Here is a 57,671-nt window from a genome sequence, read left to right as displayed (position 1 = left end):
CCCCAAACAGCCATATCATCCATGGACACAACAAGATTACCTCGTAACCCCTCTTCTATTTCTTGGGCTAGGGTTGAGGACAACTTCGTACCATCTGCGTTAAAAAATTTAATTCCGTTATCTTCTGGAGGGTTATGACTAGCAGAAATCATGATCCCTGCCATTGCTTCGCTGTGACGGGTTAAATAAGCAACACAGGGAGTAGGACATAATCCTAACTGCCAGACTTCCAAGCCGACTGAAGTTAGTCCTGCGGCCATAGCCATAGCTAACATATCGCTGGAGTTACGAGAGTCTTGACCGATGATAATGGGACCGGGTGTGGCTGTTTTTGATTTTAAAACTTGTCCGGCATAAAATGCTAATTGTAGGGCAAACGGAGCCGTTAATAACTCTCCTGCCTTACCTCTGATGCCATCAGTCCCAAACAAAGCACTATTGGGTAGATGGGGGAGTGGATTCAAAAAGCGATGATTGAAGTTCCTGGTCTGATTATTTGAACGACCGCTGCCATTAGGATATAGGGAGATAACCATTGATTCACTGCCTCACAACTTACTCACCTTTACAGGATATACTCTTTAGTTCGATCTGAGTAAAATTTTGGACTACAAGAATTCTAAACGTTAAAACCTTACCTAATGTTCCAGAGATTGTCTTTCTTAACTAAGTTCCCTTGTTCTTGCCTGGCAATAGGGCAAGTATGCTAATGACGAGTAAACCTAATATAGAACTAGGTTCGGGGACATTTTCTGGGTCTCCTGTTGGATCTACCACAGGAGGTTTAGGAGGTTCAGGAGGCCGAGGAGGTGGTGGTGTGCCAATGGTTTCTAAGCCCAATTTCAAACGAAATGCGTCTTCTAGGGTTTTTTCTCCTGTTGCGTAATCATACAAAACAAACCCATCGTTACCAGCTAAATTCAACGGAGGGAATCCATCACCAAAAGGATCGACGATATTTTGCAAGTTAGAGCTATGGTAAAGGTCCCCAGAGGGATTTGCTTCTCCCCCCCCCTGTGCATCAAGTGTTGTAGGGATGGCTAGGGCGTTAAATGTAACACCACTGTCGAATAATAAGAATGCCATGTCCAGACTGTTCACAGACGATGATGATTCTGTTTCAAATCCATCGCTCGATAAATTAACAGTCTGATGTCCATCATAGGAATTATTCGAGCATAGGAATTATTCGAGAACTCTTTGATCATCAAGTCCAGAACATCACCAATGGGAGTGAAACCACCCACTTTATTAATGGTCATCGAATCCAATTGTCCCATACCTGATTGATGTTGTCAGTTAAATACAGTCCAATCAGCAATTTGCTCCAAAACAGGGTAAACTAATTGGCGGTTATCGGGGTCAATTCCAGAGCCAAACTGATAAATACTAACCGCTACACTTGGATCATTGATTACTACTGTTTGACCATAATTTTTGTGGTCGGCTACTTGTTTACCTTTTAATGGCAAAACAAAGTCATTATAAAAGTTAGGATCATTGAAGATGTTACCTAAAGCATCAATTTGATCATAAAAATGTTCATCTGAAATACTATCAGAGCCATCAATTAAAAGTGCTAGTTCTAGGGAAACTTGTGTCAATCCTGCGGCATTGACCGTTAGCCCATAGCCTAAGATTGATGCAGCAAAAGTGGTTCCCAGTAAACCCTTAGAAATTAAAGTTGATTTTTTCATAATAAATAAGTATTTCCGCCCAAAATTTCTGAATCTCTTAAAACAGAGCCAATAGATAATTTAAAGATTATTTACTTTCATTATTACATTTATATCTTTCAATTGTTAACCCTAAAAACACTGGTATTTGACACAAAAAAATATGAAATAATATGTAGAAAATAAAGTTAATGTAAAGTTTGAATTGTTATTTTAAAGAATCAATTAAGTTTCAGATAAAACCCATAAAAACAGCGATCAAAATAATACCTGAATATCCAGGGAAATAACTAATGTTGATATGGGAAATCATTAGTCTATGTCTTCACAAGCACCCATACTGACCCAAGTGCCAGAACCATCAGCCCACAATTCTTTTTTCCAGATGGGAGCATTATGTTTTAACGTGTCAATACCATAACGACAAGCAGCAAACGCTTCACCCCGATGAGGACAGCCTACAGCGATTAAGACACTAATTTCCCCAATCTTTAGCTTACCAATGCGATGATGGATGACGACTCGGTTGGTTTGCGGCCATTTTTGACGAATATGAGCGGCAATTTCCTGGAAAATGAGCAGAGCCATCCGTTCATAACCCTGATATTCTAGATAACGAACGGCTTTGCCCTCGGTTTCTTGTCGAACTGTCCCACTCATCAAAGCGATCGCCCCGTTACTAGGGTCATCAGCTAAGCCATAAACCTCTTCCAAGGATAGAGGAGCAAAGCTAATTCTAAAACTATCGTGGGGATGGTCTGAATTTGTGGCAGGAAAAGGATTAAGAGAAGATTTCATATAAACTATTTTATGTTATTCTAGTAAAGTTGTTAAAATCTCGCACATTCAGGACTTCGGGTGTTTCTTCGCAAGAAATACACCTGAATGGAGGATTAACCCGAAACAGGAGAAAATTTAATTATGCCAGTCGTATCCCTCGAAGACTTGCTCAATGCAGGGGTTCATTTTGGGCATCAAACCCGCCGTTGGAACCCCAAAATGTCCCAATATATTTATACAGCCCGTAATGGGGTTCATATCATCGATTTGGTGCAAACAGCCCAATTGATGGAGGATGCTTATCAATACGTTCGCAATAACTCTGATAAAGGTAAACGATTCTTATTTGTCGGAACCAAGCGTCAAGCAGCCGGCATCATTGCTCAAGAAGCATCTCGTTGCGGAGCTAACTACGTTAACCAACGTTGGTTAGGAGGAATGCTCACCAACTGGGAAACCATCAAAACCAGGGTTGAAAGACTTAAAGAATTAGAAGCAATGGAAGACAGTGGACAAATCGCTCGTCGTCCTAAAAAAGAAGCCTCTGTATTGCGTCGGGAATTAGGCAAACTACAAAAATATCTCGGTGGCATTAAAACCATGCGTCGTCCCCCCGATGTAGTGGTGATTGTGGATCAACGTCGGGAATATAATGCTATCCAAGAATGTCAAAAATTAGGCATTCCCATGATTTCCCTGTTAGATACCAATTGTGACCCCGACTACGCTGATATTCCCATTCCAGCCAATGATGATGCTATTCGTTCTATCAAATTAATTTTAGGTAGATTGGCAGATGCCATTTATGAAGGCCGTCATGGTCAGTTAGACTCTGATGATGATTATGAAGAGTTTGAGGAAAGCCTCGCAGAAGGGGACTACGATGACTACGATGAGGAAGAAGAAGAGGGGGTTGAAGCCGTCGCTTCTGGAGAAGGAGAAGAGGAGTAAATGTGAAGTACCCCAACTAATTGCAAGCAATATAGTTGGGGCTTTGGTGATTCATTGGGATGCGCTTTTTATCCCGAAAGATAAGGAATCTTACCTTCCCTCCACTGCCATCCGCCCTTCCAAGGCAGATTACTGTTGATGCTAAAATGATAGACGAGTCCAGTGAAACTATGAACCTGAGTTCCATATAAGGTTTAACCCTTTGAGTAAGTCTACAGGTTAATTTAAGGGATGTAGGTGTCTGTTGAAGGGCATTAAGTTAGATGAAAATCTAATAAGTTAATAAGCAAAGATATGGAACCGTCTTGTCTTTGTTCACTAACTAGAATCCATGTTTTTCAGAGCATGGAGACTTCAAATAGTTGTTAGCGTACACACTAAAATCAAAATGGCCGAAATCTCAGCAAAACTGGTTAAACAACTCCGTGAAAAAACTGGCGCGGGGATGATGGATTGTAAAAAAGCCCTCAAAGAAAATGAGGGGGATATGGAAAAGTCCATGGAATGGTTACGGCAAAAAGGTATCACCTCCGCCGAGAAAAAATCAGGCCGACAAACCGCAGAAGGATTGGTTCATAGTTATATTCATACTGGTGGCCGCATTGGGGTACTGGTAGAAGTGAACTGTGAAACCGACTTTGTGGCCCGTCGAGATGAATTTAAAGACCTGGTCCAAAACGTTGCTATGCAAATCGCAGCTTGTCCCAATGTAGAGTATGTGACCACAGGAGATATTCCTGAAGCAATGATCGCTAAGGAAAAAGAAATTGAAATGGGACGAGATGATTTAGGCAATAAGCCTGATAACATTAAGGAAAAGATTGTTCAAGGGCGTATTGATAAGCGAAAAAAAGAACTTAGTTTGCTCGATCAACCCTATGTTAAAGACCAGAATATGACGGTTGAAGAGTTACTTAAACAAACCATCGCCCAACTTGGGGAAAACATTCAAGTTCGTCGTTTCACTCGCTTTGTGTTAGGAGAGGGGATCGAAAAGCAAGAAGTTAGTTTTGCTGATGAAGTCGCTGCCCAAACAGGACAAAAAGCATAAACCTTGGACTTGTTTTCATGGCTGAATCTGATCAGTAAAAAAAAGTAAATTCTCTCAAGAATGGTTATTAATAGTAAGGCAAAAGTAAGGAAAATAGCTCCAACTCTTGCCTTATTTCGGTATTTTTGATTAATATATTGGGTTATTAAAAGTTGACTTATGGCAAAATCTCTGCAAAAAATTAGGCAAGAAATAGAACAGTTAGAACAACAATCAAAGGATTTTTTTACAGGATTGAACGAACTTTATAAACGATATTTAGAATTATTAAGTTTGTCTTTAAAAAAACAATTAATTTTAGCGGTTTATGAAATTTGTACCAAGATTTATCCTGAAGAATTTTTACGTTTATCCTATAGTAAAAGAGAAAAATTGCAAGGACAAATTAGAGAATTGTGTCAACCGATTGAATCTAAGTTTTTAGCCTATATTACCTTCCCACAACCAGCCCCAACAGCTACTTTAACCGAACAAATCTTAACCCAATTATCTCTGATGAAAAATCAGGAATTTCAAGTAGAACATGAGGATGATGATGGAGAGAATGACGATTCAATTTCTCAAATTGACAATCCTGAAGACCTTGTTTTGTGGTGCAAAAGGGTGGAACAAGGGATCAGAGTGATTATCCATAATTTAGCTCAAGATGTTAATAGAGAGTTACAAAAAAATAAAATTATTGCTAGTCAGTTTCCTCCTCAACTTTTGGAAATGGCCTTACAAGCAGAAGAAGGAGCCTCGTCTTCAGGAAATCCTCCTAATATTTTAAATTTACTGATAGAAACGAATCGAAAAGATAAGCAAGAAGAAGGGGAAAATAGTGATAATGAAGATAATAGAGAATCCCAAATAACCAAAATTTCTGTTATTCATTTACGATTATCTGATATCGAGTTTGCTGATCCTCAATTAAGTATTCAACGTCAACAAATTCGCCAAAAACTAGATATTGTCAAAAAAATTCGCAAAGCTTATCAAAAAATTCAACGGGAAAATGCTCAGGCACAGGCAGAAGCAGCATGGCGTTCTAGTTGGCACGATTGAATGAAGTCAAGAGTCAGAAGTATAATTTATAGTTATTGTTCCACAAAATACTCACTAAAATCTTTGTTAAATTAAGCAAACTTCAAAGCAAAAATTGGATTCTTCTGCTAAATTTTAAAGTGATTGTAGAAGTATTAGTCCCATGAAACCCCTAAAATCCTCTCAAAAATGGCTAGGAACTGTTTTAATGGTTTCTCTGTTAACCACAGGTTGCGCCTCCGATGAAACCACTGCCACTGCTCCTCAAGCTGTCGAGGTGGAACTGAAAACCCTTAAACCCGCTACTCTAGTTGACAGTAGCACTTATGTAGGAACCCTCGAAGCCAGACAAAGGGTACAATTAGCCCCCAGTCGTACCAATGGGAGAATTAAGCAAATTTTAGTCAGAGAAGGTGATCTGGTGCGTCAAGGGCAAAGATTAATCGAAATTGAACCCCAGCAACAACAACAAGAATTAGTAGCCGCTACGGGGAACTTGAAAGTGGCTATGGCGGATCTCAAAGTCGCAGAGGCAGAATATCGTCAACGACAGGCCGAAAGAGATACTGCTAAGGCTGATGTGGAAACTGCTAAGGCCAATTTAGCCAAATCTGAAGCGGATGTACAAGAGATAGAAGCTAACTTGGTTTTAGCAAAAAAAGAATACGAACGGGCAAAGTTTCTTGAATCAGAGGGGGTAGTTCCTACGCAAAACCTGGATGAAGCCACTCAAAATCTGGATAATACCCAAGCTCAGTTAGAATCAAGAATTAAAACCCGTGACGCTTCTCAAGAAGCCCTCAACGCAAGCCAAAACCAGTTACAAGCAGCCGAAAGACAGATTGAGCAAGCACTAGCCAATATAGATAGTCGTCAATCTGCTATTGTTCAAGCCGAAGGACAACAAGGTTCTACCGCAGCTACCCTAGATTACAATTTCCTATTGTCTCCAATTACCGGAGTTATTGGGGAATTCAATGAGAAAAAAATTGGGGATAGTGTCAGCGTCGGTGAGGGAATCACTACGATCACCGATAATCAAGTCTTTTATCTCAATGTCAATATTCCCACTGAAAACCGCAACCGTCTCCGTAAGGGACTTCCCGTCGAACTGATTAACCCCGATGGCAGTCCCGGGGTTCGAGGACAAATCACTTATATTGCCCCTCTAGTTGACCAAAATGCTCAGTCTATCCTCGTTAAAATGGAGTTTCGTAATAATGGTACTCTACGGGATAGACAGTATGTAGAAGCAAGAGTTGTCTGGGAGACTCAACCAGGAGTCTTGGTTCCCACTACCGCCGTTACCAGTTTAGGTGGACAAAAATTCGTCTTCTTAGCTCAACCAGGAGATCAGCAAAATTTAGTGGCCAAACAGATCCCAGTTAAGGTAGGACCTATTCAAGGTCAAGCTTATCAGGTAATTTCTGGGGTTAAACCAGGCGATCGCATTGCTGTCAGTCGCATTCTTGACTTAAAAGATGGTCGTGCCCTCAAAGAACAAGAACTCTCCGCAACTACTCAGTAACTTGTCGTATTTTCTAAATCAAGGATAAGAAAAGAATTAGTGGGAGATGTTCCTCCCCACTAATATTTTTACTGAAAAAATGAAATTAACGGGGAACAATATAAATACAGAGAATGTCCATCTCAGAAAAGGCTATATTTTTTTAATAAATACTATTATTTATTAGGGAATATTGGGAACAAAGTAATGTCTAATACTTCACTAGAAGAAATAATTTCAAAAAATAATCTAATCAGAGATGAACTTAGTTCACTGATCACGGATGAAACAACAAATACCCCGAAAAGAGATTCATCTCTACCCAAAATTTCCTTAAAAAATCCTGATGTTATTCTAACTCCTAACGAGGTTAACCTGCGCCATGGAACAGGTGTAATTATTAGAAATATTTTTTCTGATAGTGAGAATATTCTTTCGATTCGTTTTCATGATTACTACGACGGACACCAAGATTTTGGTGATATTAACTTCTGTTTTTGTATAGATGAATTATCTCGTTCAGAAACCTTTACTAGACTCAGCGAACTGTTCCAAGGTATCCAGCCTAGACGAATTTTATGTGTTGTTTTTTCTCCACAAGAAGCCCTAGCAGCAATCGCCTTAAAAGAGATATTTAACGTTCCTTTGTGTTAGCGATTATCCTATTCCTGTTATTGTCACAGAATTTTGGGATAAAAATCATGTTTTCGCTAACTTTGATGCTTTTAACAGTCTTAAAGTATTAGTGCAAGAAATGCGTGTTAGAAAGTATTATTGGTATATTGTTGTTGCTCGCAGAGAAAATCAGCATTCCTCAGATTTTGTTTATGAAGTTTTTTATTATTGTAATTTTCCACAAACTTTGAATAATTCTTGGGGTAATGTATTTTTCTTTAACGAATATCAAGTGTTTAAGAAAGCCTTAGATTGGTGTGCCACTATGCTTCCAATGGCCTATTTTAAATAGAAAACCTAGAACTTATTTAATCAATATATCAAATTTAATATGAGCATTTCTTCACAAACTATACACCATGATATTTTGCGTTCTCTACACTTTTTACATATACCCAAAACAGCAGGAACTAGCATAAGAACTTGGTTGATGGATTTGTATTCTGAAAAAGACTGGCTACCCTGTCATTTCCTCGAAGAACTTGAAACATTTACCTCTGAAGAAATAAAAAAGTATCATTTTTTTAGCGGTCATTTGGGTATAAATTGGTACGATAAATTACCAAAACCTCCTCACACTTTTACTTGGTTTCGTCAGCCTTTAGCTAGAGAAATCTCCCAATATTATTATATCAAAAATACCATAGATTTTCTATTGAGTTTATCTCATAGTCCTTTAAAAGCAGATTATCTTAATGCAGTTCACCATTTATCCATGAGCGAACTTTATAAATCATCTGCTTATTTAGGTTTTTATGATAATTTACAGGTAAGATTCTTAGCCGGAATTTTTCCCCAAAAACAACAAGAACCTATCTATTGTGATGACAATATTTTGAATATAGCTAAAGAAAATTTACTGAACTTATTTTTCTGGGGTATTTGTGAGTTGATGGAGGATTCTGTGGCTTTATTTAACTATTCATTAGGGATTCCTCCTAGACCTTTAAACCGCTCTTTAAATAAGAGAGAAAAAGCAAATATTGACTATAAACCATCAGAAGAAGAGTGTAATATAATTCAAAATGTCAATCACTATGATCAAAAACTTTACTCTTTTGCTAAGTCCATTTTTTAAGAAAAAATTAGAAACTTTACTGAAGATATAAACTTATATTTTGCCCCTTATCCTCAAAAGCATAAAGATTATCATCAAAAAAAAGTCGATTATCTGAGGATTAATTTTCAACAAAAGCACCAATCAGTGTCAAGATTTACCAAAATAAATTTTAATTTTTCTGAAGCTGTTTTTTTAGAGAATTGGTATCCTAGATTTTACTATAACCCTATAAATAAATGGTTAAGATGGGCAGGGCCAGAAAATAAGTCATATATATATATACCCCTTGCAGAAAACAATAATTATCAAATTAGTTTTACAATATTTTATATCATGTCTCCAGAGATTTTAGACTCATTATCTTTGTGGGTAGGAGACACAAAGATTGAATTAGATATCCAGAAAAATTACCACAATGAACAATTAGTCACTTATCAGCTTAAGGGAATAATTGGAGAACATTTAATTAGTTCAAGTAATCCTTATACCCCATTGAAGTTTGTTTTTTCTCAAACAATACCCATGGAAATTTCTAATCATGATGGAGAGGTTGTAGAAATACAGTACGTCAGCTTTGCAACAGATGGATTAAGCATTAAACCTTTTAACACTCAAACAACTATTGCAGCTTGGCGAAAGTAATCCACCAGATTTTTACAGAAACTTTCGTGACTAGCCACGACAATGTGTTTCAATGAAACTAACGGAAGAATCTCGAAGTTGATGTCCATGATAAAAGCATTGCCAATTAACCTCTCCAACCTACAGAAAACAGTACTCCAACAAATAGTGAGAGGGACAACAAACCCCTATCGCCTTGTTAGACGAGCCAAGCTAATCTTAGCCGCAGCATCAGGAGAGAGCAATAGTTCGATTAGTCGAAGATTAGAATTAGACCGAGTACAAGTGCGTCAGTGGCGATCGCGATGGTTTGAGGAGAGAGAAAAACTGAGTGCCGCCGAAGAACAACAGGTAACGGAGAAAGCATTAATGGTCTTGATCAAAGGAATTTTAAGCGATCGCCCAAGACCTGGAACAACAAAATCCTTTACGGTCGAACAAGTAGTCCAGATTGTAGCGATCGCTTGTGAAGAATGTGAAAAATCAGACAGACCAGTGAGCCATTGGACACCTTCAGAGTTGGCGGATGAAGCCATAAAAAGAGGAATTGTCGAAAAGATTTCCCCCCGTAGTGTGGGGCGTTTTTTAAAAAGAAGCGACATTACAACCACATCTCGTTCGTTACTGGTTAAATGCCAAAATTGATGATCCCTTAAAATTTAAAAAGCAAGTCAAATATATCTGTGAACTTCATCAAGAAGCTAAAACTTTGTTAGAACAAGGAATTCATTTAATTAGTACAGATGAAATGACAGGGATTCAAGCTCTTGAGAGATTATTTCCGAACAAAAGAATCAAGCCTAAACAAGTAGAAAAAATCGAATTTGAATATGAAAGACACGGAACTTTAAGCTTGATTGCGAACTGGGATGTGGCAAGAGGAAAAGTTGTTAGTCCCTCTATTGGACCGACAAGAACAGAACAAGATTTTTCTGAACATATCCAGAGAACGATTAAGATTGATGAAAAAGCAGAATGGATTTTTATTGTAGATCAACTCAACACTCATAAATCGGAAAGCTTAGTCAAATTAGTAGCAGAAAGCTGTGGAATTACTATTGATTTGGGAAGAAAAGGAAAGGAGGGGATTTTGCAATCTATGGACAGCAGAGCAGATTTTTTATCAGATGAATCTCATCGAATTAGCTTTGTTTATATTCCCCAAAATACATCGTGGCTTAATCAAATTGAGTGTTGGTTTTCGATCTTAGTCAGGCGTTTACTCAAAAGAATTACTGTCCGTTCAACTGAAGAACTATCCCAAAAAATTCTCAATTTTATTGATTACTTTAATCAACATTTTGCTAAGCCGTTCGTTTGGAAATTTAAGGGCTTTAAAGATCATAAGTGACTGGTGGATTGTTTTTGCTAAGCTGCACTAGGGGGTTAATTTAAAGCGTTGTAATAGTACACTACTTCGAGAACTTTTGGGTACATTAGTATTAGTTATTAACAATATTGACTAATATCTTCTCCCCATTCTTCAGCGAGATAACAAAGGGCGCGGAAGCGTAAGGCCATTAAATCATCGTATAAGGGGTTAAGTTTACACAGAGGGGGGATACTGAGTAATATATGACCGAAAAACTCAATTTTCCTTTCAAAAGGACATTGAGCAGGAATAAGACGGCAAAGACGATGGGCAAAGGTGCGATCGCTAATTTCTTGATGCTCTAGGCGATATCTTAAAATTTGTAATATTTTTGCTCCTGGAGCTTTTAACCATTTAGAAGGAGAATTAGACTCAGAAGAACCATAGCCTAAAACAAAATTTCTGACGGTATAATATGTTACATTCATGATAGAATTCCTTATTACATTAATAAGGGAACAGTTTTGATAAGAGAATGGGATTTGTCAAAAATGAAACAATGTTTTTAAGGTTTTCCTTAAATAACGCTAGTAACATCATAGACAAAAACTTGTCCTAATGGCTAATCTTTTTTGATTGATTTTTTTCTATCTCAATCACAATTGTGATTGAAAACTAATAATAGTTACTAGCTTGATTAACCCAACATTGTTATCATAACCAACCTGACAAGGGGTTATTTGGAAAAAAAGTTGAAGAATAATCCCAACCCCTTGCTTGTATTGTTCCCATTCTCAAAACTGAAACTATCAAAAATATTAAGGAATATTAACCTTTATTCATCTGAGTCTTTAGCGGAGGAACGACGGCGACGGCGACGAACAACTCGTTTGAGATCATCTTCACCAGAAGATTCAGTGGTGTCAGTATCCGCGACATTTTCATCATTATTGTTTGTTTCCATAGCCTCTTCTACTGTAAGAGATTCTGTGGGGCTGTTATTTTTCGTATTTGTTAAATCAATCATCATTTGCTTTTGGCTAGGGGTTGCTGTCTCTGTTTGTTTGCTCTTTTGAGGAGTTTTTTCAACTTTTTTTCTTTCAAACCCCTCTGGTGATTTTACAGAAACCAAAACAGATTTAGGATCTTTAAATTCTTGGTCAACACGAACTAAGGGAGAAATTCCCATCAGGGCGTAAACATTTTGTTCTGTAGGGGTCATTTCCACAGAAACCCGTTCTACGGGAGCATCTTCACGGCGCAAATGTCGAGGGACTCTTTCTCTGCGATTTTCATTACTAGATTCTTTGTTCTCTTCAGTCTCTTTTACTGCCACATTAGTAACTGGTTTACTGGGGACGGGAGTTTCTTCTTTTTCTTTGTTGACCAAATTAGGAGCTTGTGTCGGGGGACGACGACGACGACGACGGTTAGTGGCGTTATTATTCTGCTCTTGATAACTGGGATGATGTAACAATTCTAGTTGATCTGGGTTATCGCTATCCTCATCTTCTAGGAGAGAGTCCCAAGCACTATCATTGGCTTCTGAAGGTTTTTCAACTGGTTTCGCGTTGGGTGCTGGTATAGGAAGGGGAAGGGGGTTATTAGAAACAGATTCGAGAGCGACTAATTTCGATTCTCCGGGAAGATGGGCTAAATGCCCTAAACCACCGCACTGGGGACAGGGTTGCCCAAACAACTCATAAATGTTTTTACCCTGGCGTTTACGGGTTAATTCTACTAATCCCAGTTCTGAGAGTTGAGCGATTTGGGGTCTAGCTTTATCGACTTTTAGGGCTTTGTTGAAATGTTCCAGTAATTTAAGTTGATCTCTTCGGGAGTCCATATCGATGAAATCCACAATAATCACCCCTCCAATGTTTCTTAGTCTTAACTGACGAGCGATTTCTGTGGCGGCTTCGCTATTGGTCCAGAGGACGGTTTCCCGTGAGGTAGCTGAACGGGTAAAGGACCCAGAGTTAACGTCGATGACGGTTAAAGCTTCCGTGGGTTCGATGATGATATAGCCCCCAGAAGGTAGATCCACTCTAGGTTTTAGGGCTTCTCTGACCGCAGCATTGACCCGGAAATAGTCTAAGACGGACATGGACTCCTGATGGTGGTCGATTAATACTCCTTCGGGGGGTCTACCTCCACTCCAGTTCATCAAATGCTGTTTGACTCGTTTGACACTGTTGGGGTTATCCACCACAATACGGTTGACATCCGCGCTGTACATATCCCGTAAAACCTTTTGAATAAAATCATCGTCACGGTTCAACAGGGAAGGAGCGCGGGTTGAGGTGGCTTGAACTTGGATCGACTCCCATTGTTTCTGTAAAGATTCTAAGTCCTCCATAATCGCTTCTTCGGCTTTGCCTTCGGCTTCGGTACGGACTAATAAGCCCATACCAGCAGGTTTAATGAGGATAGCCAAAGCCCTTAAGCGACTTCGTTCGTCATCGTTGCGCATACGTCTAGAAAGGTTCACCCCTTTACCGTGGGGCATTAGTACGATATAACGTCCAGGAAGGCTAATATTACCAGTTAATCTCGGCCCTTTGTTACCAGTTGGTTCTTTCATTACCTGAACCAGCACTTTTTGTTGGGGCGTTAAAAGTTCGGTAATGGCACCAGCACTCCTTTTGAGACGCAACGGACCTAAATCTGTGACATGGATAAAGCCGTTTCTTTCGGCATCTCCAATATTAACAAAGGCTGCATCAATACCGGGGATGACGTTTTCTACCACCCCTAAGAATATGTCGCTAACTTGTTGGTTTCCGGTGGCAACTACTAATTCTTGTATTTGATCTTCCCAAAAGACGGCAGCTATGTGGTGTTGTTCTGCGATAATGATTTGTTTTGGCATTCAATTCCCTCAAACGTTTGTAAGAGACGATGGCAGGTTATAATTCCTGAATTCTTGGCTTAAATTGCTTGAAAAACTGTTTAGGATTAAACATTTTGACAGATCAAGTCAAGCGAAAACAGTGGTGAACTCGACTCATTTTTATCCTTAACCTAATGTCAGTGGGCTAATGGTACTGACTTATCCCATTAGGGGACGTTCCTTGGTGCTTTTGGGTGTCTCTACCCGTTTAACAACAGGATGGTTTATTCAACATTTTGGAAAATCCTTAAGAATAAACTTGCGCTTCGTTGACATTATATATTGATACGCTGTCTAGGTGGATAGTTATGAGTTGGTAACTCTGATAAAGACGTTAGTGTTTTATCGGCGTTTTTGATTAGAATAGTCAACCCTAGTGGATTAACCTTTAAGGGTTGCGCTTTGCAAGTGTCCCCCTAACAACTAGGGAAGCATAGTTGCCTTGGCATTTCAGGCCGTTGGCACAACTGTCTATTATTTTAACCCGAATATAACCTAAACGCTAGACCTTTGACAAAAGTAAGTAATATCACTGAGAAAGTTTCATTTGTCAATTTGCTTTTTTTGTGGTACACGAATAAACACTGGCACTGGCACAATTTTGGTTGCAACTATCTTTTTATTACTTTATGACGTTTTTTCATCGTTTCAATTCTATTATGTAATAATACTTATTGACAACTACTGTCAGTGACTGCTAATTTGGTAAGCATTATGTAGTTTTATGAACTTTTATTAAGGGGTGCAGGATGCTTAGGTTCAGATTGAGCGAACTCAAACAGAGATATGCTTTAGGAGAAAGACACTTTTCTGATATTGACCTTAGTGGTTTAGATTTGAGTGGGCTAAATCTGGAAGATGTTAATTTTTTAGGGGTTAATTTACAGGGGGCAAATTTACAAGGAACTCATCTACAAAGGGCTAATCTAAAGGATGTTAACCTTGCTGATTCTAATCTCTATCGTGCTAAGCTTAATGATACTAATTTAAGGAAGTCTAACTTAGAAGAGGCAATTTGTCACTATGCTTTTATAGACAATACTGATCTTGATTATGCCTGTTTAAAAAGAACTGATTTTAGTGAAGCTTATTTACGGAATGTTTCCGTTAAAGGCACTCAAATCAATAAGACTGATTTCACAGATAGCACCCTAATCGATGTTAATTTAAGTCAGGCTCATGTTATAGAAATATACTATAGCAGTAATTGCTCACCGCAATAAAAAATCTGTCTTGACAACATAAAGGTAAAATCGGGGATTTTTATGTATAGTGGGGGTTATGACCACAAATGCTACCATTGATTCAAAGCTAGTTAGAGCTATCGCCGATGAACAGTTGGCGAACAATGTCTTCATGATTGAGTAGCTAGTCAAGGCACAACAACAGTTATCTCTTCAACAAAGACTGATTGACCAGCAACAACAACAAATCTCTACACAACAGCAAGAAATTGAAAAATTGAAAGAAGAGAGAGATAAGCTAAAAAACCGTAACTCAAAAAACAGTTCAGTCCCCCCATCATCAGACCCACTAAAAAAGCCTTCTGACAAAAAGAAACGCAAAAAAGGATTTAAACGCGGACCAAAATATGACCACCCAGGGAAGACCCGTAATGGTTTTGGTCAGCCCGATAAGATAGTCCCTTTAGAACTAGAAAACTGTCCTGTTTGTGGGGGTTCAGTGGAACGAGATGAAGTAGTTCCCGAAAAAGTCCAGCAAGTGGCTGAAGTAGTAGACCAACCCATAGAAATCAGGGAATATCGTCGCGGATTCTATAAATGTCCTAGTTGTGGATGGTCAGATTACAGTCCTGTTCCATTGGGAGTTAAAGAAGGATTCCGTTATGGGGCGCGATTAAGTAGCATCCTGGGCTGGCTTGGCTATGGGGGTAATCTTACATGGCGTAAACAGGAACATTTTATAGAGTATGTCTTTGGCATTCCCATTTCTCAAGGGAGCCTTGCCAAAATGCACAAATGGTTTCAAGAAAGTTTAGAACCCTTGACCCAACAGTGGTTAAAGTACATCCAGCAGCCAGGAATCCGATGTGTTGACGAAACCAGTTATTGCATCGATGGCATCAAGTATTGGGTTTGGGTAGCCACATCAAATGAGGTCTGTGTGTTGATGTTGGCTCCCACTAGAAGCTCCGCAGAAGTCGAGAAATTGTTAGGAGCAGATTTTAAGGGCATCCTCACCAGTGACTGCTATAGTGCCTACTTTAGACAAAGTGCGATGGCCAAACAGAAATGTCTGGCACATTTAGAACGAGAGTTAGAGTCCCTTAAAACCAGTCGTTTTCAAGCGAATCGAGAATTTGTTGCCGATGTACAGCAAGTTTTAGCAACCGCCCGTATCCATTATCGTCATTATCATGCTCGAAATTTAACCCTTGAAGACTTAGGCTCCAAAAGAACAGAAGTCGAGAACTCACTGCAAAAGATTTTTAAAGCAACTCCCAAAAAAGGATGGCCTTATGATGCACAAAGATTGATTAACCGTCTCAAACGTCATTGGGAAGAGTGGTTCACCTTTCTAACTTATCCTGAAGTCAAACCAGATAATAATGATGCTGAGAGAGCTTTACGTCCCATTGTCATTCACCGCAAAGTAAGTGGGGGAGCAAGAAGCGACTGGGGTGCAGAGTTAGTCACCCAAATGTTCAGTTTTTTAGAGACCATGAGATTACAGGGGCAAAATGCCATTGTCCAATTATGCGAATTATTGTCATTAGCTGGTCGGAGTCCCCCAGGATTAGAGATGTAAAAGGCTCCGGAGCCGATGGGGGATAGATTTTTCTTGATCCCCCTATCTCTCTGCACAAAAATACACAGGGTTAGCGGATAATCTCCGCTAACAAAAAACTATCTTACTATTCTTTTTTTTTCTCATATTGTTGTTTTTATTTGAGGTTTTAAAAAGACTTGATTCGGGGAATGTTAGTCATTAAAATAGCCGTAATAAATTAGCTTAAATTTTACGCTAAATCACAGGGCTTATATTTTTGTTGACTCAACTGATGTTGTTTGTAGTGCTTTTCAATAAGACTTTTTTGTTGCGGTGAGCAGTTACTTTCAAAGAACTATTTCATACCAACCTTGGGAAACTCAAAAAACTTGTCGTATCTTTAGTTGTGGAAGGCTAAATCCCTGTAAAGGACACGCTGATTTAATCGAAGCGATCGCTATGGTAAATCAAGAAGGTATAGATATTGAGCTAAAAATTGCAGGAGAAGATGAACAAGGGGGTGAAGGATATCATAAACAACTGGATAAATTAGTTCAAGAATTAAATTTAGAAAAGTCTGTTCATCTTCTGGGTGCTGTTTCTGAAGAAAAGGTTCGTCAGTATTTAGAGGAAGCTCATATTTTTGCTTTAGCCAGTTGGAAAGAGCCATTAGGGGTTGCTATTATGGAGGCAATGATGATGGAAGTTCCAATTATAGTGACAGGAGAAGGAGGAGTAAAAGAACTGGTTGATCATGAAGTTAATGGTTTATTAGTGTCTCCTAAATCGCCAAAAGTGTTAGCAGAAGCTATTAAAAAATTATTAAACAATCCTCAATTGAGTTGTGCTTTGTCTAAAGCCAGTCGAGAACGGGTTATTAAGGATTTTAGTAGCGAAAAAAGTGCTAAAATTATTACGGAATTTTTAAGTAAAAATTAGCTAATACAAATAACTTGGATTATCTTATGAATACCAAAAAAAAGAAAGCCCTACTAATAATAGAGCAATGTAACCCTGACTGGTCATCAGTCCCATTAGAAGGTTACAATTATTACAATGGAATTAGTCAATTGTGTAATGTTACATTAGTAACCCATATCAGAAACAAAGAAGCCTTACAGAAACGCCCAGAGCATCAAGACATAATTTATATTGAAGAAAGTCAATTCAGCAAAGTTTATCACAAAATAATAGCTACTTTAACATCGATTGGACGTAAAAATTGGCCACTATACATTGCATTAAGTTACCCTATTTATGAAGAATTTAATAGACAAGTTTACCAGCAATTCAAGGATAAAGTTATAGGAAAAGAATATGATGTCGTTCACATGATTACACCCATGATGCCACGATATCCATCAAAAATGGTTAAAGTTTGTCAAGATACTCCCTTTATATTGGGGCCAGTCAATGGAGGAGTGCCTTTCCCCCCTGGGTTTCAAAAAGTTGCTAGACAAGAATTCGCTTATTTTAACTTTTTACGAGCAGTCGGACGAAACTTAATTCCAGGATATGTAGAAACTTATAAGACAGCTAATAAAATATTAGCAGGTTCAACCTATACTTTAAATCTTATTCAAGATTTATTCAAGATACCAGAAGAACGTCTACAGCTTTTTTATGAAAACGGGATATCTAAAAGCTTTTTCCAAGAAAAAACAATTAATCAAAATAATTCTGTAACTAATTTGCTTTTTGTTGGCCGTTTAGTACCATATAAGGGTGCTGATATGGTTATTGATGCCGTCAGTAATTTATCAGATGATATTAAAAATAAGATTAAATTTACAATTGTAGGAGACGGCTCAGAAAAGGTTAATTTAGAGAGTCAAGTCGAAAATTTAGGCTTAGAAAAGATTGTTTCTTTTACAGGTTGGATCAAACAAAGCGAAACTGTCAATTATTATAAGGAAGCTGACATTTTTTGTTTTCCTTCTATTCGAGAGTTTGGAGGAGCCGTGGTTTTGGAGGCGATGGCTTGTGGTTTACCTTGTATCGTGGCTAATAATGGGGGTATTGGAGAGTATGTAACGCCAGAAACAGGTTTTAGTATTGAACCTAAATCCAGGGAATACTTAGTAGAGACATTGACTGAAAAAATCACAACCTTGATAGAAAATAAAGCATTACTAGAGGAAATGTCAGCTAAATGCTATGAAAGAGTTCAAGAGTTTGAGTGGAATATAAAAGCTAAGAAAATAGTTGACATTTATGAGCAATCAATTATGTAAAAATAGCTAACAATGATCTGCATAGTGATTAGTCGGGAAAAATCAATCAGATTATTCTCCGTATTGCGATCCACCACAGAACTAATCACTACGCACATGACAAGTTAAGGGACTATCAGTGATATCTTTGTAAAAAATCGTTACAATAAAAACAATAAGTTATAAAGAAATATTACAGAAATGATTAATGCTGACCTCCAACAGATATCCTTGCAACTGGAAAGCGAAAACTCTCGCGATCGCCTCTTAGCTTTGGCCTCTTTACGGGAAGTCTCAGCAGAAGAAGCTGTCCCTTTAATCAAAAAAGTCTTAGACGATGAAATCTTACAAGTGCGATCTATGGCGGTTTTTGCTCTGGGGGTTAAACAAACCGACGAATGTTATCCTATTTTAGTTAAACTGTTGGAGAGTGACCCAGACTATGGCATTCGGGCTGATGCAGCCGGTGCTTTAGGGTATCTCGAAGATCCTCGGGCCTACGAACCCTTATCTAGAGCATTCTACGAAGACACGCAATGGTTAGTCCGTTTTAGTGCTGCTGTTTCCTTGGGTAACTTAGGGGACATTCGCGCCAAAAACCTCTTGTTACAAGCTTTAGACAGCAAAGAAACCGTGATGCACCAAGCGGCGATCGCAGCTATAGGAGAGATCAAGGCCGTTGATGCTATTGACGATATCTTACGGTTTGCCAACTCAGAAGACTGGTTAGTGCGTCAACGTCTAGCACAAGCTCTAGGTAACTTTAACACAGAAAAGAGTATTGCTGCGCTTAAGTTTTTAGGCAAAGATTCTCAACCCCAAGTCAGAGAAGCAGCGTTATTCTCCCTCAACCTCCTGCAAACTAATAGTTAAGAAGTAAGGCATCTCTCATGATACACTTAGGGTTATGGGATAGCTGAAATTTCACCCATCACCCTATTTTAAGCAGAGAATTAAACAGTAGTCATGGACATACAAACCTTTTTAGAATTATGTATTGGTCAATGGTTTTCTCAGCAAAGTAGCTATCAGTTTGATACTGAAAAAGCAGAAAGTCAGAAATCAGAATTAACAGTAGAATGGTTAGAGGCTAATCATTCTACTGTTGTCTCTCTTTGTCAACAATATCATCTCGATCCTAGTCAGGCCATTGGCGGTAAAAAAATTAGCTGGAATAGTTCCAGTGACTATGGAGAAAAAAAGCAAACAGGAAATGCAACAATAATTTTAATTCCTGATAGTAATAAACCAAAAGTAGGTAAAATAATCCAAACTTTTCAGTCTCAACCTCCATCCCCAGGAAGCTATTTGTTAGCAGAAGACGAGGCATTAAATTTAACCCTTGAGGTTGGTGATTTTTTAATGGAAGAAAGGATCTGGTTTGCTAGTGAGAACTTACGATTGCGTACCAGTTTAATCAAGGGAAATAATGGTTACAGTCGCACTGCTTTTTACTCAGAAATTCGTCGACTACCCCCACAACAAGCAGCTTAAGTTGTTTATGTTAGAAACTAATGGTATTGAATTCTGAGTTTCTAACTGATAATAAAATAAAATAAAAACCACCACAAAACTATAGTATTCTAATCTAAAGTAGCTAAAAACAATCGAGGGAAAGTATGCGTATTTTAATCATGGGGGGAACCCGTTTTATCGGGGTTTATCTCACCAAAGAATTAGTCAAAAAAGGCCACGAAGTAGTATTATTCAACCGAGGAAATAAACCAGCACCCATTGAAGGGATAAAACAAATTCACGGTGATCGCAAAGATGCTACCCAGTTAAAAGAGAAGTTAGCATCTGAAAGTTTTGAGGCAATTTTTGATAATAATGGTCGAGAATTAAGCGATACTCAACCCCTAATAGAAATCTTTAAAGATCAACTTAAACATTTTGTCTATGTTAGTTCGGCCGGGGTTTATTTAAAGTCAGGGCAAATGCCTCATATAGAAGGGGATGAAGTTGATCCCAATAGTCGTCACAAAGGTAAATTTGCCACAGAAAGCTACTTAGAAAAATCCGGTATTCCCTGGACTTCTATTCGTCCCAGCTATATCTATGGTCCACAAAACTATAACGATTTAGAAGCTTGGTTTTTTGATCGAATTGTCAGAAATAGACCCATTCCTATTCCTAGTAATGGTTTACATATTACCCAGTTTGGTCATATTCAAGACTTAGTTACAGCTATGGCTGCTGTATTAGGAAATGAACAAGCGATCGGACAAATTTATAACATTTCAGGGGAGCGTTATGTTACCTTTGACGGGTTAGCTAAAGCTTGCGCGGTGGCTGCTGGTAAATCTGCTGATGATCTTAATATTATTCACTATGATCCTAAACAATTCGACTTTGGGAAAAAGAAAGCCTTTCCTTTAAGAATACAGCACTTTTTCGCTGATATTCATAAAGCATTACAGGAATTAAATTGGCAACCTAAATATGATTTAATTAGTGGGTTAAAAGATTCCTTTGAAAACGATTATTTAGCTTCTAAACGAGATCAAGCTGAGATTGATTTTAGTTTAGACGAACAAATTTTATCAGCGTCTTAATAGTAGGGTGGGCATTGCCCACCTTACAGTTTAGAATTAATATAGAAGAATAAAATTTATGGAGACTAAAAGTATGATTCCTGCCAATTATAGACGATTTTTGTTATTATTAACCCTAATAGCTACCTTATTTTTCGGTAATCCCATATTGCCTGTGATGGCAGTAGATTATAATCGAGCTAACTTAGTAGGAGTGGATTTTTCGGGTCAAGATTTGCGTAAAGAAGCTTTGTTTGACCATGCTAACCTACGAGATAGTAATTTTAGTAATGCTAATGTGCAAGGGGTTCGATTTTTTAGTGCTAACTTAGACTCAGCAAATTTTGAGGGAGCGGATCTTCGGTATGCAGATTTAGAAGTTGCTCGTTTAACCAAAGTTAACTTTACTAATGCAATTTTAGAAGGAGCATTTGCCACCAATATTTTAGTACAAGGGGCCATTATTGATGGGGCAGATTTTACCGATGTATTGTTAGATCCTAAAACAGAAAAATATCTATGTACCATCGCCACAGGAACAAATCCTATTACAGGAAGAAATACTAAAGACACTTTATACTGTCCTTAGATGCTAGGGTGGGTTATATGGGGATAATTTAGATTATACTGTTAAGGTCTAAAAATTCTTTGTAACCCACCATTATATAAATTTTTCCTGCTTTTGACTAACCTTAAATTTATTTTTATTAACTGCATCAAACATAGAGTTAACAACAGAAACAACACAAGGTACTGCAACTGAGTTTCCTACTAATTTTCTAGCTGCTGAATAAGAACCAATTAATTGAAAATAATCAGGAAAACCTTGTAAGCGGAGCATTTCTCTTTCTGTTAAACGACGTTTACCATTGACTAAAAGATAATTGTAAGAAGCTCCTGCTCTCATGGCACAAGAATAAGGATAAGCACTAATATGCCCTCCTTTATTTTCATGCCAAATTGTAATTTCATGCTGAGTATTTTTCTTATATTTAGCTAACCTTTTTTTTGTATGTGTTCAGAAGCATAGTAAAATTCTGAGACAGATTTTTCTATTATTTCTGATAATGGTTTCCTAGATATATTCGGCTTTTTAAAAGTAAAATTAAGGGGGTCTCGCAAGCCAATAATAAAAATTCTTTCTCGTTTTTGAGGTAAGCCAAAATCTAAAGCATTTAAGACTTTATACTCTGTATAATAACCCAAATCAGATAAAATTTCTAAGATAGTGTTTAAGGTTTTTCCCTTATTATGTCCTACTAATTGTTTAACATTTTCTAATATAAAAGCATAGGGCTTATGATAGTCAAGAACTCTAGCAATATCAAAAAATAAAGTCCCTCTTGTATCTTCAAAACCCTGAAGCTTACCACAAATACTAAAAGTTTGACAAGGAAAACCTGCTAATAAAAGATTATGATTAGGAATTAACTCTACAGGAATTTGTGTTATATCTCCTTGGGGTTTATCCTTAAAATTAGCTTCGTAATTTTTTTGAGCATCAGCATCAATATCAGAAGAAAAAACACAAATTGGTTTGATTTTATGCTCTTTAAATTTATAGTGAGAGCAAACTAACTCTAAAGCAATCCTAAAGCCTCCAATTCCACAAAATAGATCAATATATTTTAGTTCTAAATTAGAATTCTTACTATTTGAGTTACTGGTAAATAACATTAAAAATATAAAATCAGCTATTTAGTATAATTATAAACCCAATTTCTAGGAAAGGTGGGCATTGCCCACCCTACATTTTAAACGTTCCAGTTAACCCAATCTTGAGGTTTCAAGAAGGTATTATATAACTCAGCTTCGGGGGTATTTGGTTCGGGATCATAACAGTATTCCCAACGAACCAAAGGAGGTAAAGACATTAAAATAGATTCTGTACGACCATTAGTTTGTAAACCGAAAATTGTGCCGCGATCGTACACTAAATTAAACTCTACATACCGTCCCCGACGATACAATTGGAACTGTCTTTGTTTGTCCTCATATTCTGTGTTACGACGCTTCTCAACAATGGGAAGATAAGCAGTTAAAAAAGCCCGTCCACAGTCATTAACAAAAGCAAATAAATCTTCCCAAGTACGGTTTTCTTGAGGGGGTAATTGATTGCTATATTTGGCTGCTGCCTTATCAGCATGGGGACCACGATATAAGGGATCGGTTCCATCCTGATAGTCAAAGAAAAGACCACCTACACCGCGGGTTTCTTGACGGTGTTTAAGATAGAAATATTCATCACACCAAGGTTTAAACACCGAATAATATTCAGGGTGATGTTTATCACAAGTTTCCTTTAAAGTTTGATGAAACTGTTTTACATCTTCAGCAAATGGGTAATAAGGAGTTAAGTCAATACCACCCCCAAACCACCAAACAGGCCCCGCTTCAAAATAACGATAGTTGAGGTGAACCGTGGGAACATAAGGGTTACGGGGATGCAATACCATAGAAGTCCCTGTGGCGTAAAAACCGTGTCCCTCTGCTTCGGGACGCTGTTTTAAGATGGATGGGGGTAACTGTTTTCCCCATACTTCTGAAAAATTAACCCCACCTTGTTCTAAAAAATTACCATCTCTGATAACACGGGAACGGCCACCTCCACCTTCTTCTCTGTCCCAACTATCCTGACGAAAGGTACTCCCGCCGTCTGCTGTTTCGAGTCCCTGACAAATTTCATCTTGAAGGGTTTTCATAAAATCACTAACCCTTGTTTTCGCGTCTGTGGGGGGTAAAGAAGTTTGTTGAGGAGTGGTAACGTCTGCTGTTATTGGGCTCATAATTTCTTTTTAACACCTATCCTGAAACATTTAACCGTAACTTGTCCATCAGTGACAAAGTTACACCTATTGATTAATCTAAGGCTTAGTGGGTCAAAAGTATTATTAAGTTTGGTAAAGACTAGAAAGTTCAAAGACCTAGAATCAATCTAGCAATGGAAAAATAAATTAACACCCCAACTACATCTACTGCTGTAGTAATAAAAGGGGCTGACATCAAGGCAGGATCAAGACCAAAAGAGCGAAATACAAAGGGTAAAGCTGAACCTGCAACAGAGGCTAAAATAGCGATCGCCACTAAGCTAATACCAACACATATAGAAACTAACCAGTTACCTTGTAACCCATAAGCCCAAACCGTAGCTAATAAACCCAATGCTAACCCTAATAAAGCCCCTGCCATCAACTCTCTTAAAATAACCTGTCCAGCACCAAGATCCTTGATATCGTCAGTGTTTAAACCACGAATAACCACCGTTGAAGACTGAGCGCCAACATTGCCCCCTGTGCCTGTTAAAAGGGGAATAAACGCCGTGAGAATGGCCATTTGTTCTAGTAAACCCACTTGGGATTTAATAATGGTGCCGGTGACAGTATTAGTCAACAGCAAAATTAATAACCACATCACCCGTTTACGAGCTACTGTCAATAAATTAGTCTGAAAGTAGTTATCTCCATCAGCTTGAACCCCACCTAAAGCATAAATGTCTTCGGTGGCTTCTTCTTCTAAGATATCGATGACATCATCAACGGTAACAACCCCCACTAATCTTTGTTCGTTGTCCACCACGGGAACAGCTAATAAGTCGTAGCGTTGGATCACCCGGGCTACTTCTTCTTGATCATCGATGGTGTTGACAGAAACTATATCTTTGGTCATGATCTCCTCTAAACTTATGTCTGGGGAAGATAAAACTAAATCTCTTAGAGAGACAATGCCTACTAAACGACGAAAGCCATCGGTTACATAAAGATAGTAAACAATTTCTGAGGCAGTGGCTAAGGTTCTAATTTTTTCTAGGGTTTGCCCAACGGTTAAAGTTTGTTTGAGGGAGATATATTCCGGGGTCATGATGCGTCCGGCGGTATCTTCCTCATAGCCTAATAATAAAGCCGTGTTTTGCCGTTCTTCGGTGCTTAACTGTTCGAGTAAACGACGCACTACCTTGGCCGGTAACTCATCAAATAAACGGGCCCGATCGTCCGGGGACATTTGGTCCACAATATCCCTAACTTCCTGTTGTTTGAATTGTTCAACCAAAGATTGTTGAACCGTGGAATCTAAATTTTCATAGACGGCGATCGCTTCTTCTTTCAGCAATAAACGGAAGGCGATCACCTGCATTGACTCCGGTAAACCTTCGATAGCTTCGGCAATATCTACCGGTTGCACGGGAACCAAGAGGGCTTTTGCCCCTTGTAAATTACTTTGTTCTAATAATATGGCTAATTGGTTGCACACCAATTGACGCAACTCTTTACGGTTATTGGATTGTAGGGTAGTTACAGGTTCATTCAAAGTTTACCTTTTCCTTGCGCCTAGTCATAACGATATTAGCAAAACTTGACCTTGATGAGAAACAAACAGTCTCCCAGTCTCCCAAGTCTCCCCTTAACTTACCGCTATATAAAACTTACTCAAACTTACTTATGAAGTTTTTAGGCTCATGATAACTTGGTTTGAGTCTATTTTACTTCCTGCTTCATCCAAGGGAGTCGGCTCTGACTTGTCCACAGGCGTAACTTTGGTCGTAGCTCGGCCTAGTTTTTCCAAGTTTTTTGCTGCGTTTAAATCCCTATCTATTTGATAATGACATTTTCCGCAACAAAACACTCTTTCAGATAATAGCAATGAGTCTTTTTTTTCTCCACAGTTATAACAAGTTTTACTAGAAGGATAAAACCTATCTGCTACCACAAGTTTTGACCCGTATAATTTACTTTTGTATTCCAACTGTCTTCTGAACTCATAAAACCCCATATCTGCTATTGCTTTCGCTAATTTATGATTAGCCATCATTCCTGATACATTCAAATCTTCTATCACATTTACTGCGTGGTTTTTGCTTAAGTTTGATGTCAATTTATGTAATGTATCTTTTCTGAGATTAGCAATTCTTCTATGCAGTTTCTGAACTTTTAATTTAGCTTTTTGGTAGTTAGACGAACCGAAGCTTTTTCGGGTTAATTCTCTTTGAAGTTTAGCTAATTTACCTGACAGCTTTCTATAAGAGTATGCTCCTTCAAAAACTTTTCCTGTAGATAGTGTGGCTAAGGTTTTTATTCCCAAATCTATCCCTACTACATCTACTTCTTTGTCGGTAGTTATGGAATCTATCTCTATTCTAAAAGAAATAAACCAACGTTCAGCTTCTCTGCTAATAGTGACATTTTTGGGTTGATGAATAGTAGGTAATCTCTCATAAGTTTTCAGTTTTCCTATGACGGGTACTTGGATTAAATGAGAAGATAGAATGCGGATAGTTCCATCTAAAGTAAAACTATCATGTCGTCCTTTCTTCTTGAATTGTGGTCTTTTTTTCTTTTTGTTAAAGCAATCACGCCAAGCAAAGGCTAAATGTCTCAGGGCAAATTGTGGAGCGCATTTTGACACATCATAATACCATTCATTCTGCGGTTTAACTAATTTGTTTAACCATTTGTGTAAATCAATTGCTGTAGGAAATTTTATTTTTTCTGAGTCTGAACAATTCTTATTATGGTCTAAAATAGCCAGACACAAATCATTGCCCCAATTGTAAGCATGACGAGCGACACCCGCATGACGAGCCAGTTGTTGACGTTGGGTTTGATTTAATTTAAGTTGGGTCTTAAAGCCTAACAACATGGCATTTTTGAGATAATGACCAAAACTGTTGAGTTTAATTGTATTATATTAGGGTTTTAAACACAATAACCTACTTATTTATTAAATATAGCTACTGATATGAGTAATTTTAGATAATATTAGGTATTTTTTTGGGGAGCAGCATCAACCCCCTCGTAAAACTTGTAAGTCTTCTTCGTCGAAACTTTCCCTGACTCCATTACGAATTAATTCGGAAAAGTCTTCGTTAGGAACCATAAAACAGAGGGCGTATAAACGATCTTGGCCAATATTTCTAATTTCATGAATACCGGTGGGACGGACTAATAAACTATCCCCTGGATGTAAGGGAATATCTTTCCCATCACAAACCGCTAAACCTTTGCCTTTGAGGATAAAAAACATTTCCACAGCGAAGTTATGGCGATGGGTTGGGGTACTTCCTCCTGGATCAAATATTTCCACACAAACCGTCAAAGAATCATCGGCCATACTGCTATCAAAAACGATCGCTAAACGGTTAGTATCGTGGGGAGTGATGCGAAAGACGAGATAATCTTCAGGGGTTTTGATCACAGGGATCATGCAGTGATCGTTAAGTAAAGCTACATTAGTGTTCATGGTTACATTAAGTGTAAGTGTTCTCCTTATTTGCCTCCCATTCTAAAGGCCATTTTATTAACCTGAGTCTAATATAAGACAATTAATAGATTAAGTAGTAAAAACGAGGAGTCTAAAACACTTATGATTTCTTTTCCAAAATCATAACTCCGAACTCCGAACTCCGAACTCCGAACTCCGATTTCTTAATCGTCTTTGAGCAACCAAAAACCGCTAAATGTTTCTACATCGGGACGAGGTTGAATGGCCAGAAAATGAACTCCTTCAGCTTTATTTTTGGTATCTTCAAACCCCTTCCCTTCTGCAACGCCGCTTTGATCGGTTAAATTTGCTAAAATCCAACTATCGCTCAAGCCGGTTTCTAGGGAAAGAATAGGCAGGGGTTTAGACTTAAACTTGAGAGCAACTAATTCTAAACCTGACATCCAAGCTGCTAAGGGTAGGGCCCGTTGAGAATAGATGATAAACCCAGGAATTTTTGTATCAGGGGAAAGATCGGCTAAAGCGAGGGGAAACCCTTCTCCAAAGCGTATATCCCATTCCTTCATCTCCTCAAAGGCCGATGCTTCGAGACTAACAAAGGTCCATTTATCGGAGCGATCGCCTCTCACTGCATCTGGTAATGCGATCGCATCTAGTGCGGGATAAGCGACACTTGCATTGGTTGCTGCTGCTTCGTTGTAACCCTCTTGACTGGGATAAAAGTCTTGTTGACGTTGCTTAAGCCAATGGTTTAGGGTATAGGTACGACGACTGGGAGTAGCCACCAAGCCAGCATCTTCGCAAGCTTTAACAATCATATTATTCATCTGACGACGGAAAAATCGGACTTTGCTGGGTGCTTCTCCTGTTTTTTCCATGGCTGTTTCTATCGCTTCCCTTAACCACATAGAGTTTACCGTCTTGGGGGGACAAAATTTAGCATAACGAAACCCGTCTTCTAACGATCCTTGGCTATCTGTCTGGGTTTCACAGATCAAGACTTCCCATTGTTTCTTTTTATTTTCGTCTAAAATTGGTCGTGAATAAAAATCTAGTTCCCAAACCTTACCCATGATTTACCTTTAATCGTTGAATGACTAATGGTAGTATTTTATCAGAATAGGAAATCAAAAAGTTTTTATTGTTTCAATTATTAATCAATTTAAACTATATGACAAATATCCTCTATGAGTAACCCTATTTATGAATCACAATAACCGAAATCCAGTTCTATTAATTCACGGAATTTATAACACATCTGCTAAATTTAACAGAATGACCAAATATCTTACTAATTTAGGTTGGGAGGTTCATCGTTTGTCTCTTAACCCGAATAATGGGAATGGTCATCTTGAACAATTAGCTCAACAAGTTGACAATTATGTTAATAACAATTTTTTCCCTAAACAACCCATTGATTTAGTTGGTTTTAGTATGGGTGGATTGGTAACTCGCTATTATTTACAACGTCTTGGGGGAATTAAAAAAGTTCAACGTTACATCAATATTTCTGCCCCTAATAATGGAACAATGACTGCTTATGTATTACCTAATCCAGGGATTAAACAAATGCGTCCCAACAGTCAATTTTTACAGGACTTAAACAAGGATATAGAAACAACTTTAAATCAGATTGATGTCACCGTGATTTGGACTCCTTTTGATTTGATGATTTTTCCGCCATCTAGTTCTAAAATGGGGATAGGAGAAGAGATTAAATTACCTGTTTTAATTCATGAACAAATGGTGAGACATCACCAACTACTAAAAACTGTCTCTGACTCCCTCTCTAAACCTGTTAAAATATGAAAAAGTAAAATTATTAAAACATGGATTCTAAGTTAGAACAATTTCAACTAAAATATCAAGAAGGACAAGCATTATTAGACAGAGGACAATATCGTAGTAGCGTCAAAACCCTCGAAGAAGCTAAATCATTGGTTAACCCATCTTCAAAATTAGGAGGAGAAGTTCAACTTTCTTTAGTGACTGCTTATCAAGGAATTAATAAGTTAGAGGATGCCATCGCCCTTTGTCAAGAGTTAACCGCTCACCCTAACTTAGCTATTCGTCAACAAAGTCAACGTATATTATATATTCTCAAAGCCCCTCAATTAAAACGTCCTGAAGAATGGATGACAAAAATTCCTACAACTACTAACACAGAAGATAACCCAACCCCCCGTTATATCCAAGCGAAACCTGTTACTAAACCCTTGGAAAAACCATCTCTGAACCTAGAAGATACTACTCAAATGGACACCAAAGATAACGGGTTTATTGGCTTAGCTTTAGGATTATTTGTTGTCATCATTGGTGGGTTAATTTGGTTAAGTTAACTTTTTGTTGTTTCCAATGAGTCGATAATCCCTAATAATTCCCGTTCAAAAGTGACTTGTGAGCGGTTGGTTTTTCCTCCAAGATAACAACGTTCATCTTCCTGTAATACCCAAATTTGGGAATGAGAAACATAACTCATAATCACACCCATCATCAATAAACCAAAACCAGCATAAACAAAAGGAATACCAGGATCTGCTTTAATTTGTAACCCTGTACTACCAATTAATTGATGAATTTTTAGTTTTACCCCATTGATATCTAAGATCATTCCAGGTCTAACTGCACTGTAAAGATCCCCTTGTTGATCGTAAACCATCATGGTTCCTTGTAAGTCTTTGGCTAACAAAGAAACTCCTTCGCTTAGATCGGTTTTTGTGGGTATCCAAGTCCCCCAAATTCTCCCGTTTCCATTAGTATTTAAAGGAGCCATAGGTAATTGAAAAATAGGACTATTATTAACCTGCGCTTGAACAGCCGCAATTCCCCAATCAGTTTGATAAAAAGTAACCCCACCATAACGTAAAGGTTCATTAACATATATTTTTTTATGCTTTAATTCTTCCCCATCGTTATTAATCACGGAAAGGTCAGAATAAAACTGATCAATTGTTCCGTCTGGGGTATAGTCAATCCAAAAACGGTTCACCCGAATTCCCCAATTTTGCGGTATTTGCGGTTGAGATAAGGGACCTGCTTCGATAATATTATTAACCTTAAACTCAGAACCACCGGGAACCATCGCTTGGGCTAAAAATCCTGTTAATGCCCCCCAAATAGCACCCCCCAAGATGATTAACATAGCAGCATGAACTACAATGGGGCCTATTCTGCCGATAATGCCTTTTCTGGCATAAATAGATTGATTTTCTTGAAAGGTTTTATAGCCTTTTTGTTGTAAAGTCTCGTTAACCGAAGCGAGATTATCAACGTTTAATTGTGTACTTAAAGCTAACTTTTGAAACTGTCGGGGTTTCTGGTAAAATTTCCACTTTCTTGCTGCTTTTAGTGCCGGAAATTGACGGGTCAAGGTACAAGCTGTTAGGCTAGTGCCGAAAAGAACTAAGATCGATAAGAACCACCAGGTTGTATAAACATGGTTGAGTCCTAATATTAAGATAACTTTCCAGGTTAAAAAGCCAAATAAGGCCGGATCTTCTGGATAGTTTTCTTGGTAAAAAGGGATGCTTTCTCCCTGTTCGATAACAGTTCCGCTAATACTAAATACGGCGATCGCTAATAGTAAAACAATGGCTAAGCGAAGATCCGCGACTGTTTTGATAAGTTGTCGCCACGCTTGTTTTAGTGAAGACAGATTTTCTGTGGTTTGAGGAGAATCAGATATAGTCATATTTCACAACAATTCTTACTTCAATTATAAACCAATAGCTCCATTATTTGCTAGGTTTATTATATTTATTTCCTCTATCAAGATATGATTGGAGGAAGAAATTATTATCTAAGTTTGGGGAAGATAATTTAACTGGTTTAAACCCTTTAACATGATAATTTTAGGAGAAGTTATTTAATGGTAAGCGAGATAACAAGGAAAACATCCCGAATACGATTAAAGAAACTCCACTTACAGGATTAATCCAACTGGACCAACGACGTAATTCTAACAACTTTTTCAGGGTTGCTGTAAAGGTTCCTGCTAAGATTAAAGGCAGGACATAACCCACGGTGTAAGCTAATAATAATACACCTCCTAAAATTAAGTCTTGTTTAGTGGCAACCCAAGCTAATAATGTTGCTAAAACTGGGGTACTGCAAGGAGAGGCAACTAACCCAAAAGTTAACCCCAGAGAGTAGGAACGAACTGCCGGAGGAAGCTCCTCAGTAATCCAATTTGTTTCTCCTAAAGAGGGAAATTGAAAGGAAATAACTTCCAAAAGATTTAACCCCATTAAAATTGCGATAATACTCACAACAATGGGTAATCCCACACCAATTTGTCCATAAACTTTTCCTAATGATGCTGCTAGAATTCCTAACCCGGCTAAAGTAGTAGCTAACCCCAAAGAAAACCAAGCAGATTGACGCATTCCCTGTAACTTTCCTTGAGACTCATACCCTCCAATATAAGCGATGGTAATGGGTAACATAGAGAGCATACAAGGGGTTAAACTGGTTAATAGTCCTGCTAAGAATATGATAGCAATACTAACAAATCCCAGGTGATCAAGCTGTAAAGAAACTAAGCGATTAGCAAATTGTTGAAGGTGATAAATTTCAGTTTGTAAGGAATCAAGCATAAATAAGAGGGTGTGATGGTAGAGTTAGTTATTCTCTCATTATAACTTAATTATTGTGACCTTTGCTGCTATCTGAGCGGAGATTACCTAAAAAATGCCCAATCAGGTATAAAGAACCTGCTATAACAATTACTTGCTGAGAATTTTGTTCATTTGTGGCTTTTTCTAGAGCAGAAAAAATGTTTTTTTCTGGTTTAATTCTTGTTAACTGGGGACATATTTGTTTTGCTAATATTGCTAAATAATCAGGCTTGGCTGTACTATGGTCAGGAACAGGAACTAAATATAAACTATCCTTGGCTCTTAGTAATTCTTGAAAAACTTTATCGTGTTCTTTGGTGGATAACATTCCCATAATCCAAATAACAGATTTATCTAAGGTATCAACGTAATTGCGTAACATTTTCGCAGCCGCAGGATTATGCGCACCATCGATTAAAATAGAATGATTGTGCCATTTAATCCATTGTATTCTTCCCAACCATTGAGTTTTTTTAATTCCTTGCTGAATATGTTTTTTGGTAATATTCCACCCTTGTTGTTGTAAAATTTTTATGGCTTCTATAGCTAAAGCAGAATTGTTTAACTGCATTTTTCCTAATAAGGGCAAAGAATATTTAATGTTTTCATATACAACCAAATTTTCATCTATTAAAGTAGCAGGTTCAATCCAAGTACAGGGAGAATTTAAAGCATCAATATGAGACTGAAAAACTGGTTTGACTTCGTCAGGAACTTGACCCATAATTACAGTACATCCTGACTTAAAAATACCTGCTTTCTCTCCGGCAATATCTGTAATAGTTGGTCCCAACTGTTGCCAATGTTCTCTACTAAGAGAAGTAATCACTGTAGCTAAAGGGCGATGGCAAACATTAGTGGCATCCAAACGACCCCCTAAACCCACTTCTATGACAGCAATATCCACTTTTTGCTGATAAAAATAAACCCAAGCTGCTGCCGTAATAATTTCAAATTGTGTGGGAATATCTTGAGTCGTATTAATGGAGTTTTTAATCTTAATTAAAATAGTTTCTAGTTCAGATTCTGCAATAGGTTGATTATTAATACAAATTCTTTCTGTCCAATCAATTAAATGGGGAGATGTATAACGTCCTACTCTATAACCAGCTTCCGTTAAAATAGAGGATAAATAGGCACAAACGGAACCCTTCCCATTTGTCCCCCCAACATGAATAATGGGAATATGTTGATGAGGATTATCTAATTGAGCTAGTAAAGTTTTAATCCGATCTAACCCTAAGTGAACACCAAAACGCTGAAAGCTTTGTAGGAGAGAAGTAATACTCATTCGTTACCTAGCTAAAGATTAAATATTTCCTAATTTTCTAACATAGAGTGGTCAATGGACAAAAATAAACGCTACACTACACACAACCCTAGTTAAATATACCAGCATGGAAGGTGAGGAGCAGGACTGTTTTAGAATAAACTATTAGAAAAATTTATTAAGTACCTTTTCTAATAAAATTTCAACTTATCTGTGAACCAATCCAAAAAAGCTGTGTATAATGGGGTGGTGAGTGAGGCTATGAACTCTGTAGTCAATCTATATGGTGTGAGGAAAGCTGAAAATGCTAAAATCGTTATGGAAAACCATGCTGGTTAGTCCAGCAGTTCTGGGGATGGCTCTTGCGGCCAATTCTGCAAATGCTGAAAATGCCCCATCATCCTTGTTTAGTGAAAGTGCCACCCAAGGCTTAGAAATTGCCCAGGCACAGGATGAATTATTAGAAAAGCTTGAAAATTACAGCCAAGAGGGTCTCTCTAACAACGCCAACGAGCAGGTTACCAGCGTCAGTGAGCTACGGGACGTTTCCCCCACTGACTGGGCTTATGAAGCATTAAGAAGCCTAGTTGAGCGTTACGGTTGTATTGTGGGTTATCCCGACCGTACCTTCCGAGGCAACCGCGCTACCTCCCGTTGGGAATTCGCCGCAGGTTTAAACGCTTGTTTAAATACAATGGAACGTTTAATCCAAGAAAATGTTGCGGTACTTCGGGAAGATATCGAAAAGCTCAAACGCTTAATGCAGGAATTTGAAGCAGAATTAGCTGCTTTGGGCGCTCGTGTAGATAACTTAGAAGGACGGGTTGCTTTCTTAGAAGATCACCAATTCTCCACCACAACCAAGTTGGTTGGGGAAGTAATCATGGCTGTAACCGCGGCTGGTGGTAGTCGTTCTTCTGAAGATAACCAAGCAGTATTTCAAGACCGTATTCGTTTGAGCTTCAACACCAGTTTCAGTGGAGAAGACCTCTTAGTTACCCGTTTATCAGCCAGTACAGGTACAGGAACAGACCGTTTCACCTTAAACGAGCCTAACCTACGGGTTCTCAACCCCAACACTGGTCAACCCATTGGTATTGCCTTCGCAGAAAACACTTTAATCAACCCCACTGCGACCCAAACCTTTAACATTGGTCCCCGTCGTAACGAAGAGAATAACGATGTAACCATCGACTGGGTTGGTTATTATGCTCCCATTGAGCCGTTAGAAGATTGGAGAATCAACACCTACGTCGCTCCTTGGGGTGGACGTTGGCACCACTTCGTACCTACCTTAAACCCCTTCTTCGAGGATTTTGACGGTGGTAAAGGTTCTTTAAGTACATTTGCTCAACGTAACCCCATCTACCGCATCGGTGGTGGTGGTGGTGCTGGTATGAGCTTCCAACTTGGTTTCCTGGAAAGTTTACTTGGTCCTACCTCTGTTAGCTTCGGTTATTTAGCAGGTACTACTAACGATCCTTCTTTAAACGGTGGTGGAGATGGATTTGAGGGTAACTGCGATGGTAACTCCCGATTAGTTAACGGTATTAACCCGGCAACTTGTCAAGAATACAGTGAAAGTGCTGGTGGTAACGGTTTATTCAACGGTAACTACGGTGCTTTGGCTCAAATCAACGGTAATCTTTTTGATATATTCAATATTGCGTTTACTTACGTTCACGCTTACCACAAACCTGATTCACCCATCTTTGGTCAAGGTATTCCTACCGGTCCTGGGGAAGTGGGAACCTCGTTTGCTAACTTCTCTCGTTCTGAGTTAAACAACGCCTTTGCTCTTGGTTCTGTTGGAGAACCTGGAACCCCTACCGACGTTTATAACACCAACGGCACAAACTCCAACGATCCCCTACAGGTTAACCCCTTTGACATTGGTGGTAAAGTAACCAACAGTTATGGTGGTCAGTTAACCTGGCGTGTTGCTGAATGGTTGAACTTCAGTGCCTTTGGTTCATTCACCAACGTTCGTTTCATGGGTCGTGGTAAGAGTGCTGAGATTTGGACTGGTGGTGGCGGTTTCGCCTTCCCCGATCTCTTCAAAGAAGGAAACCTCTTAGGTATCTTTGCAGGGGTTCAACCCTATCATGGTGGTCGTCAACGTCCTTACTTGGGTCAAAGACAAGGTTTCTTTAACCTTCCTAGTCGTAACCCCATCACTGCAGAAGTCTTCTACCGTTACCAACTTACTGATAACATTTCTCTGACTCCTGGTGTTATTTGGATCTCTAACCCCGACCAATTTGTTAACATCCAAGGTGCTGACGATGAAGTAATTGGAACCCTTCGTGGAACCTTCTCTTTCTAAACTCTGATCACCCTAATTTGATCTAAGCTCAAGTATTTGTTAACCCTGCTGTGTGCAGGGTTTTTTGTATTATCGTTGAACCAGTAGTGCAGATTTTAGCGATCGCCTGTGAACCTTCTGAAAAATCAAACAGCCCTATAAGTCATTGGGACCTTTTCCTGAATAGCTTGACCAGTTCCTCCACAGAAAACACAAGTTTCCTCTCTTTGGATATCTCCAGTACAATCTCGGATCTCGATGTATCCTTTTCCTTCACAATGATGGCAGTCTTTTTGTTGTTTCATGATTTTTTTAAATTAGCTTAATTTTGATTATTTTATAATATACTAATTGTTCTAAGAAATCTTGTCTAAGTTCTTGTTTTGAGATTTGATCGTAATTAATCTCTGACATTAAATTATCTCTCCATTAGGGATTATTTCAAAATATAGTGATCTATTTAGGGTTTGCTGAAAAAGTTTCTCCAAAATTTATGCCACTTTTGACCAAGAATTTTCTGACAAATCAATAAGTTTTAGTACATAAAAATTGTTTAAAGTATAATCAAAATTAATGAAAGGCGGTTTGATGAGTTCCCCTGTTCTATTATTAGTAAATAAGGACAAAAAAAGCGACAAAAACTGCCTCAGAAGTTTAGAAAGATTGACAACTAAAAATGTAATAGCAATAGATGTAATGGAGGTTTCAGGGAGTTTTGTCATCACGAGATTTAGGCTAAATCTTCGTTTAGCTTGTCCAAACTTTCCCTCAATAGCATTACGGAAGCATTCATCGGAGTGGGCTTGTTTCTTTTCTTCTTCACTGACATTTTTCGGAGGTCTTCCTAACTTCGGACCACTGATTTTTATCCCTCTTTCCTTACACCAATTTCTGTTTTCCCTAGTTCGATAAATTTTATCTACATGGACGGATTCGGGATAATAGCCAAACGTTTCTTTATACTTTTCTACTTGTTCTTTTAAATGACAAGATTCATTGAAGTTTTCCCAACTTATTTTGTCTAGAAACACATAGTTATCTACACAGCTTACTGAGAGTTTAGCTCCAAACTCTATTGGTTTTCCTGCTTTTCCCCTCACTATTGGACGAATATGCGGTTGAGTTAAACTTACAATTCTTTGAGGAACACTCTGGGTCTTATTCTCCCACATTGACTGCTGTTGTTCATAAACTTTTTTGATAGTCTCTAGACAATTTTTCTGTCTTTTACTCAGATTTTCCAGGGAAGCCCCAGCTTGAATTAAGTCTTCTATATTTCCTAAATTTTTCTTAAGGTATTTTAACTGTTTCCCGATAGCTTTTCTTCTTTCTTGATAAGATACTTTTCGTTTTTTAGCTACTTTTAATTATTCCTTTCTAGCAATTTTTCTAGAAGTTCTCGGCTTTTTTCTCAATTTTACTCTTAATGGTTTATAAAGATTATCTATTATTCTTTCTGTCTCAATTCTGGCTTGATTTAATATGCCTAAATCCGTTGGGTATTTGATGTCTGCTGGCGCACAAGTCGCATCTAAAATTAGTTTACCTTTATTTTTTATTTTTTCTCCTTTTTCTTGGAGACAATCCTTTTTTTTTACTTCTTTATCACTCTTGTCTATTTCTCTTTTTACTATTTTTTTATTGATTTTGTTTATCAATTCTCCATCAATTCTTTTCCTAAAATGAAGTAGCATTGAAGATTCCAGTGGTGGCTCTTGTTGATAACAATTTAAACCTATAAAGTATTGTAGATAGGGATTTTCTCTAATCTGTTCTATAGTTTCTCTATCACTTGTTCCTAATTTTTCCTTAATAATTAATGTCCCTAATGCCATTCTAAATAGTTTGGCTGGCGCACCTTTTTCTGCTGAAAAAAGTTTAGCATATTCTTCCTCAAAATCATCCCAAGGTATCAACTCTGCCATGATTACCCAACGATTATTGGGGGACAATTTGCCCTCGAAAGGTAATTCAAATTTTTCTGGGGGCGGTAAAGGTTGCTCCTCTTTTCGATACATTTGTTCTTGAGCAACAACTGGGAGGTGTTTCTACCAATTATAGCGGTTTGTAGCCGACAAAGCTGATCTTTTTTGCGATCGCGAATATGGGTGTAACCTTTTAAAGAATAGGGTTTTGCTTTTATTCAGCAAACCCTAATTATATCCTTTGATAATACTTATTAGTTGAGTATTTTTCCTGATTAAGATAAATCTTTTCGGATAATTTTATCAATAGATTTAGGTAAAGTTTGAATATTGATCAATTGTAAGGTTTTCATATTGTAGGTTGTATAGATAGTTTCCTGGGAGTCTAGAGAAATATCAACAACTGTGAGGGTTTTTTGGGGAGATAAGTTACTATTTAAGAGTTTACGGGGACCCCCTCCTAATGCTCCACTATTGAGTAATTCCAGTTGACCTTTTTTTCCTGGATAATAGCCATGATGATGTCCACTAATATAAGTATGCACATCGTATTTTTCTAGGATGCTTTGCAGTTTTTCTCCTTCTGCCATATAGTTCCCTGGAGTATTTCTGCCCACGGTAACAGGATGAAGGGGAAGATGGCCAATAACTAGGCGTAGTTTAGCTTGTTTTGCTGGTGAACTATTTAAACTATTTTCTACCCAAGTTAGTTGTTTTTGGTCAATAATATGGGTGGAAGCATCCCAAACTAGGTAAAAAATATCTTGTTGTTGAAAACTATAATAAAAGGGAAAGTTAGCTTTATCAATAAAGTTTAATCCTGGGTTATGGTTGGGGTTATTCCAATAGGCAGAAGCAAGATTTCTTTCTTGTTCAAAGGTATATTTTCCCCCACTAATAGAACCAGAAGCGTCGTGATTACCAATAGTGAACCCGAGGGGAATATTGGCCTGTCTTAAAGGGGCTGAAACATGAACATCAAACGCAGCCCACATCGCTTCTATTTGTTGCTTGGTTAGAGACCTTTTTTGCCCTGCTACCATGTCCCCACCACATAATAATAAATCTGGTTGCCATTGAGGAGTTAAAGCTATGGCTTTATCTACCTCTGGATCGTAATCTGTTGAACCATATGGACCGTTTAAATCGCTAATAACAACGATTCTAACATCTCCTTTAATTGGGGCAAATAATCCTTCTGGAGCAATAGCAATATGTTGATTGGTTGGGATTGTTGCAGGAGTTTCAGATATTATATTTTCAGATGAATTAGGTTGAGATTTATTTAGTAATTGATGTCCTACCTTAGTAACTCCAATTCCAATTAATCCACCTGTAAATATTAAAAATTGACGACGATTATAAAGCATTAGATTATCAATTGAAGACAATAACAGTTATTAAATTTATTGTGTTTGAGAGGGGATTGTTCATTGTACTGAGTCAATAGTATGCAATTTTGTGAACCAAGATTGAACATAAGGATAGATTTTTTCCCAATGTTCATTAATACGTAAATCATGATAACCGAAAGAACAAAGAGCCGAAATATCAGCTATTCAATAAGTGTCTCCTCCTAATAAATACTCTGTTTGACTTAGTTTTCAAACACAGTAATCAGAAGATAAATGTAACTATGTGTAAAAAGATTAGATTAAGCGGTAATTGCCCACTGCTCGTCGCTAAAACTATAAATAGTTTGTCTTTTCCAAGGAAGGGTACATTGAGAGGGTTTTGTATCTAAAGAAAAGGGATAACGCTTTAATTGACCTTGCAATCCTGACATGGGATCATCTCCTGAAGAAATTAAAAATTCTAGGCGTTTGATATTATCCCAAGCGGCTAAGTTATCCAGAATACTAATGATAGCTTGTCCGTAGGGATGGTTCTGGTTTCTATGCCAATTATCATCCACCATTTTAACTTGTTCAAACCCGAGATGAAAGATTAAAGAAGGTTGTTCAAATAAGGCGATCGCCACGGGTCTTGCTTCTTCTTGTAATAATAATTGCATAGACCGACTAAGTTCTCGTACTTGTTGCAACTTTTCGTATCTTTCCGTAATTGTTACTGGTGTCTCTTCCCAGTCAATAGCAATGGTTATTAAAAAGGTTCGCAGGAATAAATGTCCCAACTTTTGGGCTTTTGTGGATAAATAACTGGAGTTATAAGTATTGGGTTCAATTAACAAGGGAACCCGTTCTACTACCTCTAAACCATAGCCTTTTAAACCAGCAATTTTTCGGGGGTTATTGGTAACTAATTTGATTTTTTTTACCCCTAAATCATTCAAAATTTGCGCACCCATTCCGTAGTCTCTTAAGTCCGCAGGAAACCCTAATTTTTCGTTAGCTTCTACGGTATCTAGTCCCATATCTTGCAAAGAATAGGCTTTTAACTTATTAATTAACCCTATTCCCCGTCCTTCTTGTCTTAGATACACTACAACCCCCGATCCTTCTTTTTCTATCATTTGTAAGGCGGTTTGTAGCTGCATTCGACAGTCACATCTGAGGGACCCTAAACCATCCCCTGTTAAACATTCTGAATGCACTCGTACCATTACAGGATGATCTTTAAACTCACTGGGATCACCTTTAACAATGGCTACGTGTTCTGTTTCGTCTAAAACGTTACGATAAGCGTAGAGTTGAAATGTGCCAAACTGACTTGGTAACTGACAGACGGTTTCTCGATAAACAAAGCGATCGTGTCGCAGACGATAACTAATGAGATCGGCAATAGTTATTAGTTTCAGGTTGTGTTTTTTTGCGTATTCAAGCAGTTCCGGTAGTCTGGCCATGGAACCATCGGGGTTTTGGATCTCACAGATCACTCCTGCGGGGTAAAGTCCAGCGAGTCTGGCTAAGTCCACAGCAGCTTCTGTGTGGCCAGCACGTTTGAGAACTCCTCCTGCTTTAGCCCGCAGGGGGAAAACATGGCCGGGACGGGTTAGATCCTCTGGTTGGGTGTTAGGATTGATAGCGACTTGGATGGTGCGGGCCCGATCTTCTGCGGAGATACCAGTGGATACTCCGAGATGGGGAGACGCATCGATACTGACGGTGAAAGCGGTTTGATTACTATCGGTATTTTTGGTTACCATCAAGGGCAGGTCTAACTCGTCTAACCGTTTTCCATTCATGGCTAAACATATCAGTCCCCGCGCTTCTACTGCCATGAAATTAATCAGGTTAGTGGTGGCAAATTGAGCGGCGCAGATTATGTCACCTTCGTTTTCACGGTTTTCGTCATCTACGACAATGATTGCACGGCCTGCTTTAATGTCGGCTAAAGCAGCGTCAATGGAGTCAAATTGAGGGATTATGGTTTGTATCGCGTCCACAAGTAATGATTTTAATGAGCGTAAGTTTTCCTATTCTAGATTGTAGCGAATAATAATAATATGAACAGTATTTATATATTATTAATAGGTTTAATAGCTAAAGTGTATTAGTGAAAATTTGTATGTTAATTATACGGAAATATAGAGATAAAGTAAGGGACATAATTAATTAATTCTGTTGAAAAAAACCTCCTGAACTGGAGAAAAAAAGAGCCAGAATGTTCGCAAATGACAAACAATATGTCACAATATTATATCAACTATAACGATCTAACGATCCATCCTTAAATATCTATGGCTACCATAAACACTGATAAGACTCAAAATGATAAAGTGCTAGAAGCAATGAAAAATTTTGCTGAACAGTACGCAAAACGAACAGGTACATACTTTTGTAGCGAACCCTCTGTGACAGCAGTGGTGATCGAAGGACTTGCTAGACATAAAGAAGAACTTGGTGCGCCGTTGTGTCCTTGTCGTCATTACGAAGATAAACAAGCAGAAGTTAAGAACACTTATTGGAATTGTCCTTGTGTCCCCATGCGAGAACGCAAAGAATGTCATTGTATGTTGTTTATTACTTCAGATAACGATTTTGCTGGGGAGCAACAAGAAATTGATCTAGACTTCATTAAAGAAGTTAGAGAAAATATGTCAGGCAAGTAAAAGTTATGATATCAGAAGAATTTTTGCAAGGGATTGAGCAATTTAATCAACGGGACTTTTATGCTTGTCACGATACCTTAGAAGCGATTTGGATCGATTCACCAGAGTCGGATAAACGTTTTTATCAGGGTATTTTACAGGTGGCAGTGGGTTGTTATCATCTCACTAATCATAATTGGCGTGGTGCGGTTATTTTGTTAGGGGAAGGGGTAAGACGACTCCGTGACTATCAACCTGACTATGAGACGGTTAATGTCTCTCAATTGTTAGAAGATAGTAAAACTTTGTTGAAATATCTTCAGGAAAGTGATCCTGATAATGTAGCTGAGGTTGCTCAAACTTTGCAAGAGTCTTCTGATGATTCCCCTTGTCAGTTTCCCTACATTGTTAGGGTATGAATTTTTATGTCTTTAACAAAATTATTCTATCAAGCAAGTGAAGATATCCTGAACAGTAAGATGTAATTCCTGAGCAAAAGATGGCACACTTAGCAACAAATCTAACTGATCATAGACTTCAACTTCTTGTTGAGGACGATAAACAAAGATAGTTTGTTCATCAGGATCAATCAACCAACCCATTTCTGTGCCATGCTTGAGACAATGTAAAATATTTTTAGTGACTTTTGTTTGACTTTGACCAGGGGATAATATCTCTATTGTCCAGTGTGGTGCTAGGGTGAATATATTAGCAATTTCCCCTTTTTCATCTCGGGTAATTCGTTCCCAGGTAAAGACGACAATATCAAAAACAATAGAGCGATCACCAAAATTACACCGTAATTCAGGGAAGGCACGAGCAATGCGTTTTGACCTCATGCTATGATTAATGGTGGCTACCAATTCCCCCTGAATAGCACTATGTTTTCCTTGTGGCATGGGTTTTTCAATAATTTTCCCGTCAATATATTCTCTTATGGGTTTTGTCTCTGGTAACTCTAAAAGCTCCCCTAATGTTAAAGTTTTAGATGATATCTGTACCATGCCTACTTAATAATTTTTTGGAGAATATTGCCATCTTAGACTTGATTATGAATTTGAGTATGGCTTTACGATTATACTTATCAAATTCATAATAACAAATTTTTGCTCATTTTTCAAGGGGTATCCCCCACCGCATTTTGTAGCAAAAAAAGTGCTACATCTAAAGAAAATATTTAAGGTTGATCATGATTTTCTGCTGCTCTTTTTAAAGCTTATTTTAGCCTAACGTACCCTCTAATACTGTAAAATAATAATTCAATAACAATTAGGGTAATTTTCTCAAAAATTTACTAAGGGGGTTTTTTTGGTCACTACATCTTCTACTGACTCATCTAGGCTTGTTTTTTTTGTTCCTGGTATTATGGGGTCAAGTTTATTTCTAGATCGCAAGACAGCTTTTGGAACGACACAAACAGAACAAATCTGGGGTAAGGATTTTCAGGAAAATGTACGTCTATTTCATCTACATCCTCAATATCTTAATCCCATAAATCCAAATGATATTAAAGCTGGTGTAGTTATTCCTTATTTTGAAAATATAATGCACTTAGTTCTAACTTCCCTACTTACCCAGTATAAGTCCGAGTGTATTAGTTGATATCAAATCTTTTAATTGGACTTGAAGTATCTCATAAGACAAAAAGGATTGAAACTTGTAATCTTGATACGTGAACCCAAANCTTCTTGTTCCCAGTTGAAGTCTATATAAACTATGGCGTTATGCGGAGATCACTGCCGAAGACATACCGAGCTGAAGTGAAGANCCTAGGTCACGCTNTGATTAACTTTTNAGTGAACGCACACACAAACGGATGCGAAGGGAGTACACAATATTCGTACGCATTGGGCGTTATTACTTGCGTCCAAAGCTTGTGTCCGGAATTATTATTCGTTTAATGCTATTGAATAACCCAGAGATAGCCGAAAAAACTGATTTATTTTTTCAAATTGCTAGTCCCATTAAAGGATCTGCAAAAGCCTATTTTGGTATTAAACGTTATCCTCAACTTGATCCTATTTTTGATAGAGTACGGCAATGGTTTCAAAAATCAGAAACCATGGGAGATTTACAAAAAGCTATTGAACGATGTTATTCTTTGTATCAATTGCTTCCTCATCCTGAAATAATTGCACTTCATGATGAGGGTGGAAGACAATATTCTCCCCTAGATAAAGGACTTTGGAATCAGGATATTCATAAATATATTGATGCTGCTATTGATGTTCATAAATAATTAGCTCAATCCGCAAAGCTTAATATTAATATAAAATGCGTTTATTCTAATCAAAAACCGACGATCACTCACTATATTGTTGATCCATTTAATGGTAAAATCAAAAGGCCGATTCCTAGTTTTATTTTGGGAGATGGTACGGTGACAGTTAATAGTGCGATCGCTTATTCTCAAGAAGATACACGAATCTTGATAAATACTCCTCCTGGGGATCATATGGGGATCTGTCAGAATGAGCAAGTGTATAATGAATTAATAAACGCATGGAACTCATTATGATAGAAGTAAATCATTTAACTAACTCAGTATATCTCTCCATATCTCTAACCTATGAGCCTCCTGTTCCCATACCTGGAGATATTTTAACCATTTATTTAAACAGAGATGGGCAATTTTCATCTGATCATAAGTTAATTGTTGAACTTGTTGCTGAAACAGGAAAAACATTGATTACCCTGGAGATAAATTCTTCTAATGAGGCTGCTACTTTAGAAATTCCTAATGATTGTGAGGAAGGTACTTATATTTTACAAGTGATTGATAACAAAGTTGTTTTAGATAGCACTGAGATCGATATTTTTGAAGATAAGAATTATGCTGAAAAAACAAATAGTTTTGTCAATGGATTAGAGCTTGAAATACAAATTAAAGAAGAGATTGAAAAAGAGGATTATGAAGAAGCTTTTAAGTTACAAGAAAAGGTAGAAGAACATTATAAGCATAATCTTAAATTTGCTGCTAAGTCTTGGGAAGAGTTCGCAGAGGTTTTGTATGAGAAGAAACAAATAGAATTGTCGAGAAAAGCATTAGATGAAGCTTTAGAAATTTATAAGAAAATAGAAAATTCAGATTATAAAGAAAAGATTATTGAGAGAATTAATCATAATTTAGAAATCGTAAAACGAAACCTGCTGAAAACTAAGCTTCAAATTTTGAGAGAGAAAAAAGGATATTCTCAAGATCAATTAGCTTTATTATTGAAAACAAATCCCGACCAAATTAAAGCATGGGAAGCAGGAAAAGGATGTAAAGAACTCCTCCCATTTTACAAACTGGCTAAGTATTTAAAGTGTAAAATAGATGACTTAATAAAGATTGATTATGATTCCCCTAAGCAACTAAAACTAAATAAACTATTAGATAAAAATAAAATTCGCTCTAGAATTAGATATTTTAGAGAAGAAAATACAACTTTGAATGTGGATCAACTAGCATTATTAGTAGGAGTAGAACCTGAAGAAATTAAAAAGTGGGAAGATAATAAAGAACTAGAAATATTAATAAAATATTTCAGATTAGCTCTAAGGTTAGATTGTAAACCTAGCGAATTGTTCGACTACGTTGATGGTACTGTAAAATTGAAACTTTCAGAAGTTTTTTCTAAACAGACTAATATGTACGAAGATTCGATAAAGAGCAAAAAATAGTATATCTTAAATGGATAACAATAACCTAAAATATTTGGATCTTGTAGTTAAATGTGTACAACAAAAGTTCTTGTAGACGCTAATTTTTTAGTTAATGTTAATGACGAAGATAAAAAACTATTAGAGCTAATGGAAGAATACCATCAAGTTCTAAAGATAACAGTTGTTTTGGATTGCTTAGCAAAGGTTTGCGATGATCATGAGAAATTGTTATCTGATAGGTTCGAGAATCGAATAAAGGTTATTTCTATTGATAGTTTAAAAGACTCTGAATGCGAATCTATACTCACTTTGTTAAATAGTGTTGAACATTGGAGCGATGATTATGATTCTAGAGTTGAAATGGCTTTTTACTCAAGTTCTGATTATACTGATATTCTTACAGATAAAAGTGAACACTTCGAAAAAGCTGATAAACATACCAAGGTCAAGGTTCTCAGAATACATGAGTTGGAGGAGTTATTGAAACAACCACCGAATCCTCCAGAGACTGTATCACCAAATCCTCCAGAGTCTGTATCACCGAATCCTCCAGAGCCTGTATCACCAAATCCTCCAGAGCCTGTATCACCAAATCCTCCAGAGTCTGTACCACCAAATCCTCCAGAGCCTGTATCACCAAATCCTCCAGAGTCTGTACCACCCAATTCTATTAAAGAACGATGGGAAAGTCTTTTAAGAACAATAGAATCTCTTATTTCACTGATAAATAGTTGGATCAAGAGTATCTATAGGTCTCGTAAGGTTTTGGGATTAATATTATTAGCAGTAATTGTCTGTTTATGTGTGATATTTTTTCATAGATTAAGCTTTCAAAACTATTGTCCTTTATATAACGATGAATTTATTAGTTGTGGAGAAAAAATCTTAACTGAAGAAACAAATGCGAGTTCGGAAGTATTTGATAAATATGCTAAAAATCCAGTTGACTATTTTAAAGACTCTAATTAGAAAGATTCGGTAGAAAACTTTATATTAGCTTTCAAGCAAAATCCAACCCCTGAAATCTTAATTTATCTCAATAATGCCTTGTTGGAAGTGAATAAAAAATCAGCAAATACACTCGCAGTTGCAGTACCAATTAGTAAATCTAAGGGTAATGCAACGGATGAAGAAAGAGATCTTGCTAAAGAAATTTTACGAGGGGTTGCTCAAGTTCAAACCTTAGTCAATATTTGTTTATTCCCTGATGATCTTGATTTTTTACCAGAATCAATTACAATCAAAACTCATAATGATTTTTGTGATAGGATTAAAGATAAAGACAAAGGACTTAGAATTGTAATTGTTGATGATGTAAATGATAAAGATAAAGCTAATATTTTAGCTGATAAATTACACGAATTCAAAAAGAAATCTATATTAGCAGTTATTGGTCATAATTCTAGCGATTTAAGTATTGAGGTTATTCCTAAATACAATCAAAATAAGTTAGTTTTAATTTCTCCTGGAAGTTCTAGTGAAATAGACAGTCTCATGAAAGACGATTTCTTTTTTAGGACAGTTCCTACTATTACCTATGAAGTTCAACCTTTGGTTGAATATATGAATAAGAAAAACCTGAAAAATGCTGCTGTATTTTATAATGGGGATAGTAACTTTAGTCAACCTCTTTTTGAAAAATTTAATAAAGAATTTGTAAAGAAGGGAGGAAAAGTTGTAAAAAAATTTGTCGGTAGAGATAACGATAATACTTCTTTTACAAAAGATAATTTTGATATTTAAAACGCATTAAAACAGTCTAAAGATGCAGATTGTTTAGTTTTATTTCCTGATGGACAAACATCTAAAAGTATGAATAATTCTGTCGATTTAATTGTAAAAAATAATGGGAAAAAGGCTATTTTGGGTTCTTGGACGCTTCGTCGCAATAGAGTTTTTAATGTAGTTAGGGTTTGCTGAAAAAGTTTCTCCAAAATTTATGCCACTTTTGACCAAGAATTTTCTGACAAATCAATAAGTTTTAGTACACAAAAATTGTTTAAAGTATAATCAAAATTAATGAAAGGCGGTTTGATGAGTTCCCCTGTTCTATTATTAGTAAATAAGGACAAAAAAAGCGACAAAAACTGCCTCAGAAGTTTAGAAAGATTGACAACTAAAAATGTAATAGCAATAGATGTAATGGAGGTTTCAGGGAGTTTTGTCATCACGAGATTTAGGCTAAATCTTCGTTTAGCTTGTCCAAACTTTCCCTCAATAGCATTACGGAAGCATTCATCGGAGTGGGCTTGTTTCTTTTCTTCTTCACTGACATTTTTCGGAGGTCTTCCTAACTTCGGACCACTGATTCTTATCCCTCTTTCCTTACACCAATTTCTGTTTTCCCTAGTTCGATAAATTTTATCTACATGGACGGATTCGGGATAATAGCCAAACGTTTCTTTATACTTTTCTACTTGTTCTTTTAAATGACAAGATTCATTGAAGTTTTCCCAACTTATTTTGTCTAGAAACACATAGTTATCTACATAGCTTACTGAGAGTTTAGCTCGAAACTCTATTGGTTTTCCTGCTTTTCCCCTCACTATTGGACGAATATGCGGTTGAGTTAAACTTACAATTCTTTGAGGAACACTCTGGGTCTTATTCTCCCACATTGACTGTTGTTGTTCATAAACTTTTTTGATAGTCTCTAGACAATTTTTCTGTCTTTTACTCAGATTTTCCAGGGAAGCCCCAGCTTGAATTAAGTCTTCTATATTTCCTAAATTTTTCTTAAGGTATTTTAACTGTTTCCCGATAGCTTTTCTTCTTTCTTGATAAGATACTTTTCGTTTTTTAGCTACTTTTAAGTATTCCTTTCTAGCGATTATTCTAGAAGTTCTCGGCTTTTTTCTCAATTTTACTCTTAATGGTTTATAAAGATTATCTATTATTCTTTCTGTCTCAATTCTGTCTTGATTTAATATGCCTAAATCCGTTGGGTATTTGATGTCTGTTGGCGCACAAGTCGCATCTAAAATTAGTTTACCTTTATTTTTTATTTTTTCTCCTTTTTCTTGGAGACAATCCTTTTTTTTTACTTCTTTATCACTCTTGTCTATTTCTCTTTTTACTATTTTTTTATTGATTTTGTTTATCAATTCTCCATAAATTCTTTTCCTAAAATGAACTAGCATTGAAGATTCCAGTGGTGGCTCTTGTTGATAACAATTTAAACCTATAAAGTATTGTAGATAGGGATTTTCTCTAATCTGTTCTATAGTTTCTCTATCACTTGTTCCTAATTTTTCCTTAATAATTAATGTCCCTAATGCCATTCTAAATAGTTTGGCTGGCGCACCTTTTTCTGCTGAAAAAAGTTTAGCATATTCTTCCTCAAAATCATCCCAAGGTATCAACTCTGCCATGATTACCCAACGATTATTGGGGGACAATTTACCCTCGAAAGGTAATTCAAATTTTTCTGGGGGCGGTAAAGGTTGCTCCTCTTTTCGATACATTTGTTCTTGACCAACAACTGGGAGGTGTTTCTACCAATTATAGCGGTTTGTAGCCGACAAAGCTGATCTTTTTTGCGATCGCGAATATGGGTGTAACCTTTTAAAGAATAGGGTTTTGCTTTTATTCAGCAAACCCTAGTTAAGGAAGCAGAAAAGAATAATGCTGTCATTGATGAAAAATTAGTGATTTATGCTCCCTATCATCACGAAACAACTGATAATAAGAGATATGTCAAAGAAGCACTTAAACTATGGGGAGATGCTAGTCCCAATAGAACAGCAGCAGCTTATGATGCTGCATGGGTTTTAGTCAAAGCATTGCTTAATGCAAAAAAGATGAATAGAGTGGAGCTAAAAGAATCTTTAAATGATTTAGAAAAAGTGACAGATGGTGCAACTGGAGTTATTACTTTTGATGAAAAGGGTAATCGTAATAATTTACCAGGATTATTATTAGAAGTAGAAGCAGATATAAGGCATCAAAAAACTGGTTTAAAATTTGTGCCTCTCTCTGAAAATGCTAGTCCGTAGAGGCCGCAGGAATGCTTTATTATCGAAAATTAATAACAAACATGAGGGCTTAATAATATTAAGCCCCGACAAAGGTTAAAATTCCTCAAATTCCTAACCGTTGATAAATGGTGTCTAAATTTTGTAAATGATGTTGAGGATCGAAACATTTTTCGATGTCTTCAGCCCCAAGATATTGACTCACCTGGGCATCTTTACAAACTAAATCATGAAAATTACCATCCTCTTTATTCCAAGCCTCGTGAGCGCATTTTTGCACGACTTGATAAGCATCTTCTCGACTCATTCCCTTCTCGACTAAAGCGAGTAATACCCGTTGACTAAAAATAACCCCACCATAAACATTCATATTCCGTTTCATGTTCTCAGGATAGACTAATAAATTCTTGACTAAATTAGTCACTTCTTTCAACATAAAATGGGTCAAAATGCAGGTATCTGGTAACATTACCCGTTCCACAGAACTATGGGAAATGTCTCTTTCATGCCACAGGGCAACATTTTCCAAAGCAGCAACAGTATAACCTCTAATAATACGGGCAATACCGGTTAACCGTTCCGAACGAATGGGGTTACGTTTGTGGGGCATAGCAGAAGATCCTTTTTGTCCTTTAGAAAAGTATTCTTCTACCTCTAACACATCGGTGCGTTGTAGGTTTCTAATTTCTACTGCAAACCTTTCCACAGAAGCAGCTAATAGTGCCAATTGTTGCACAAACTCTGCATGGATATCCCGGGATATAACTTGAGTGGAAGCGGTATCAGGTTCTAGTCCCAAGTATTGACAGGATAAGGCTTCTACTCTGGGGTCAACGTTGGCATAAGTTCCCACTGCCCCCGATATCTTACCCACACTAATGGTACTGCGTAGCTTAACCAATCTTTCTCTATTGCGCAATACTTCAGCCAACCAGCCAGCCAACTTAAACCCAAAGGTAATGGGTTCAGCGTGAATACCATGCGATCGCCCCACCATAACCGTGTTACGATGTTGTTGCGCTTGATAACGCAGGGCCTGGATCAAATCTTCGAGACGTTCTAATATCAGGTTTAAACTGGCCACCAGTTGTAAGGCCAAAGCGGTATCAAGAACATCGGAACTGGTCAAACCCAAATGGATGTAACGGCCAGCATCTCCTACATATTCGTTAACATTGGTCAGAAATGCAATGACATCGTGACGCACTTCTGCCTCGATTTCTAATACCCGTTTTGGGTCAAAATTCGCTTTTTCCTTAATCTCTGCTACCGCTTCTTTGGGAATGTAACCTAATTCTGCTTGGGCTTCACAAACTGCAATTTCTACTTGTAACCAAGTTTTTAGCTTATAGCTATCTGTCCAAAGTTGGCCCATTTCTGGCAAGGTATAACGTTCAATCACTGCCATTTATTACTGATACAACAAGATATCCTATCACAGTGAAGCACCGAACTAAAATCAGCGCCTGAATTAATCTAATTAAGCCGATGATTATTATCAAAATGAATTCTAGTTCCAGCCCATTGTAACTTTTCTCGTAGGGTTTGATAGAAAGAATAATTTTCTCGCAAGACAATAAACCTAGCCATACAATGGGCCATTTTAACCGATATCCATTGACCCGGCCAAATAGAAGTGGCTAAAGAACTATCAGTCCATAATTTAGTATTTAATTCATAATCTCCCAAAGGCCAAATATTGACTATAGAACCTGGAGGAATGACAATAGGACGACTCGATAGACTTAAAGGACAAATGGGGGTAACGGCGATCGCGTCCATGCCTGGGTGAATAATTGGTCCATTAGCCGAGGCTGTGTAACAGGTTGAACCTGTGGGAGTGGCTACCAATAAGCCATCTCCTTGATATTGGTCTACAATTTCCCCATCCACTTCTAGTTCCAAAATAGCAGTGGGCATTCGGTCAATACTAGCTGGTTTAATACACATTTCGTTGAGACAGTAGAAGCGATCGCTAGTTGCTTCAGGGGAACAGCGATCCCCTTCACACACCCGCGCTTCTAACATCATTCTTTGTAACATGGCGTAGCGATCGCTTTGCAGACGATGCCATACTTGTGCCGTATCCTTAAATAATTCAAAGGGTTCGGTTAAAAAGCCGAGATGTCCCCCCACATTCACCGCTAAAATGGGAATTCCTTCTGGGGCCAATTGTCTTGCAGAGGCTAAAATAGTGCCATCTCCCCCTAAGACGATGGCTAAATCGATTTTTTCTGAGGCAGAGGAAAGAAATACGGGATAAGGATTATCTTTATAGCCACTTGGTCCCATTAATACTTTACAGTCAAGGGCTTCTAGTTCTTTAGCGCAGCGTTGCGCCCATTTTTGACTATCCGGGTCTCCTGCTTTATGGGCGATGATAACTTGTTTGAGTTCCACGTTGATGTACTAAGTAGGGATATTCTTTCATTGTTAACCTAATGTTCTAGCATTGGGGAAACTTTAGTTACATTTTAAACACTTCTAATCATGGGAATGTCAATTTTGATACCTTGCATATTTTTACTTTTGATTATCTTAATAAGAAGGGCTAATTAGCCTAGTCTCGATTTTGATTGACCTACTAGATAACTTATGAACCCTTTAAGATTTGTGAATTATGTTTGGCCTGCTTTTATCAGCATGGTTATTTTAAGTGCGATCGTGGCTTCTCTGCCGGATGTCTTAGCCAATGAACCCTCAGTGACGAAAGTAGAGAACGTTGAACCCCTAGAAAGCCCCACAGGAAACTGGCAAGACTTACAAGGGGACCAAACCCAAGATAATCAACAATGGTCTTGGGATATTGAAGAAAGCGACGGCATCATTTCTGAGAATCTGGAATATGAAATGTCACCAGAGTTGTCCGATGATTCCCCTGTAGTTGATCTCGAAAAAGAAGATGAAGAGTGGGAAAACAGCAACAGAGGTGATCCTAAAAAGAGTGGAGGGTTAATTCCTGTTGCCGAATTTTAGTTATATAGCGTTTCTCGCAACGAGTGAGGTACACCTAATATCGCGCCTCCGAACTCCGAACTCCGAACTCCGAACTCCTAAAACTAGAAAACTGTGTACCTCACAAGTATTTGGACTTTGGATAAAAAAACAATCGTTAGCGTAAATTTTACGCTAAACATATCTCCAGAGCTAAAATAGAGAATTAAGGTGATTTTAAAAACTCTCTTTCCATCTTTTTAGGGGATTTTAAATATTAAATAGCTTCATTCAGTTTCGGTTCCAATATAGATATCTAAGTAGCTTTCAGTTAGAGATTGAATGACTCGTTCTAATTCATCAATGAGATTTCTTCTAGTGAGTTTTTCTACAGCATCAATATGAGCAGAACTTCCGGCTCGTCCTAAATATTTATATTTGGTTTTTTTCTCATTATTAGTGGCCATAGGAAAAATTGATTCAGCAGCCTGTAGTTTATAATACCAGTAGATTGTTCCCTTTCCATTAACCTGATAACGAATAATATGACAATTAGCTGGTGCTACTTCCCCTTCCCGTTCAATTTTCTTTATTTTCTGTTTAAGAGAGCGAATTAGACTCTTAATTTGTTTGGCTCTCAGGTGGACATCTTGACTGGTCTTAAGTTCGGAATGTGATGACATTAGCCTTAACTGTAACAAACAACCTCTTTTGATGTTAGCGTATATATTCCGCTAATTTATAAGGTAATAAATTTTAAAAATGACCAAAAATGAAACGGCTACGTCTGTCGAGGAATTCCTGGTGTGGAGGTCTAACCTCTTCCAAGGACTAAAAGCTAGAAAAGAAACTATTATAGAATTACTCGATGCCCTCTCCAGTAACCAACAAGCTCACTCAGTCGTTGAATTGTCTCTCAATCCTTTATTTAGAAGAGATTATAACAGTTTATATAGAGGAATTCAATAGTTTTTACCCACTCAAACTGACCCTAATTATGAACAGAGAATTGAGACTTTATTTTCAGCGGTATCGAGAACAATTCCTCCCACTTCAAAACATTATAACTTATTTGGTATTGACACAACTCCCTGTCCACGACGGTTTGCCGAAACGTTAGCGGATAAAACCTTTATTCATTACCCCAATCCAATTAAGGGAAATAAACCCATTAATATTGGACATTGTTATTCCGTTGTCTGCGCTTTACCTGACCAAATAGACACAGAAAAAGTCCCTTGGGCTGTCCCCTTATCAGGAGAGCTAGTCCCCTCTAAACATAAAGGAGTAAATCAAGGCAATCAACAACTAAAAAAAATCTGGCAAAGTTCTTTATTTTCTGATAAATTATCTGTCTTAGTGGCTGATAGTGACTACAGCCAAAAGGATTTTATTGGGGAACAAGTTAAGCATGAAGACGTAGTTACTATTACAAGAGTTAGAAGTGACCGAGTTTTTTATCGTCAATTTATTCGGGACCCAAATCAAGCCAAAACTTCGGGACATCCCCGTTGGTATGGGGATAAATTTGACCTTAAAGATGACCAAACTTGGACTGAACCTGATGAAGTTCATCATGTTCCCTTTACAACGAAAAAAAGGTCGTCAATTAACAGTGACTATTTCGGGATGGAAACAGATGTTAATGAGAGGAACTAAAAACTATAAAATGAACAATCACCCCTTTACTTTACTCCAGATTGTTGTCAGAGCTCAAGAAAGAAATAGTATTTGGAAACCTATGTGGCTTATTGTTATTGGTTCTCGGCGCGATGAGTTAAGTTTAGTTGATTGTTATCAGTGTTATCGACAACGTTATGACATGGAACATCTTTTTCGATTTGGTAAACAAAGATTATTGATGACATCTTATTTAACTCCCGATGTACATCATGAAGAAAATTGGTTTAAACTAACACTTCTTTCTTATGTAAATTTGTGGGCTGCCAGAAAATTAGCTGTGGTTTTACCCCGTGATTGGGAACAGTATTTGAAGACTAATAAATCCATAAAAATCACCCCTAGTCTAGTTCAAAGAGACTTTTCAAGAATAATTACGACCTTGGGGACTTTCGCCAAATTTCCCAAACGTCGAGGTTTTTCTTCCGGACGTATTAAAGGTTACAAAAAAGCCCCACGAACTCGTCATGATGTTATCAAGAAAGGGAGCAAAAAATCAACTGAAAACTTAAAAGCTCCTTAGTTTTCCTCAGAATCTATAGATTAGCCCTATTTGTCAGCCAATTTTATTGACTGATACAGAGCCGATATTTTGGGATTTTAGTTTAGCGTAAAATATACGCTAACAAACTTTTTTTTATCCAAAGTCCAAAAGTATGAGAAGTGCTATATTAACCTCCCTGCCATCCCCTAGCTTTTCTACTCATTCAAGGGGAAAAGACTTAGAAAATCCTCTAACTCGAACCAGTATTCTAGAAAGTATTCGTTGGTGAGGGTGGTAACAAATTCAGCAAAAGTAATGTATTTGTCCCAGACTTCTTCGGTTTGGGCTATTTCTGCGGTAATTTCTAAAAGGGTTTCATGGTATTCTTGTTTAGAAATTTCTCCCGTGTTTCTATACAGATTTAGTAATGTGTAATCAAAAGCAACCGTTGCTTCAACGTTATATATAGCTGCTTGTAACTTAATATGGGTCAAAAGAATTTCGATAGGTTGAGGAGTTGTCATAATTTAAATGGTTGAGCGAATCAATGAGTAAATACAGATTGAATGATCTAGAACTTTACGGGTAAGTATAGAGATATTTATGTTAATTTAAACAAAAATTAGAGAAATTTCCTGGGTATTTTTTGGGTATTTTCCAAAATTTTACCAATCGACTCAGTAATTGTTCTCAAAATTAGGAACAAAAATATCAATACTTCCCTGTTCATTCATGGCACAGTAGATTTTAATATTGAACTCCGGGCTCAAGTTTTTCCTGATTTTTCCCAAACCACCATCGATTGTAAGTTATATCTTGTTGTAGATTGGATAGAAAAAATGGCTCAAATCTAGATGCTTTGAATGATAAAAATTTCTTATAAGAAATAGATACAACGCTTGATTGTAAGCATAAATATAATACTAATGTAATTGTACAAGCCTCAAAAAACTTTCCAAACATCTCACACCACCTCGTGATTCTGATAATAACTATTAAACTGGACTCAGTAATCTCAGTAATCTAAATACTCTTCTACTGTATTACTTCGTGATTACTGATGACTGTGACGGGGTGAAACTAGGCAAAGTGTCACACTGCTCGTTTAACTTAATAAAAATTTTATCATTACTTTGGTAATTGTTCCTGAAAATGGTATGAAAATCTCACTTTCATTAAAAATAAGACAAAATAAGGCAAAAAAAGACAATGATGGTTTGGTTATCTGGCAGCTACTACTTTTGATCGTTTTATCTGGATTAGTTTCTTCTTTAATCTTATTTACTCAAAAGAATAACCAACCTTCCCTTGACTGCGAAGGAAAGGATACAGTTGAATGTAGTAGAAAATAGTAATCAAGAAAAAGAATAAGTTTAAATGTTCTGATCAGCAAAAATAGTGACACTCCTGCCGACGCTTCACCAGTTGGGACAGAGGGGAAGCTTCCTACCTCACCATAGTAAGACAGAAATTATCTAACTTCGATGATGGATAATAGACAATGAAACAAAGTTAGAAAAGATGATTTGCTATACTAAAAATAGTTAAAAAGCTTAAACTAGCAACTATGAAAAAATCCGTTTTTTACTATCTCCCTATTGTCCTTACTTTGCTCTCCTATCCAATTATTAATATACCATTTATTCCTTCAGCAATGGCACAAGAACAAATCATGAAAACTTTAACTGTTACAGGAGAGGGAACGGTGAGAATTCCTACTACCTTAACCGATGTTAGCTTAGGGGTAGAAATACAGGGTAACACCGCAACGGAAGTTCAAAACAATGTAGCTCAAGGAACATCATCCCTAGTCGATTTTCTGCGATCGCGTTCTGTAGAAAGGTTGCAAACCACAGGAGTTCGTTTACAACCTAACTATCAATACAATAATAATCAAAGGCGTTTAATAGGTTATATCGGCACAAATACAGTGACTTTTCGGGTAAAAACCGAAGAGGTTGGGAGTTTATTGGATGATGCAGTTAAAGCTGGAGCAACTCGTATCGATCGCGTCGGGTTTACCGCAGAAGAAACTGCTATTTCAGAGGCACAAAAAGAGGCGTTAAAATTAGCTACTTTAGACGCACAAAAACAAGCTGAAGCGGTTTTATCTACCTTGAACTTTCAATCTCAAGAAATCATTAGTATTTCCATCAACGGTGCTAATGCTCCTCAACCTCAAATCATGCGATCGCCAGAAACGATGAGGACTACCAGTGCTGCTGATAGCACTCCTGTCATTGGAGGAGAACAAACCATAAGGGCAATGGTAACTTTACAAATAAGTTATTAACTACGTTTAACATTGTTTCAGTTTATCTTGCTGTATTAATTAATACAAAACTAGGGTTTTAAGATACTTTTTCGTATATTTAAAAAATATTAATTTAGCTAGTCAGTAACAGAAATAAATGTTATTTGTATAGTAGTTTAATAAAACAATTTGGTTCAGGCATAATTATCAAAATCTAAATGATAGCTGAGGTATTCTGAATGTACGAAGATTTTAATTACATTACCGATAACAACTTTTTGATAAACTATTGGAGGCAAGAAAAGGTCATTTGCCAAAAGTGTCAGGGAGAAGGAAAACTAAGTATAGAAGGCAAAGAAAACATGGTTTCCTGTTCTTTATGCGAAGATACTGGAATAGTCCATCGACATCTGCAACAGAAAGAGTCTGCTGCTTAATTCACTTCGTTGGCTCAAAGTTGGGGGTAAGGTTAAGTTGAATTACCCTTACCCCGAGCTTTTTGCAAAAATACTTAGGGTTTGCTGAAAAAGTTTCTCCAAAATTTATGCCACTTTTGACCAAGAATTTTCTGACAAATCAATAAGTTTTAGTACATAAAAATTGTTTAAGGTATAATCAAAATTAATGAAAGGCGGTTTGATGAGTTCCCCTGTTCTATTATTAGTAAATAAGGACAAAAAAAGCGACAAAAACTGCCTCAGAAGTTTAGAAAGATTGGCAACTAAAAATGTAATAGCAATAGATGTAATGGAGGTTTCAGGGAGTTTTGTCATCACGAGATTTAGGCTAAATCTTCGTTTAGCTTGTCCAAACTTTCCCTCAATAGCATTACGGAAGCATTCATCGGAGTGGGCTTGTTTCTTTTCTTCTTCACTGACATTTTTCGGAGGTCTTCCTAACTTCGGACCACTGATTCTTATCCCTCTTTCCTTACACCAATTTCTGTTTTCCCTAGTTCGATAAATTTTATCTACATGGACGGATTCGGGATAATCGCCAAACGTTTCTTTATACTTTTCTACTTGTTCTTTTAAATGACAAGATTCATTGAAGTTTTCCCAACTTATTTTGTCTAGAAACACATAGTTATCTACACAGCTTACTGAGAGTTTAGCTCCAAACTCTATTGGTTTTCCTACTTTTCCCCTCACTATTGGACGAATATGCGGTTGAGTTAAACTTACAATTCTTTGAGGAACACTCTGGGTCTTATTCTCCCACATTGACTGTTGTTGTTCATAAACTTTTTTGATAGTCTCTAGACAATTTTTCTGTCTTTTACTCAGATTTTCCAGGGAAGCCCCAGCTTGAATTAAGTCTTCTATATTTCCTAAATTTTTCTTAAGGT

54 protein-coding genes and 5 pseudogenes (1 of these 59 running past the window's edge) are annotated in these 57,671 nt (G+C 37.4%); 33 read left to right on the top strand and 26 right to left on the bottom strand.

The annotated features are described in order from the left end of the window. From glmM to CWATDRAFT_RS12010, 5 genes are all read right to left on the bottom strand, one after another. Positions 1-536 carry the start of a phosphoglucosamine mutase gene (gene glmM, locus CWATDRAFT_RS12030; RefSeq protein ID WP_007305234.1) on the bottom strand. 922 nt of this gene lie to the left of the window's left edge, so the window shows 536 of its 1,458 coding nt (coding positions 1-536); the start codon lies at positions 534-536; its stop codon lies off the left edge, out of view. A 130-nt stretch (positions 537-666) separates the two neighbouring features. Beyond that, positions 667-1,086 carry a hypothetical protein gene (locus CWATDRAFT_RS12025; protein WP_007305233.1) on the bottom strand — a complete coding sequence of 140 codons (420 nt, stop codon included), beginning with the start codon at positions 1,084-1,086 and terminating at the stop codon, positions 667-669. Between the two features lie 11 nt (positions 1,087-1,097). After that, complete coding sequence (locus CWATDRAFT_RS12020; protein WP_157134073.1) at positions 1,098-1,262, bottom strand: hypothetical protein; 165 nt, start codon at positions 1,260-1,262, stop codon at positions 1,098-1,100. Positions 1,263-1,295: 33 nt separating this feature from the next. Continuing rightward, on the bottom strand, positions 1,296-1,697 hold the full coding sequence (locus CWATDRAFT_RS12015) for a hypothetical protein (RefSeq protein WP_007305232.1): 402 nt from the start codon (positions 1,695-1,697) through the stop codon (positions 1,296-1,298). A gap of 291 nt (positions 1,698-1,988) precedes the next feature. Further along, a complete protein-coding gene (locus CWATDRAFT_RS12010) occupies positions 1,989-2,474 on the bottom strand; it encodes a molybdenum cofactor biosynthesis protein MoaE (protein WP_007305231.1) in 486 nt (161 codons plus the stop codon). Between the two features lie 123 nt (positions 2,475-2,597). On the opposite strand from CWATDRAFT_RS12010, the gene rpsB reads away from it, so the two are divergent. From rpsB to CWATDRAFT_RS11960, 10 genes are all read left to right on the top strand, one after another. Then, positions 2,598-3,407, top strand: coding sequence for a 30S ribosomal protein S2 (gene rpsB, locus CWATDRAFT_RS12005; protein WP_007305240.1), 810 nt, complete (start codon positions 2,598-2,600; stop codon positions 3,405-3,407). Between the two features lie 331 nt (positions 3,408-3,738). Continuing rightward, the gene (gene tsf, locus CWATDRAFT_RS12000; protein WP_007305241.1) at positions 3,739-4,458 is read left to right on the top strand and encodes a translation elongation factor Ts; all 720 of its coding nucleotides are present in this window, start codon (positions 3,739-3,741) and stop codon (positions 4,456-4,458) included. 159 nt (positions 4,459-4,617) lie between these two features. After that, positions 4,618-5,502, top strand: a complete 885-nt coding sequence (locus CWATDRAFT_RS11995; RefSeq protein ID WP_007305242.1) for a hypothetical protein — start codon at positions 4,618-4,620, stop codon at positions 5,500-5,502. A 142-nt stretch (positions 5,503-5,644) separates the two neighbouring features. Further along, the gene (locus CWATDRAFT_RS11990; protein ID WP_042711465.1) at positions 5,645-7,009 is read left to right on the top strand and encodes an efflux RND transporter periplasmic adaptor subunit; all 1,365 of its coding nucleotides are present in this window, start codon (positions 5,645-5,647) and stop codon (positions 7,007-7,009) included. 186 nt (positions 7,010-7,195) lie between these two features. Next, positions 7,196-7,642, top strand: coding sequence for a hypothetical protein (locus CWATDRAFT_RS11985; RefSeq protein WP_007305244.1), 447 nt, complete (start codon positions 7,196-7,198; stop codon positions 7,640-7,642). 91 nt (positions 7,643-7,733) lie between these two features. Continuing rightward, positions 7,734-7,955, top strand: a complete 222-nt coding sequence (locus tag CWATDRAFT_RS39735; RefSeq protein WP_007305245.1) for a hypothetical protein — start codon at positions 7,734-7,736, stop codon at positions 7,953-7,955. Between the two features lie 138 nt (positions 7,956-8,093). Continuing rightward, the gene (locus CWATDRAFT_RS11975; RefSeq protein ID WP_232287083.1) at positions 8,094-8,741 is read left to right on the top strand and encodes a hypothetical protein; all 648 of its coding nucleotides are present in this window, start codon (positions 8,094-8,096) and stop codon (positions 8,739-8,741) included. A gap of 126 nt (positions 8,742-8,867) precedes the next feature. Next, the gene (locus CWATDRAFT_RS11970) at positions 8,868-9,365 is read left to right on the top strand and encodes a hypothetical protein (protein WP_007305247.1); all 498 of its coding nucleotides are present in this window, start codon (positions 8,868-8,870) and stop codon (positions 9,363-9,365) included. Between the two features lie 42 nt (positions 9,366-9,407). Beyond that, the gene (locus CWATDRAFT_RS11965) at positions 9,408-9,989 is read left to right on the top strand and encodes a helix-turn-helix domain-containing protein (protein ID WP_007303150.1); all 582 of its coding nucleotides are present in this window, start codon (positions 9,408-9,410) and stop codon (positions 9,987-9,989) included. A gap of 64 nt (positions 9,990-10,053) precedes the next feature. Then, on the top strand, positions 10,054-10,695 hold the full coding sequence (locus tag CWATDRAFT_RS11960) for a transposase (protein WP_007305248.1): 642 nt from the start codon (positions 10,054-10,056) through the stop codon (positions 10,693-10,695). 98 nt (positions 10,696-10,793) lie between these two features. Here the strand turns inward: CWATDRAFT_RS11960 and CWATDRAFT_RS11955 are convergent, their stop codons facing one another. Both CWATDRAFT_RS11955 and rne read right to left on the bottom strand, forming a co-directional pair. Next, positions 10,794-11,144, bottom strand: a complete 351-nt coding sequence (locus CWATDRAFT_RS11955; RefSeq protein WP_007305230.1) for a Mo-dependent nitrogenase C-terminal domain-containing protein — start codon at positions 11,142-11,144, stop codon at positions 10,794-10,796. A gap of 347 nt (positions 11,145-11,491) precedes the next feature. Continuing rightward, positions 11,492-13,528 carry a ribonuclease E gene (gene rne, locus CWATDRAFT_RS11950; RefSeq protein WP_007305229.1) on the bottom strand — a complete coding sequence of 679 codons (2,037 nt, stop codon included), beginning with the start codon at positions 13,526-13,528 and terminating at the stop codon, positions 11,492-11,494. 785 nt (positions 13,529-14,313) lie between these two features. On the opposite strand from rne, the gene CWATDRAFT_RS11945 reads away from it, so the two are divergent. From CWATDRAFT_RS11945 to CWATDRAFT_RS11910, 8 genes and pseudogenes are all read left to right on the top strand, one after another. Continuing rightward, a complete protein-coding gene (locus tag CWATDRAFT_RS11945; RefSeq protein ID WP_232287082.1) occupies positions 14,314-14,772 on the top strand; it encodes a pentapeptide repeat-containing protein in 459 nt (152 codons plus the stop codon). Positions 14,773-14,821: 49 nt separating this feature from the next. Next, positions 14,822-16,318, top strand: a pseudogene (locus CWATDRAFT_RS11940) (IS66-like element ISCwa4 family transposase). A gap of 294 nt (positions 16,319-16,612) precedes the next feature. Beyond that, the gene (locus tag CWATDRAFT_RS11935) at positions 16,613-17,218 is read left to right on the top strand and encodes a glycosyltransferase family 4 protein (protein WP_007305251.1); all 606 of its coding nucleotides are present in this window, start codon (positions 16,613-16,615) and stop codon (positions 17,216-17,218) included. A 26-nt stretch (positions 17,219-17,244) separates the two neighbouring features. Continuing rightward, the gene (locus CWATDRAFT_RS11930; protein WP_007305252.1) at positions 17,245-18,513 is read left to right on the top strand and encodes a glycosyltransferase family 4 protein; all 1,269 of its coding nucleotides are present in this window, start codon (positions 17,245-17,247) and stop codon (positions 18,511-18,513) included. Between the two features lie 180 nt (positions 18,514-18,693). Further along, a complete protein-coding gene (locus CWATDRAFT_RS11925; protein WP_007305253.1) occupies positions 18,694-19,365 on the top strand; it encodes a HEAT repeat domain-containing protein in 672 nt (223 codons plus the stop codon). 93 nt (positions 19,366-19,458) lie between these two features. Further along, the gene (locus CWATDRAFT_RS11920) at positions 19,459-19,986 is read left to right on the top strand and encodes a phycobiliprotein lyase (protein WP_007305254.1); all 528 of its coding nucleotides are present in this window, start codon (positions 19,459-19,461) and stop codon (positions 19,984-19,986) included. Between the two features lie 125 nt (positions 19,987-20,111). Beyond that, complete coding sequence (locus CWATDRAFT_RS11915) at positions 20,112-21,047, top strand: NAD-dependent epimerase/dehydratase family protein (protein WP_007305255.1); 936 nt, start codon at positions 20,112-20,114, stop codon at positions 21,045-21,047. Between the two features lie 73 nt (positions 21,048-21,120). Further along, entirely contained in the window at positions 21,121-21,615 is a 495-nt protein-coding gene (locus CWATDRAFT_RS11910; protein WP_007305256.1) for a pentapeptide repeat-containing protein, read from the top strand. A 72-nt stretch (positions 21,616-21,687) separates the two neighbouring features. Here the strand turns inward: CWATDRAFT_RS11910 and CWATDRAFT_RS11905 are convergent. The 6 genes and pseudogenes from CWATDRAFT_RS11905 to CWATDRAFT_RS11880 form a co-directional block, all read right to left on the bottom strand. After that, positions 21,688-22,703, bottom strand: a pseudogene (locus CWATDRAFT_RS11905) (DNA cytosine methyltransferase). Between the two features lie 77 nt (positions 22,704-22,780). Next, positions 22,781-23,812 (bottom strand): oxygen-dependent coproporphyrinogen oxidase, encoded by a 1,032-nt coding sequence (hemF, locus tag CWATDRAFT_RS11900; RefSeq protein WP_007305226.1) that lies wholly within the window; start codon positions 23,810-23,812, stop codon positions 22,781-22,783. A 130-nt stretch (positions 23,813-23,942) separates the two neighbouring features. Then, positions 23,943-25,331, bottom strand: a complete 1,389-nt coding sequence (gene mgtE, locus CWATDRAFT_RS11895) for a magnesium transporter (RefSeq protein ID WP_007305225.1) — start codon at positions 25,329-25,331, stop codon at positions 23,943-23,945. Between the two features lie 129 nt (positions 25,332-25,460). After that, on the bottom strand, positions 25,461-26,660 hold the full coding sequence (locus CWATDRAFT_RS11890) for an RNA-guided endonuclease InsQ/TnpB family protein (RefSeq protein WP_007305224.1): 1,200 nt from the start codon (positions 26,658-26,660) through the stop codon (positions 25,461-25,463). 144 nt (positions 26,661-26,804) lie between these two features. Continuing rightward, positions 26,805-27,260: a cupin domain-containing protein gene (locus tag CWATDRAFT_RS11885; RefSeq protein WP_007305223.1), complete on the bottom strand. Its 456-nt coding sequence runs from the start codon at positions 27,258-27,260 to the stop codon at positions 26,805-26,807. 185 nt (positions 27,261-27,445) lie between these two features. Continuing rightward, positions 27,446-28,315, bottom strand: a complete 870-nt coding sequence (locus CWATDRAFT_RS11880) for a Tab2/Atab2 family RNA-binding protein (RefSeq protein WP_007305222.1) — start codon at positions 28,313-28,315, stop codon at positions 27,446-27,448. Positions 28,316-28,445: 130 nt separating this feature from the next. On the opposite strand from CWATDRAFT_RS11880, the gene CWATDRAFT_RS11875 reads away from it, so the two are divergent. Both CWATDRAFT_RS11875 and CWATDRAFT_RS11870 read left to right on the top strand, forming a co-directional pair. Continuing rightward, positions 28,446-29,051 (top strand): esterase/lipase family protein, encoded by a 606-nt coding sequence (locus CWATDRAFT_RS11875; RefSeq protein ID WP_007305257.1) that lies wholly within the window; start codon positions 28,446-28,448, stop codon positions 29,049-29,051. A 20-nt stretch (positions 29,052-29,071) separates the two neighbouring features. Next, the gene (locus CWATDRAFT_RS11870) at positions 29,072-29,581 is read left to right on the top strand and encodes an outer membrane protein assembly factor BamD (protein WP_007305258.1); all 510 of its coding nucleotides are present in this window, start codon (positions 29,072-29,074) and stop codon (positions 29,579-29,581) included. On the opposite strand, the gene CWATDRAFT_RS11865 is transcribed toward CWATDRAFT_RS11870, so the two are convergent. From CWATDRAFT_RS11865 to CWATDRAFT_RS11855, 3 genes are all read right to left on the bottom strand, one after another. Continuing rightward, positions 29,578-30,933 carry a cytochrome c biogenesis protein gene (locus CWATDRAFT_RS11865; protein WP_007305221.1) on the bottom strand — a complete coding sequence of 452 codons (1,356 nt, stop codon included), beginning with the start codon at positions 30,931-30,933 and terminating at the stop codon, positions 29,578-29,580. The genes CWATDRAFT_RS11870 and CWATDRAFT_RS11865 overlap by 4 nt on opposite strands. A gap of 160 nt (positions 30,934-31,093) precedes the next feature. Further along, a complete protein-coding gene (locus CWATDRAFT_RS11860) occupies positions 31,094-31,837 on the bottom strand; it encodes a cytochrome c biogenesis protein CcdA (protein WP_007305220.1) in 744 nt (247 codons plus the stop codon). Between the two features lie 46 nt (positions 31,838-31,883). Continuing rightward, on the bottom strand, positions 31,884-33,149 hold the full coding sequence (locus CWATDRAFT_RS11855) for a bifunctional folylpolyglutamate synthase/dihydrofolate synthase (protein WP_007305219.1): 1,266 nt from the start codon (positions 33,147-33,149) through the stop codon (positions 31,884-31,886). 283 nt (positions 33,150-33,432) lie between these two features. Between CWATDRAFT_RS11855 and CWATDRAFT_RS11850 the strand changes: the two genes are divergently transcribed. Beyond that, on the top strand, positions 33,433-35,454 hold the full coding sequence (locus tag CWATDRAFT_RS11850) for an iron uptake porin (RefSeq protein ID WP_007305259.1): 2,022 nt from the start codon (positions 33,433-33,435) through the stop codon (positions 35,452-35,454). 470 nt (positions 35,455-35,924) lie between these two features. Here the strand turns inward: CWATDRAFT_RS11850 and CWATDRAFT_RS33500 are convergent. The 3 genes and pseudogenes from CWATDRAFT_RS33500 to ribBA all read right to left on the bottom strand — a co-directional run bounded on the left by CWATDRAFT_RS33500 (position 35,925) and on the right by ribBA (position 40,704). Next, positions 35,925-37,451, bottom strand: a pseudogene (locus tag CWATDRAFT_RS33500) (IS5-like element ISCwa2 family transposase). A gap of 182 nt (positions 37,452-37,633) precedes the next feature. After that, the gene (locus CWATDRAFT_RS11835) at positions 37,634-38,728 is read right to left on the bottom strand and encodes a metallophosphoesterase family protein (protein WP_007305216.1); all 1,095 of its coding nucleotides are present in this window, start codon (positions 38,726-38,728) and stop codon (positions 37,634-37,636) included. A gap of 284 nt (positions 38,729-39,012) precedes the next feature. Further along, positions 39,013-40,704, bottom strand: coding sequence for a bifunctional 3,4-dihydroxy-2-butanone-4-phosphate synthase/GTP cyclohydrolase II (gene ribBA / locus CWATDRAFT_RS11830; protein ID WP_007305215.1), 1,692 nt, complete (start codon positions 40,702-40,704; stop codon positions 39,013-39,015). A 294-nt stretch (positions 40,705-40,998) separates the two neighbouring features. Here ribBA and CWATDRAFT_RS11825 point away from each other — a divergent pair, with 294 nt between their 5' ends. After that, entirely contained in the window at positions 40,999-41,370 is a 372-nt protein-coding gene (locus CWATDRAFT_RS11825; protein ID WP_007305260.1) for a ferredoxin-thioredoxin reductase catalytic domain-containing protein, read from the top strand. 5 nt (positions 41,371-41,375) lie between these two features. Beyond that, positions 41,376-41,768, top strand: coding sequence for a DUF309 domain-containing protein (locus CWATDRAFT_RS11820; RefSeq protein ID WP_007305261.1), 393 nt, complete (start codon positions 41,376-41,378; stop codon positions 41,766-41,768). Positions 41,769-41,789: 21 nt separating this feature from the next. Here CWATDRAFT_RS11820 and CWATDRAFT_RS11815 read toward each other — a convergent pair whose 3' ends face one another. Next, entirely contained in the window at positions 41,790-42,353 is a 564-nt protein-coding gene (locus tag CWATDRAFT_RS11815) for a Uma2 family endonuclease (RefSeq protein WP_007305214.1), read from the bottom strand. An 872-nt stretch (positions 42,354-43,225) separates the two neighbouring features. On the opposite strand from CWATDRAFT_RS11815, the gene CWATDRAFT_RS11805 reads away from it, so the two are divergent. The 4 genes from CWATDRAFT_RS11805 to CWATDRAFT_RS11790 all read left to right on the top strand — a co-directional run bounded on the left by CWATDRAFT_RS11805 (position 43,226) and on the right by CWATDRAFT_RS11790 (position 46,740). Beyond that, a complete protein-coding gene (locus CWATDRAFT_RS11805) occupies positions 43,226-43,588 on the top strand; it encodes a hypothetical protein (RefSeq protein WP_042711462.1) in 363 nt (120 codons plus the stop codon). A 275-nt stretch (positions 43,589-43,863) separates the two neighbouring features. Further along, positions 43,864-45,015, top strand: a complete 1,152-nt coding sequence (locus CWATDRAFT_RS11800; RefSeq protein WP_232287081.1) for a helix-turn-helix transcriptional regulator — start codon at positions 43,864-43,866, stop codon at positions 45,013-45,015. Between the two features lie 51 nt (positions 45,016-45,066). Then, entirely contained in the window at positions 45,067-45,966 is a 900-nt protein-coding gene (locus tag CWATDRAFT_RS37210; protein WP_007305264.1) for a hypothetical protein, read from the top strand. 87 nt (positions 45,967-46,053) lie between these two features. Beyond that, a complete protein-coding gene (locus CWATDRAFT_RS11790; RefSeq protein ID WP_007305265.1) occupies positions 46,054-46,740 on the top strand; it encodes an ABC transporter substrate-binding protein in 687 nt (228 codons plus the stop codon). A gap of 194 nt (positions 46,741-46,934) precedes the next feature. Here CWATDRAFT_RS11790 and CWATDRAFT_RS11780 read toward each other — a convergent pair whose 3' ends face one another. Further along, on the bottom strand, positions 46,935-48,461 hold the full coding sequence (locus CWATDRAFT_RS11780) for an IS5-like element ISCwa2 family transposase (protein WP_007305213.1): 1,527 nt from the start codon (positions 48,459-48,461) through the stop codon (positions 46,935-46,937). 183 nt (positions 48,462-48,644) lie between these two features. On the opposite strand from CWATDRAFT_RS11780, the gene CWATDRAFT_RS11775 reads away from it, so the two are divergent. Continuing rightward, positions 48,645-48,992, top strand: a complete 348-nt coding sequence (locus tag CWATDRAFT_RS11775) for an ABC transporter substrate-binding protein (RefSeq protein WP_007305266.1) — start codon at positions 48,645-48,647, stop codon at positions 48,990-48,992. Positions 48,993-49,077: 85 nt separating this feature from the next. Here CWATDRAFT_RS11775 and purB read toward each other — a convergent pair whose 3' ends face one another. Then, positions 49,078-50,373 carry an adenylosuccinate lyase gene (gene purB / locus CWATDRAFT_RS11770; RefSeq protein ID WP_190273840.1) on the bottom strand — a complete coding sequence of 432 codons (1,296 nt, stop codon included), beginning with the start codon at positions 50,371-50,373 and terminating at the stop codon, positions 49,078-49,080. 74 nt (positions 50,374-50,447) lie between these two features. Continuing rightward, a complete protein-coding gene (locus CWATDRAFT_RS11765; protein WP_007305211.1) occupies positions 50,448-51,371 on the bottom strand; it encodes an NAD(+) kinase in 924 nt (307 codons plus the stop codon). A 213-nt stretch (positions 51,372-51,584) separates the two neighbouring features. Between CWATDRAFT_RS11765 and CWATDRAFT_RS11760 the strand changes: the two genes are divergently transcribed. Continuing rightward, on the top strand, positions 51,585-51,947 hold the full coding sequence (locus CWATDRAFT_RS11760; protein WP_231599043.1) for a hypothetical protein: 363 nt from the start codon (positions 51,585-51,587) through the stop codon (positions 51,945-51,947). 245 nt (positions 51,948-52,192) lie between these two features. Here the strand turns inward: CWATDRAFT_RS11760 and CWATDRAFT_RS11755 are convergent, their stop codons facing one another. Continuing rightward, on the bottom strand, positions 52,193-52,588 hold the full coding sequence (locus CWATDRAFT_RS11755) for a hypothetical protein (RefSeq protein ID WP_007303072.1): 396 nt from the start codon (positions 52,586-52,588) through the stop codon (positions 52,193-52,195). A gap of 79 nt (positions 52,589-52,667) precedes the next feature. Here CWATDRAFT_RS11755 and CWATDRAFT_RS33490 point away from each other — a divergent pair. After that, positions 52,668-54,108: pseudogene (locus tag CWATDRAFT_RS33490) on the top strand (NF041680 family putative transposase). A 176-nt stretch (positions 54,109-54,284) separates the two neighbouring features. Here the strand turns inward: CWATDRAFT_RS33490 and CWATDRAFT_RS11740 are convergent. Continuing rightward, positions 54,285-54,593 carry a hypothetical protein gene (locus CWATDRAFT_RS11740; RefSeq protein ID WP_007305210.1) on the bottom strand — a complete coding sequence of 103 codons (309 nt, stop codon included), beginning with the start codon at positions 54,591-54,593 and terminating at the stop codon, positions 54,285-54,287. A gap of 609 nt (positions 54,594-55,202) precedes the next feature. Between CWATDRAFT_RS11740 and CWATDRAFT_RS11730 the strand changes: the two genes are divergently transcribed. From CWATDRAFT_RS11730 to CWATDRAFT_RS11720, 3 genes are all read left to right on the top strand, one after another. Beyond that, the gene (locus CWATDRAFT_RS11730; RefSeq protein ID WP_035826219.1) at positions 55,203-55,421 is read left to right on the top strand and encodes a hypothetical protein; all 219 of its coding nucleotides are present in this window, start codon (positions 55,203-55,205) and stop codon (positions 55,419-55,421) included. A 215-nt stretch (positions 55,422-55,636) separates the two neighbouring features. Continuing rightward, complete coding sequence (locus CWATDRAFT_RS11725) at positions 55,637-56,362, top strand: SIMPL domain-containing protein (RefSeq protein ID WP_007305269.1); 726 nt, start codon at positions 55,637-55,639, stop codon at positions 56,360-56,362. Between the two features lie 200 nt (positions 56,363-56,562). Next, positions 56,563-56,760: a hypothetical protein gene (locus CWATDRAFT_RS11720; protein WP_007310492.1), complete on the top strand. Its 198-nt coding sequence runs from the start codon at positions 56,563-56,565 to the stop codon at positions 56,758-56,760. 105 nt (positions 56,761-56,865) lie between these two features. Here the strand turns inward: CWATDRAFT_RS11720 and CWATDRAFT_RS11715 are convergent. Further along, positions 56,866-57,671, bottom strand: a pseudogene (locus CWATDRAFT_RS11715) (IS5-like element ISCwa2 family transposase); the annotation flags it as partial.

The sequence above is a fragment of the Crocosphaera watsonii WH 8501 genome (assembly GCF_000167195.1).
Classification (GTDB): Bacteria; Cyanobacteriota; Cyanobacteriia; order Cyanobacteriales; family Microcystaceae; genus Crocosphaera; species Crocosphaera watsonii.
This window is presented reverse-complemented; position numbering and strand designations above follow the sequence as displayed.

Bases quoted from the DNA above. Each gene is read 5' to 3' on its own strand.
- CWATDRAFT_RS12025 (WP_007305233.1), bottom strand. From the start codon at position 1,086: ATGGCATTCTTATTATTCGACAGTGGTGTTACATTTAACGCCCTAGCC.
- CWATDRAFT_RS12020 (WP_157134073.1), bottom strand. From the start codon at position 1,262: ATGACCATTAATAAAGTGGGTGGTTTCACTCCCATTGGTGATGTTCTG.
- CWATDRAFT_RS12015 (WP_007305232.1), bottom strand. From the start codon at position 1,697: ATGAAAAAATCAACTTTAATTTCTAAGGGTTTACTGGGAACCACTTTT.
- CWATDRAFT_RS12010 (WP_007305231.1), bottom strand. From the start codon at position 2,474: ATGAAATCTTCTCTTAATCCTTTTCCTGCCACAAATTCAGACCATCCC.
- rpsB (WP_007305240.1), top strand. From the start codon at position 2,598: ATGCCAGTCGTATCCCTCGAAGACTTGCTCAATGCAGGGGTTCATTTT.
- tsf (WP_007305241.1), top strand. From the start codon at position 3,739: ATGTTTTTCAGAGCATGGAGACTTCAAATAGTTGTTAGCGTACACACT.
- CWATDRAFT_RS11995 (WP_007305242.1), top strand. From the start codon at position 4,618: ATGGCAAAATCTCTGCAAAAAATTAGGCAAGAAATAGAACAGTTAGAA.
- CWATDRAFT_RS11990 (WP_042711465.1), top strand. From the start codon at position 5,645: ATGAAACCCCTAAAATCCTCTCAAAAATGGCTAGGAACTGTTTTAATG.
- CWATDRAFT_RS11985 (WP_007305244.1), top strand. From the start codon at position 7,196: ATGTCTAATACTTCACTAGAAGAAATAATTTCAAAAAATAATCTAATC.
- CWATDRAFT_RS11975 (WP_232287083.1), top strand. From the start codon at position 8,094: ATGGATTTGTATTCTGAAAAAGACTGGCTACCCTGTCATTTCCTCGAA.
- CWATDRAFT_RS11965 (WP_007303150.1), top strand. From the start codon at position 9,408: ATGTGTTTCAATGAAACTAACGGAAGAATCTCGAAGTTGATGTCCATG.
- CWATDRAFT_RS11955 (WP_007305230.1), bottom strand. From the start codon at position 11,144: ATGAATGTAACATATTATACCGTCAGAAATTTTGTTTTAGGCTATGGT.
- rne (WP_007305229.1), bottom strand. From the start codon at position 13,528: ATGCCAAAACAAATCATTATCGCAGAACAACACCACATAGCTGCCGTC.
- CWATDRAFT_RS11930 (WP_007305252.1), top strand. From the start codon at position 17,245: ATGAATACCAAAAAAAAGAAAGCCCTACTAATAATAGAGCAATGTAAC.
- CWATDRAFT_RS11925 (WP_007305253.1), top strand. From the start codon at position 18,694: ATGATTAATGCTGACCTCCAACAGATATCCTTGCAACTGGAAAGCGAA.
- CWATDRAFT_RS11920 (WP_007305254.1), top strand. From the start codon at position 19,459: ATGGACATACAAACCTTTTTAGAATTATGTATTGGTCAATGGTTTTCT.
- CWATDRAFT_RS11915 (WP_007305255.1), top strand. From the start codon at position 20,112: ATGCGTATTTTAATCATGGGGGGAACCCGTTTTATCGGGGTTTATCTC.
- CWATDRAFT_RS11910 (WP_007305256.1), top strand. From the start codon at position 21,121: ATGATTCCTGCCAATTATAGACGATTTTTGTTATTATTAACCCTAATA.
- hemF (WP_007305226.1), bottom strand. From the start codon at position 23,812: ATGAGCCCAATAACAGCAGACGTTACCACTCCTCAACAAACTTCTTTA.
- CWATDRAFT_RS11890 (WP_007305224.1), bottom strand. From the start codon at position 26,660: ATGTTGTTAGGCTTTAAGACCCAACTTAAATTAAATCAAACCCAACGT.
- CWATDRAFT_RS11885 (WP_007305223.1), bottom strand. From the start codon at position 27,260: ATGAACACTAATGTAGCTTTACTTAACGATCACTGCATGATCCCTGTG.
- CWATDRAFT_RS11880 (WP_007305222.1), bottom strand. From the start codon at position 28,315: ATGGGTAAGGTTTGGGAACTAGATTTTTATTCACGACCAATTTTAGAC.
- CWATDRAFT_RS11875 (WP_007305257.1), top strand. From the start codon at position 28,446: ATGAATCACAATAACCGAAATCCAGTTCTATTAATTCACGGAATTTAT.
- CWATDRAFT_RS11870 (WP_007305258.1), top strand. From the start codon at position 29,072: ATGGATTCTAAGTTAGAACAATTTCAACTAAAATATCAAGAAGGACAA.
- CWATDRAFT_RS11865 (WP_007305221.1), bottom strand. From the start codon at position 30,933: ATGACTATATCTGATTCTCCTCAAACCACAGAAAATCTGTCTTCACTA.
- CWATDRAFT_RS11860 (WP_007305220.1), bottom strand. From the start codon at position 31,837: ATGCTTGATTCCTTACAAACTGAAATTTATCACCTTCAACAATTTGCT.
- CWATDRAFT_RS11855 (WP_007305219.1), bottom strand. From the start codon at position 33,149: ATGAGTATTACTTCTCTCCTACAAAGCTTTCAGCGTTTTGGTGTTCAC.
- CWATDRAFT_RS11850 (WP_007305259.1), top strand. From the start codon at position 33,433: ATGCTAAAATCGTTATGGAAAACCATGCTGGTTAGTCCAGCAGTTCTG.
- CWATDRAFT_RS11835 (WP_007305216.1), bottom strand. From the start codon at position 38,728: ATGCTTTATAATCGTCGTCAATTTTTAATATTTACAGGTGGATTAATT.
- CWATDRAFT_RS11825 (WP_007305260.1), top strand. From the start codon at position 40,999: ATGGCTACCATAAACACTGATAAGACTCAAAATGATAAAGTGCTAGAA.
- CWATDRAFT_RS11820 (WP_007305261.1), top strand. From the start codon at position 41,376: ATGATATCAGAAGAATTTTTGCAAGGGATTGAGCAATTTAATCAACGG.
- CWATDRAFT_RS11815 (WP_007305214.1), bottom strand. From the start codon at position 42,353: ATGGTACAGATATCATCTAAAACTTTAACATTAGGGGAGCTTTTAGAG.
- CWATDRAFT_RS11800 (WP_232287081.1), top strand. From the start codon at position 43,864: ATGATAGAAGTAAATCATTTAACTAACTCAGTATATCTCTCCATATCT.
- CWATDRAFT_RS37210 (WP_007305264.1), top strand. From the start codon at position 45,067: ATGTGTACAACAAAAGTTCTTGTAGACGCTAATTTTTTAGTTAATGTT.
- CWATDRAFT_RS11780 (WP_007305213.1), bottom strand. From the start codon at position 48,461: ATGTATCGAAAAGAGGAGCAACCTTTACCGCCCCCAGAAAAATTTGAA.
- CWATDRAFT_RS11755 (WP_007303072.1), bottom strand. From the start codon at position 52,588: ATGTCATCACATTCCGAACTTAAGACCAGTCAAGATGTCCACCTGAGA.
- CWATDRAFT_RS11740 (WP_007305210.1), bottom strand. From the start codon at position 54,593: ATGACAACTCCTCAACCTATCGAAATTCTTTTGACCCATATTAAGTTA.
- CWATDRAFT_RS11725 (WP_007305269.1), top strand. From the start codon at position 55,637: ATGAAAAAATCCGTTTTTTACTATCTCCCTATTGTCCTTACTTTGCTC.
- CWATDRAFT_RS11720 (WP_007310492.1), top strand. From the start codon at position 56,563: ATGTACGAAGATTTTAATTACATTACCGATAACAACTTTTTGATAAAC.